The 55,099-nt window shown below is 35.8% G+C and carries 47 protein-coding genes and 4 pseudogenes; 45 read left to right on the top strand and 6 right to left on the bottom strand.

Features of this window, described 5'->3' with window-relative positions:
* The first annotated feature begins 104 nt into the window (after window positions 1-104).
* Both csaB and ACFWDE_RS16975 read left to right on the top strand, forming a co-directional pair.
* Window positions 105-1,193: a polysaccharide pyruvyl transferase CsaB gene (gene csaB / locus ACFWDE_RS16970; RefSeq protein ID WP_002150264.1), complete on the top strand. Its 1,089-nt coding sequence runs from the start codon at window positions 105-107 to the stop codon at window positions 1,191-1,193.
* Window positions 1,194-1,338: 145 nt separating this feature from the next.
* The gene (locus tag ACFWDE_RS16975; protein ID WP_377893482.1) at window positions 1,339-3,201 is read left to right on the top strand and encodes an S-layer homology domain-containing protein; all 1,863 of its coding nucleotides are present in this window, start codon (window positions 1,339-1,341) and stop codon (window positions 3,199-3,201) included.
* A gap of 47 nt (window positions 3,202-3,248) precedes the next feature.
* Here the strand turns inward: ACFWDE_RS16975 and ACFWDE_RS16980 are convergent, their stop codons facing one another.
* Complete coding sequence (locus ACFWDE_RS16980) at window positions 3,249-4,643, bottom strand: O-antigen ligase family protein (RefSeq protein ID WP_377893483.1); 1,395 nt, start codon at window positions 4,641-4,643, stop codon at window positions 3,249-3,251.
* Between the two features lie 328 nt (window positions 4,644-4,971).
* On the opposite strand from ACFWDE_RS16980, the gene ACFWDE_RS16985 reads away from it, so the two are divergent.
* The 8 genes and pseudogenes from ACFWDE_RS16985 to ACFWDE_RS17020 all read left to right on the top strand — a co-directional run bounded on the left by ACFWDE_RS16985 (window position 4,972) and on the right by ACFWDE_RS17020 (window position 12,303).
* Complete coding sequence (locus tag ACFWDE_RS16985) at window positions 4,972-5,760, top strand: enoyl-CoA hydratase (RefSeq protein WP_377893485.1); 789 nt, start codon at window positions 4,972-4,974, stop codon at window positions 5,758-5,760.
* Between the two features lie 304 nt (window positions 5,761-6,064).
* Window positions 6,065-6,172: pseudogene (locus tag ACFWDE_RS16990) on the top strand (IS200/IS605 family transposase); the annotation flags it as partial.
* 27 nt (window positions 6,173-6,199) lie between these two features.
* On the top strand, window positions 6,200-7,279 hold the full coding sequence (locus ACFWDE_RS16995; RefSeq protein WP_377893487.1) for an RNA-guided endonuclease InsQ/TnpB family protein: 1,080 nt from the start codon (window positions 6,200-6,202) through the stop codon (window positions 7,277-7,279).
* Between the two features lie 120 nt (window positions 7,280-7,399).
* Window positions 7,400-7,714: a hypothetical protein gene (locus ACFWDE_RS17000; RefSeq protein WP_377893536.1), complete on the top strand. Its 315-nt coding sequence runs from the start codon at window positions 7,400-7,402 to the stop codon at window positions 7,712-7,714.
* Window positions 7,715-7,731: 17 nt separating this feature from the next.
* The gene (locus ACFWDE_RS17005; protein ID WP_088035287.1) at window positions 7,732-8,058 is read left to right on the top strand and encodes a nucleoside triphosphate pyrophosphohydrolase; all 327 of its coding nucleotides are present in this window, start codon (window positions 7,732-7,734) and stop codon (window positions 8,056-8,058) included.
* 157 nt (window positions 8,059-8,215) lie between these two features.
* Entirely contained in the window at window positions 8,216-9,265 is a 1,050-nt protein-coding gene (locus tag ACFWDE_RS17010; RefSeq protein WP_377893489.1) for a M42 family metallopeptidase, read from the top strand.
* A 308-nt stretch (window positions 9,266-9,573) separates the two neighbouring features.
* On the top strand, window positions 9,574-11,178 hold the full coding sequence (locus ACFWDE_RS17015; protein WP_377893491.1) for an N-acetylmuramoyl-L-alanine amidase: 1,605 nt from the start codon (window positions 9,574-9,576) through the stop codon (window positions 11,176-11,178).
* Between the two features lie 171 nt (window positions 11,179-11,349).
* Window positions 11,350-12,303, top strand: coding sequence for a TRM11 family SAM-dependent methyltransferase (locus ACFWDE_RS17020; RefSeq protein ID WP_002087319.1), 954 nt, complete (start codon window positions 11,350-11,352; stop codon window positions 12,301-12,303).
* A 153-nt stretch (window positions 12,304-12,456) separates the two neighbouring features.
* Here ACFWDE_RS17020 and ACFWDE_RS17025 read toward each other — a convergent pair whose 3' ends face one another.
* Complete coding sequence (locus ACFWDE_RS17025; RefSeq protein WP_377893538.1) at window positions 12,457-12,672, bottom strand: YflJ family protein; 216 nt, start codon at window positions 12,670-12,672, stop codon at window positions 12,457-12,459.
* A 251-nt stretch (window positions 12,673-12,923) separates the two neighbouring features.
* On the opposite strand from ACFWDE_RS17025, the gene ACFWDE_RS17030 reads away from it, so the two are divergent.
* The 22 genes and pseudogenes from ACFWDE_RS17030 to ACFWDE_RS17135 all read left to right on the top strand — a co-directional run bounded on the left by ACFWDE_RS17030 (window position 12,924) and on the right by ACFWDE_RS17135 (window position 33,528).
* On the top strand, window positions 12,924-14,348 hold the full coding sequence (locus tag ACFWDE_RS17030) for an amino acid permease (RefSeq protein WP_377893493.1): 1,425 nt from the start codon (window positions 12,924-12,926) through the stop codon (window positions 14,346-14,348).
* Window positions 14,349-14,365: 17 nt separating this feature from the next.
* Window positions 14,366-15,694: a 4-aminobutyrate--2-oxoglutarate transaminase gene (gabT, locus tag ACFWDE_RS17035; protein ID WP_377893495.1), complete on the top strand. Its 1,329-nt coding sequence runs from the start codon at window positions 14,366-14,368 to the stop codon at window positions 15,692-15,694.
* A 19-nt stretch (window positions 15,695-15,713) separates the two neighbouring features.
* Window positions 15,714-17,156: an aldehyde dehydrogenase family protein gene (locus tag ACFWDE_RS17040; protein ID WP_377893497.1), complete on the top strand. Its 1,443-nt coding sequence runs from the start codon at window positions 15,714-15,716 to the stop codon at window positions 17,154-17,156.
* Between the two features lie 32 nt (window positions 17,157-17,188).
* Window positions 17,189-17,542, top strand: coding sequence for a DUF3870 domain-containing protein (locus ACFWDE_RS17045; protein WP_002114774.1), 354 nt, complete (start codon window positions 17,189-17,191; stop codon window positions 17,540-17,542).
* Between the two features lie 525 nt (window positions 17,543-18,067).
* Window positions 18,068-19,006, top strand: coding sequence for a glutarate dioxygenase GlaH (glaH, locus tag ACFWDE_RS17050; protein ID WP_377893499.1), 939 nt, complete (start codon window positions 18,068-18,070; stop codon window positions 19,004-19,006).
* A gap of 58 nt (window positions 19,007-19,064) precedes the next feature.
* Window positions 19,065-20,267, top strand: a complete 1,203-nt coding sequence (lhgO, locus tag ACFWDE_RS17055; RefSeq protein WP_377893500.1) for an L-2-hydroxyglutarate oxidase — start codon at window positions 19,065-19,067, stop codon at window positions 20,265-20,267.
* A 215-nt stretch (window positions 20,268-20,482) separates the two neighbouring features.
* On the top strand, window positions 20,483-21,487 hold the full coding sequence (locus ACFWDE_RS17060; RefSeq protein ID WP_377893502.1) for a proline racemase family protein: 1,005 nt from the start codon (window positions 20,483-20,485) through the stop codon (window positions 21,485-21,487).
* Between the two features lie 19 nt (window positions 21,488-21,506).
* On the top strand, window positions 21,507-22,484 hold the full coding sequence (locus tag ACFWDE_RS17065; RefSeq protein ID WP_377893504.1) for an ornithine cyclodeaminase family protein: 978 nt from the start codon (window positions 21,507-21,509) through the stop codon (window positions 22,482-22,484).
* Between the two features lie 189 nt (window positions 22,485-22,673).
* Window positions 22,674-24,263, top strand: coding sequence for an ABC transporter substrate-binding protein (locus ACFWDE_RS17070; protein ID WP_377893506.1), 1,590 nt, complete (start codon window positions 22,674-22,676; stop codon window positions 24,261-24,263).
* A 90-nt stretch (window positions 24,264-24,353) separates the two neighbouring features.
* Window positions 24,354-25,304 carry an ABC transporter permease gene (locus ACFWDE_RS17075; protein ID WP_016094679.1) on the top strand — a complete coding sequence of 317 codons (951 nt, stop codon included), beginning with the start codon at window positions 24,354-24,356 and terminating at the stop codon, window positions 25,302-25,304.
* A 6-nt stretch (window positions 25,305-25,310) separates the two neighbouring features.
* Window positions 25,311-26,162, top strand: coding sequence for an ABC transporter permease (locus ACFWDE_RS17080; RefSeq protein ID WP_377893507.1), 852 nt, complete (start codon window positions 25,311-25,313; stop codon window positions 26,160-26,162).
* A 26-nt stretch (window positions 26,163-26,188) separates the two neighbouring features.
* Window positions 26,189-27,181: an ABC transporter ATP-binding protein gene (locus ACFWDE_RS17085; protein ID WP_377893509.1), complete on the top strand. Its 993-nt coding sequence runs from the start codon at window positions 26,189-26,191 to the stop codon at window positions 27,179-27,181.
* A complete protein-coding gene (locus ACFWDE_RS17090) occupies window positions 27,174-28,145 on the top strand; it encodes an ABC transporter ATP-binding protein (RefSeq protein ID WP_377893510.1) in 972 nt (323 codons plus the stop codon). The genes ACFWDE_RS17085 and ACFWDE_RS17090 overlap by 8 nt, the downstream gene beginning before the upstream one ends.
* Window positions 28,146-28,262: 117 nt before the next feature.
* Window positions 28,263-28,502 (top strand): annotated as a pseudogene (locus tag ACFWDE_RS17095) (nucleotide excision repair endonuclease); the annotation flags it as partial.
* 170 nt (window positions 28,503-28,672) lie between these two features.
* Window positions 28,673-29,302, top strand: coding sequence for a hypothetical protein (locus ACFWDE_RS17100; RefSeq protein WP_377893512.1), 630 nt, complete (start codon window positions 28,673-28,675; stop codon window positions 29,300-29,302).
* 251 nt (window positions 29,303-29,553) lie between these two features.
* Window positions 29,554-29,850, top strand: coding sequence for a WXG100 family type VII secretion target (locus tag ACFWDE_RS17105; protein ID WP_002166274.1), 297 nt, complete (start codon window positions 29,554-29,556; stop codon window positions 29,848-29,850).
* Window positions 29,851-30,006: 156 nt separating this feature from the next.
* Window positions 30,007-30,282 (top strand): TIGR04197 family type VII secretion effector, encoded by a 276-nt coding sequence (locus ACFWDE_RS17110; RefSeq protein ID WP_377893514.1) that lies wholly within the window; start codon window positions 30,007-30,009, stop codon window positions 30,280-30,282.
* Window positions 30,283-30,323: 41 nt separating this feature from the next.
* Window positions 30,324-30,686 (top strand): DUF3958 family protein, encoded by a 363-nt coding sequence (locus ACFWDE_RS17115; RefSeq protein WP_377893516.1) that lies wholly within the window; start codon window positions 30,324-30,326, stop codon window positions 30,684-30,686.
* Window positions 30,683-32,221: an HNH endonuclease gene (locus ACFWDE_RS17120; protein ID WP_377893518.1), complete on the top strand. Its 1,539-nt coding sequence runs from the start codon at window positions 30,683-30,685 to the stop codon at window positions 32,219-32,221. The genes ACFWDE_RS17115 and ACFWDE_RS17120 overlap by 4 nt, the downstream gene beginning before the upstream one ends.
* Window positions 32,222-32,235: 14 nt before the next feature.
* Window positions 32,236-32,691: an SMI1/KNR4 family protein gene (locus ACFWDE_RS17125; protein ID WP_001060032.1), complete on the top strand. Its 456-nt coding sequence runs from the start codon at window positions 32,236-32,238 to the stop codon at window positions 32,689-32,691.
* Window positions 32,692-32,866: 175 nt separating this feature from the next.
* Window positions 32,867-33,124, top strand: coding sequence for an HNH/endonuclease VII fold putative polymorphic toxin (locus ACFWDE_RS17130; protein WP_377893519.1), 258 nt, complete (start codon window positions 32,867-32,869; stop codon window positions 33,122-33,124).
* Window positions 33,125-33,135: 11 nt separating this feature from the next.
* Window positions 33,136-33,528 (top strand): immunity 50 family protein, encoded by a 393-nt coding sequence (locus ACFWDE_RS17135; RefSeq protein ID WP_000566919.1) that lies wholly within the window; start codon window positions 33,136-33,138, stop codon window positions 33,526-33,528.
* 57 nt (window positions 33,529-33,585) lie between these two features.
* On the opposite strand, the pseudogene ACFWDE_RS17140 reads toward ACFWDE_RS17135, so the two are convergent.
* Window positions 33,586-33,849: pseudogene (locus ACFWDE_RS17140) on the bottom strand (tyrosine-type recombinase/integrase); the annotation flags it as partial.
* A 127-nt stretch (window positions 33,850-33,976) separates the two neighbouring features.
* Between ACFWDE_RS17140 and ACFWDE_RS17145 the strand changes: the two are divergent.
* Window positions 33,977-34,648 (top strand): hypothetical protein, encoded by a 672-nt coding sequence (locus tag ACFWDE_RS17145; RefSeq protein WP_377893521.1) that lies wholly within the window; start codon window positions 33,977-33,979, stop codon window positions 34,646-34,648.
* 266 nt (window positions 34,649-34,914) lie between these two features.
* Window positions 34,915-35,385, top strand: coding sequence for an SMI1/KNR4 family protein (locus tag ACFWDE_RS17150; RefSeq protein WP_002064022.1), 471 nt, complete (start codon window positions 34,915-34,917; stop codon window positions 35,383-35,385).
* 91 nt (window positions 35,386-35,476) lie between these two features.
* Here the strand turns inward: ACFWDE_RS17150 and ACFWDE_RS17155 are convergent.
* Window positions 35,477-36,045: pseudogene (locus ACFWDE_RS17155) on the bottom strand (tyrosine-type recombinase/integrase).
* Between the two features lie 361 nt (window positions 36,046-36,406).
* Between ACFWDE_RS17155 and ACFWDE_RS17160 the strand changes: the two are divergent.
* The 3 genes from ACFWDE_RS17160 (at window position 36,407) to ACFWDE_RS17170 (ending at window position 37,570) form a co-directional block, all read left to right on the top strand.
* Window positions 36,407-36,811 (top strand): alpha-ketoglutarate permease, encoded by a 405-nt coding sequence (locus ACFWDE_RS17160; protein WP_074651618.1) that lies wholly within the window; start codon window positions 36,407-36,409, stop codon window positions 36,809-36,811.
* A gap of 288 nt (window positions 36,812-37,099) precedes the next feature.
* The gene (locus ACFWDE_RS17165) at window positions 37,100-37,261 is read left to right on the top strand and encodes a hypothetical protein (protein ID WP_171903091.1); all 162 of its coding nucleotides are present in this window, start codon (window positions 37,100-37,102) and stop codon (window positions 37,259-37,261) included.
* A gap of 150 nt (window positions 37,262-37,411) precedes the next feature.
* On the top strand, window positions 37,412-37,570 hold the full coding sequence (locus ACFWDE_RS17170; RefSeq protein ID WP_002087303.1) for a hypothetical protein: 159 nt from the start codon (window positions 37,412-37,414) through the stop codon (window positions 37,568-37,570).
* Between the two features lie 243 nt (window positions 37,571-37,813).
* Here ACFWDE_RS17170 and blaIII read toward each other — a convergent pair whose 3' ends face one another.
* Together blaIII and ACFWDE_RS17180 are read right to left on the bottom strand one after the other, a co-directional pair.
* Window positions 37,814-38,761, bottom strand: coding sequence for a class A beta-lactamase BlaIII (gene blaIII, locus ACFWDE_RS17175; protein ID WP_002016516.1), 948 nt, complete (start codon window positions 38,759-38,761; stop codon window positions 37,814-37,816).
* A 691-nt stretch (window positions 38,762-39,452) separates the two neighbouring features.
* A complete protein-coding gene (locus ACFWDE_RS17180) occupies window positions 39,453-40,775 on the bottom strand; it encodes an MFS transporter (RefSeq protein WP_016103884.1) in 1,323 nt (440 codons plus the stop codon).
* 224 nt (window positions 40,776-40,999) lie between these two features.
* Here ACFWDE_RS17180 and ACFWDE_RS17185 point away from each other — a divergent pair, with 224 nt between their 5' ends.
* The 8 genes from ACFWDE_RS17185 (at window position 41,000) to dptH (ending at window position 54,964) form a co-directional block, all read left to right on the top strand.
* The gene (locus ACFWDE_RS17185; protein ID WP_377893524.1) at window positions 41,000-42,589 is read left to right on the top strand and encodes an ATP-binding protein; all 1,590 of its coding nucleotides are present in this window, start codon (window positions 41,000-41,002) and stop codon (window positions 42,587-42,589) included.
* 19 nt (window positions 42,590-42,608) lie between these two features.
* Window positions 42,609-43,286, top strand: coding sequence for a response regulator (locus tag ACFWDE_RS17190; protein ID WP_377893526.1), 678 nt, complete (start codon window positions 42,609-42,611; stop codon window positions 43,284-43,286).
* A complete protein-coding gene (locus ACFWDE_RS17195; protein ID WP_377893540.1) occupies window positions 43,283-44,251 on the top strand; it encodes a tripartite tricarboxylate transporter substrate binding protein in 969 nt (322 codons plus the stop codon). The genes ACFWDE_RS17190 and ACFWDE_RS17195 overlap by 4 nt, the downstream gene beginning before the upstream one ends.
* 162 nt (window positions 44,252-44,413) lie before the next feature.
* Window positions 44,414-44,830: a hypothetical protein gene (locus ACFWDE_RS17200; RefSeq protein ID WP_377893528.1), complete on the top strand. Its 417-nt coding sequence runs from the start codon at window positions 44,414-44,416 to the stop codon at window positions 44,828-44,830.
* Between the two features lie 90 nt (window positions 44,831-44,920).
* Window positions 44,921-45,868: a helix-turn-helix transcriptional regulator gene (locus ACFWDE_RS17205; protein WP_377893529.1), complete on the top strand. Its 948-nt coding sequence runs from the start codon at window positions 44,921-44,923 to the stop codon at window positions 45,866-45,868.
* Between the two features lie 263 nt (window positions 45,869-46,131).
* Entirely contained in the window at window positions 46,132-48,399 is a 2,268-nt protein-coding gene (gene dptF / locus ACFWDE_RS17210; protein WP_377893530.1) for a DNA phosphorothioation-dependent restriction protein DptF, read from the top strand.
* Between the two features lie 3 nt (window positions 48,400-48,402).
* Window positions 48,403-49,800 (top strand): DNA phosphorothioation-dependent restriction protein DptG, encoded by a 1,398-nt coding sequence (gene dptG, locus ACFWDE_RS17215; RefSeq protein ID WP_377893531.1) that lies wholly within the window; start codon window positions 48,403-48,405, stop codon window positions 49,798-49,800.
* On the top strand, window positions 49,781-54,964 hold the full coding sequence (gene dptH, locus ACFWDE_RS17220; RefSeq protein ID WP_377893534.1) for a DNA phosphorothioation-dependent restriction protein DptH: 5,184 nt from the start codon (window positions 49,781-49,783) through the stop codon (window positions 54,962-54,964). Before dptG ends, dptH begins: the two co-directional genes overlap by 20 nt.
* The last annotated feature ends 135 nt before the right edge of the window (window positions 54,965-55,099 follow it).

Here is a 55,099-nt window from a genome sequence, read left to right on the forward strand (position 1 = left end):
GATAAAGAGGAAACGATGTAGGGTATCGAGTGTTTAGGTAAGGAATGGTTACCAGTTTATGCGAGATGAAATAAACGGTTACCTAGTTTTGGAGGAGATTTAGGGTGCGTTTAGTTTTATCAGGATATTATGGTTTTTATAATGTTGGAGACGAAGCGATTTTACAATCAATTATTGAATCGTTAAGTAAAGAGAACCCGGATATAGAACTAGTAGTACTATCAAATGATTCTAAATATACAAAGGAAATGTATGGTGTAGAATCGGTAGATCGTTGGGATATAAAAGCTGTTTATCATGCGATAAAAAACAGTGATGGAGTTATTAGCGGTGGCGGGAGCCTTCTTCAAGATCAGACAAGTACGAAGAGTATTTTATATTATACGGGTATTATGGGACTCGCTCGATTATTAAAAAAGCCATATTATATTTATTCACAAGGAATAGGGCCAATTACAAAAGGATATAATCGTCTATTAGTAAAATGGAACTTGTCAAAAGCTTCCTATGTATCCGTTCGAGATGAGGATTCGTTTTTATATTTAAAAGGACTTGGCATAAAAAACGATATTGAAATTGTTCCAGATCCTGTTTTAACATGGAAACGGACAAAACAATCGGATTGGTTACAAAAGCATTCGATACATGGAAAAGTAATCGCGGTTAGTGTGCGTTATTGGAATGCAAAAGAAGATTATATAAAAAAATTAGCTATGGCATTAAAAAAATTAAAGCAAGAAGGATACCAAATTTTATTTGTTCCAATGCATGAGCCATTTGATCAAAAAGCTTCACGTGAAGTAGTAGATTTAATGGGAGAAGAGACCTATATGCTTCCATATAAAATGGATATTGACGAGAAAATATTCATTTTATCACAATGTTCACTATTAATTGGTATGCGTCTTCATGCACTTGTTTTTTCTGCTGTAGCCAAAACTCCAATGGTCGGGATTTCGTACGATCCAAAAATTGATTCGTTTTTAAGTCAAGTGAATCAGCCAGTTATAGGAAGTGTGGATGGCGAATGGAGTGCTGAGTATTTATATGAAATTGCGAAAAAGCAATTAATGCAACAAGGAACTGTGCAGCAAGAGTTACAATTGACAATAGATGAGCTTTGCTTGCAAGGCGAACAGGCAACAAAGAAACTCATTGATTATATGGAAAAAGACACTTTATTAAAAAAGTAAAGTGTCTTTTTTTGTGTGGAATTTAACGAAAATTCTAATTATAAAAACGTTTTATGTTAATTTCTATTTATTATGCTAATTTGATTGTGATTATTATATAATCAAATTTGTGATAATAAATTCGTAGATTACGAGGAGGACAACCGTGAAGACTTTTTCAAAAGGTATAACAGCAGTGGCGTTAACGGGATCATTACTTTTAACTCCTATTTCAAGTTATGCGGCAAATGATGATATTACAGGACATATGTTTGAGACTCATATGCGTTCACTTATTACTAAAGGAGTTTTAATGGGGTATGGTGAGAATGTATATGCGCCTGATAAATTAGTAACAAGAGCAGAGTTTGCTACATTCATAGCAAGGGCTTTAGATTTACCGAAAGCTGATTCGAATTTCGAGGATGTGCCGAAGACTTACGGTTTATATGATGGTGTAAGTAGAGCATATGGAGCGAAAATTATTAATGGTCGTACTAACGAGACGTTCTCACCAAATGATGTGATTACACGTGAAGAAATGTCGATAATGGTAAAGCGAGCGTTAGACTATAAAAATATTAAAATAGCTGTAAGTCCGCTTACCTTTACTGATAAAGATAGTATTAACTATAAAGAGCATGTACAAGTTATGGTGGCTACTCAAATTATTAAAGGGTATCCAGAAGATAATACATTTAGACCACATTTATCAGCTACAAGAGGTATGGCTTCAGCTATGTTGGATCGCATGCTTCAGACGATTGAAAAAAATGGAAATGACAATCCTGTAGAAACTAAGAAATATGTCGTGACAAATGTAAGAGAAAACGGAACAGAGCAAGAAGTAGAGCGCTATAGTACGTATAAAGAAGCGGTTACGGCTGCTCAAAATAAAGGTATTAATGCGGTAAAATACGAGAATGAATTTTTATGGATTAAAGATGGTTTTGCAAGTGCGAAGAGAATAACTGGGCAAAACATCATTAATATTTATGATGAGAAATTGTCAGCAGTATATACGTATATTCAGTATGGAACAGAATTGAAAGTGTTAGAAGTTGGCGAAGATCGTGTGAAAGTTCAACTTTCTGATTTAACAGGTTATGTGAAGAAGAATGAAATCAATTTAATTCCTACAAATGAAATGAAACAGTCGTCTTATTATGTGAAATCAGATGGATATTTATACCATAAATATTATACATATAATACAAGTTCACCTGGATATACAGAATTTAGATATGGTGTGGCACCTTCTTTCATGAAGCAAGGACAGCAAATGTATAGTGTAGATGGAAAGACATTTGGAGACGAAACTTTCTATCAATATTTCAATTATTTATCATTACGTTCGAAAACAGATTATACAGCTGAACAACTAGATAGTTATGTGAAATCGATTAAGCCAGACTCTCCATTAATTGGTTTAGGAAAGAAATTTAAAGAAGTAGAAAGTAAGTATAATGTAAATGCATTATTCTTATATTCATTAGCAATTCATGAGAGTTACTATGGAACAAGCGCTCTTGCAAAAGACAAAAATAATTTATTTGGTTTAAAAGCAACAGACGATAGTCCATATGGTAATGGAGAAGCATTTAATTCAAAAGAAGATTGTATTGAACATGCAGCAAAAGTATACATGAATGAAGGATATTTAAATCCAGGACATTGGCGTTATACAGCAACATATACAGGTGATAAAGCTGCTGGTTTAAATGCGAAATATGCATCTGATGCGAACTGGGGTAAAAAAGTAGCTGGGCATATGAATCGTTTTGATTCTTATTTAGGTAAAAAAGAATACAACAAGTATAAACTTGCACGTGTGATGAATAATGTGGAAGTGAAAAAGAATCCTAGTATATCAAATGAGCGACTGTATCGTTTAAATACAAATGCAGTTGTCACAGTTACTGGTGAAGAAATAATAAATGGAAAAGCATGGGTTAAAGTTATTTCAGATAATCCTACTGTAACTGAAGCGTATATCGCAAAAGAAAGTTTAGAATACGTAAAACATTAATTAAATAAGAAAGAAGGTGCTACTGACTTTTCGTAGCACCTTCTTTTTTATTCAATTTCAAAATCAACAATGATATAAGCGAGTATAACAACGAAGAAAATACTAACGGCTGGCGCTGTTAATACGTGGCCAGACATAAAGCCAATGCCAAGTGATAGAATGAGTGTGCTCGCTAATAGCATATACTTTACGGTTATGATTTTCTTAAAGTTTGTGATCATGCGGATGAATAATTTAATACCAAAGTATAGAAGTGGTATTAAGTAAATAAGGAAACCGACAATTCCAAAGGCGAAAAATAGGTCATGGAAGTCCATTTCAATTAACTTAATTTTATCAGTATAGTTACCAGCATAGCCCATTCCGAATAATTTTTGTGATAGTGGTGCGTCTTTATAGTATTGTTTATATACTTTTAAAAACTTATCGCGATCACTGTAAATTAAACTTTTGACCTCAGAGTCTGTTAGCTCACCTTTTGCGTGTTTTTTTGCTTCGCCCGGGTCTTCTTTAATTACTTTTCCTTCTTTTCTATCTTTTTCTTCTTGTACTGATTTTTTGTATTCGTATATTTGCATGTGGATGCCCATATTTTTTGCAATAGGAGTATGTGGTGTAAGTGCAATTAAACCCCCTAAAACAATAGCGGCAACAACTGTATTTACGAGATATGTGAATCCTTTACCTTCTTTTTTGCGATGAACCATATATTCAATGAATGAGAATAAAAGTGCCACGCCAAGCGTTAGAACAATTGCACCATATCCTACTTTCGTTCCGACCATAATACTTGCATACATCGCAAGTATTGTTGGAATCCAGTAATAGATTTTCGAGAAAGAAGTTGTTTTATGAATTGAATATAAGACAATGATTGGGAACATAATTGCAAAAATAGAACTTAAATCATTTCCAGCAAAGAACCAACCTCTTGAACCGATCTTTGAGTGAGGGTAACTTGGGAAATCTGTACCAGTTTGCATTGCAACAATCAGTGTGATGCTGAAAATTAAAGTTGCATATAAGAAATATGTAATGATTTTATGAAACGCATATTCTTTATTTTTCAACTCTTTAAATACGATAATATATCCAAACAGTAGCACAATTGGATATATACTTTTTAAAATAAATTTAACTTCCTCGCCAAATGAAACTGGGGATTTGACCATCAAATTATTTACAAGGCCAATTGTGAGTACAATCCCGAGTAGACATAAATAGAGAATGTACTTTTTCGCTCCAGGTTGTTTTCTATGAAGAAGTAGATAACCTAATGCAAGAAGCATAAAGGCGAAACGGACTACGATTCCAACTGTTGCGCTCATGTGTAATACATAGATTGAAAAAGATGTTAATAAATCTAAAATTGGTTGAAACACAATGAATAGCAATAGGAAATGCGGGAAGTAGTTATCCGTTTGTTTCAACTTAGTAACCATATGTTCCTCCATTTCTTCATTCCTTTATTTCAGCATCCAAGGGATGTGTATAAAAGCCTATTTACATAATAAGGCGAATGAATTTCAATATTTATTTTTTCGCATCAAAATTAAGAATACACCATTTCATTGTAATGGTAAATAGATGAAAAATATTGATAAACCGACTTTAATTTCTATATTTTTTAACGAAATTGGATGTTTTATACGGAGATATATACAAATTACGAGAATATTAGACAGAAAATTAAGAAAAAAGAAGGATTTTTAACATGCTTTCTATAATTATATAAGTATAATCTTCATGTGGAAAAGAGGGGTATATATAATGGAAGTAACAAGTAAAACAGAATCTGTTGTTGTGAAATATGAAGGGCGCGTAGCAACGGTTATGGTCAATCGCCCAGAGGTTTTAAATGCACTAGATGAACCAACGTTAAAAGAGTTATTACAAAAGCTGAAAGAAGTAGCGGAAAGTTCCGTTCACGTTGTTGTGTTATGCGGAAGTGGCCGTGGTTTTTCTGCGGGTGGAGATATTAAATCAATGCTTTCAAGTAATGATGAAAGTAAGTTTGAAGGCATCATGAATACAATTTCTGAAATCGTGGTGACGTTATATACGATGCCAAAGCTTGTTATTAGTGCAATTCATGGACCAACTGCTGGACTTGGATTAAGTATTGCATTAACAGCTGATTATGTCATGGCAGATATATCATCAGTTATTGCGATGAACTTTATTGGAATCGCTTTAATTCCAGACGGTGGTGGCCATTTCTTCCTTCAAAAGCGCGTCGGTGAAAATATGACGAAGAAGATCATTTGGGAAGGGAAGAAATTATCAGCGACAGAAGCGCTAGATATCGGTTTAATTGATGAAGTAATCGGTGAGAATTTCCAAACGGCTGTGAAGCAAAAAATTAATGAATGGTTACACAAACCAATCAAGGCGATGATTCAAACGAAACAAATTTTATGTGAAGTAAATCGTTCTAATTTAGAACAAACGCTTCAGCTCGAAAAGCGTGGTCAATATGCGATGAGACAAACAGCGGACCATAAAGAAGGTATTGCTGCTTTTCTAGAAAAACGTTTACCAGCATTTAAAGGAGAATAAAGGGAAGAAAGTGCTAACACATTTTAGTATAATTGTGTTAGCGCTTTTTTTAAGGAGTAATAAATGAAGAAAATGGTCGGTGTTGTCTCTATTATTTTACTTACAGCCCTTCCGGAACGAGAAAGCCCATCGCCTTTAGGCATGGGATGAAAGTGAGGTTGGACACGGAGTGCCACTAAAAATCGCAAGGTTCGTGGTACTTTAAGTATCCAAAGCATAAGTAGTTTCTTCGGGGCTTTTTATTGTGATTTTTTGAAAATAAATGATAAATTGTAACTAGAATCAATGATGATAGAAGTACGTTTCAAAGTGTTTGAGAGAAAAATCGCCTCGTCTCATATAGTTGCAAAGTTTATGGACACGTTCTTATTTTGTTTCTATTGCTAGAAATGTATCAAATGAAAGATGTTGAAAATTAAACACCAAGGGGATGAAACGTATGTCACAGACCCTAACAGTGAAAGTGAAATTGATCCCAACAAAAGAACAAATCCGTTTATTAGAACAAAGTAGTCAGGAATATATCAAAGTCATAAATACACTTGTATCAGAAATGGTTGAAGCAAAAGAAAGTACGAAAAAAAGCACGAAAAATATTGAAGCAAGTATCCCAAGTGCGGTGAAGAATCAAGCAATCAAAGACGCGAAAAGTTTGTTTGCTACAAAAATAAAGAAAAGCCATTATAAAATCATTCCGATTTTAAAGAGGCCTGTTTGTATATGGAACAATCAAAATTATTCATTTGACGCCACTCATATTTCAATCCCGTTTAAGGTAAATGGAAAGTCCACTCGTTTAAAGGTCCGCGCTTTATTAATCGATAAAAACAATCGCAATTTGAATTTGTTAAAATATAAATTAGGTACACTTCGTATCACAAAGAAATCGAATAAATGGATGGCCCAAATATCTGTCACGCTTCCAACAAATGAAAAGGCAGGGATGAAGATTTTAGGAGTAGACTTAGGTCTCAAAGTCCCCGCGGTAGCAATCACTGATGATGATAAGGTTCGTTTCTTTGGAAATGGTAGGAAAAACAAATATAGGAAGCGTAAGTTTCGTAGTGTTCGTAAAAAGTTAGGAAAAGACAAAAAAGTAAATGCCATTCGGCGAATGGATGATAAAGAGCAAAGATGGATGCAAGATAAAGATCACAAAATAAGTCGTGAAATCATTAATTTTGCGATTGTAAATCATATTTCTGTCATTCGATTAGAACAATTAACGAATATAAGACAGACGGCAAGAACAAGCCGTAAAAACGAAAAAAACCTACACACTTGGTCATTCTATCGTTTGTCAAAATTTATTGAATATAAAGCGATATTAGCTGATATTCAGGTTGAATATGTAAATCCTGCTTATACAAGCCAAAGCTGTCCGAAATGCGCTGAAAAGAACAGGGCACAAGACAGAAAGTACAAGTGTCCATGTGGGTTTGAGACACACCGTGATATCGTTGGGGCGATGAATATTCGCTACGCAACTGTGATTGATGGTAACAGTCAATCAGCCTAAGCACCTATATGGTCTGGTTTAGGAGGGGCAATGAGATGCTCTCATCTTGAAGGCTGTTCAAAACAGAAATGGACTGCGAACGCTTAGTCATTCAAGAATCCCACCCGTAATTCCGTAAGAATTCGGGCTTGCGACTTTAGTCGTGGGAGTCTCAAATATTATGCTTTGCATAGTACACCATCTCTTACGGTACGGACTGCATTATTCTTTGAAGGACATCCAACTGTTGCTTTCTCTGGTGAAGTGAAGAAAGAACGGGATGTGAAAAAAGAGGCGATTCCTGATGAGTATCAAACCTTATACGGCGATAAGAAAGAAGAACCAGAGCATTACTTCTTTCCGGTAGTAAGGGCGCACGGATCAGGAATTGATATGTTAAGTGCTTGTGTGAAAAAAGAGTGGTTTTTCTATAAAGCAGAGCTCGGGTGTTTTTAAAAATAGGAGGATAAGTGATGTCAACTTATAACAGGTTAGTAAGAGATCGTGTCCCGGAGAAAATCTTAATGTCTGGAAAAACATATACAGCACAAAAATTAACAGGACAAGCTTACATACAAGCGTTAGCGAAAATTGGTACAGAAGAAATTCGTGAATTTGCTTCGATGAAAGATCGTGAACATGCGTTAGATTCACTTGCAGATGCACTTGAAGTTATTGTTTCATTAGCTCGCGCAGAAGGTGCAACAATTGAAGAGGTAGAGCGTATTCGTAAGCAGAAAGAAGAAGAGCGCGGCGGGTTTACAAGAGGGATTTATTTGATGGACGTTTCGGAAGAGTAGTTTTATAGAAAAAGCACAGCGTTAATGCTGTGCTTTTTGTCATTAAGATTAGGGTAAAGTGAATTTTATTATAATTTAGAAAATTAAACTATATTGGTAGAGGTTTTATAGTAAATTTTGTATACTAAATAGTAGAAAAAAAGAGGAGGAAACGACAATGGCACATCATGTAAAAGAAACGATGGAATTAATTAAAGAGCTTGTCTCTATTCCAAGTCCATCTGGAAATACGGCGAAAATTATTAATTTTATTGAAAACTATGTAAGTGAGTGGAATGTAGAGACGAAGCGTAATAATAAAGGTGCTCTCATCTTAACGGTTAAAGGGAAAAATGATGATCAGCATCGTCTATTAACTGCACATGTTGATACGCTAGGTGCGATGGTGAAAGAGATTAAGCCTGACGGTCGTCTTCGCTTATCTATGATTGGTGGATTTCGCTGGAACTCTGTAGAAGGGGAATATTGCGAAATTGAAACGTCAAGCGGTAAGACGTATACAGGGACGATTTTAATGCATCAAACATCTGTCCATGTGTACAAAGATGCAGGGGAAGCGAAGCGCGATGAGAAAAATATAGAAGTGCGTATTGATGAGCGTGTCTTTTCAGCAGATGCAGTACGTGAGTTAGGAATTGAAGTAGGAGACTTCGTTTCATTTGATCCACGCGTTCAAATTACGGACAGCGGATACATAAAATCACGCCATTTAGACGATAAAGTAAGTGTAGCAATTTTATTGAAATTAATTAAGAGATTACAAGATGAAAAGGTAACATTGCCATATACAACGCATTTCTTAATTTCGAATAATGAAGAAATTGGGTACGGTGGTAATTCTAATATTCCAGAAGAAACTGTTGAATATTTAGCAGTTGATATGGGGGCGTTAGGTGATGGACAAACATCTGACGAATATACAGTATCTATTTGTGCAAAAGACTCTAGCGGCCCGTATCATTACGCTTTACGTAAACATTTAGTAGAGCTTGCGAAAACGAATAATATTGAATATAAAGTAGATATTTATCCGTACTACGGATCTGATGCATCAGCTGCGATTCACGCGGGATTTGATGTGAAACATGCGTTAATTGGAGCGGGTATTGATTCTTCTCACGCATTTGAACGTACACATGAAAGTTCTATTGCTCATACAGAAGCATTAGTGTATGCATATGTAATGTCTAATTTAATTGAAGAATAATTTCATAGATAATAGAGAGCTGATTAAAGATACTATTTTTAATCAGCTTTTCATTTGGCGAAGCGATTAGGAGACATGTCCTAATCGCTTTTTTATCCCGCTATTTGCGGGCTGACTAATTTTTTACTTTATATACATTCATTACAAGTTATATATATGCGATTTTCGTTATACGGCGGGAAACGTATTTACTATAGATATATAATGTTATACACTATGAAAGGAATTAATTGATAGTTAATATTTTTTAGTTAGATTGATTGAAAAAGTTGCATGAATATGAAGTTTTGAGAGGAGATTTATTTTTCATGAAGTACAAAGCAATAGTCGCAGGCTTATTAGCAGCAAATTTACTAGCACATCCAATTAGTAGTTTAGCAGAAACGAAGAAATTTCCTGATGTTTCAGATAGTGCGTGGTCGAAAGACGCAATTTATTATTTAGTAGAGAGAAATGTAATTAACGGTATGCCAGATGGTAACTTTATGCCATACGGAAATTTAACACGTGCCCAGGCAGCAAAAATTATCGCAACAGCAATTGGTGCTAAAGTAGATCCAAACGCGAAGCCGTCTTATAATGATGCAAAAAATAATTGGGCAGCCCCATTTATTGCAGCCATGGAAAAAGAGAATATTATTAAAGGGCGAGAACCAGGAGTATTTGATCCTGAAGGGAAAGTAACTCGTGCTGAAATGGCAGCTATGCTTGTAAGAGCATATAATTTGAAAAGCAAAGTAACAGGACCAGTGCCTACAAAATTTGCTGATTTAGAAAATCATTGGGGTAAAGAAGAAGTTAATATTTTAGTAGAATTAAAACTTTCTTTAGGTACAGAGGATGGCTGGAAACCGAATGATTCTATTACGCGTGAACAAGCAGCTCAACTTACTGCGCAAACAGATAAATTTAGCAAAAATAGTGATCGTCCAGTAGAAACAAAGAAAATGTACATAGATAGAAAATTCATTACATATCACGCACCATCATTAGGTTCTGGGATTAGTGCAAATCAGCATAATCCACAAACGGTTGAAATTAAAGAAGAGCGAGATGGATGGATCAAAATTGCAACAAGTAACGGTGATAAATGGACACCTTTAGTAGAGAAAACAGAAGCTATTAATGAAGGATTCACTACATATGCAGAAGCTTTTTCTTCAAAAGTAATGGGAACACATAACGCACAACAAGTAACTGTTATTGAAGAGAAGGACAGCTGGATTCGCATCCGCATGGGCGCTGGTTTCCAATGGGTTAATAAAAACCAATTAAATCCAGTGAAGCAAGGTAACTTCTTAGAAGGAAAAGCGATTATCATTGATCCAGGTCATGGTGGAGCGGATTCAGGTAATCCAGGTTATTATGAGAAAGAAAGTCAAACCGTATTAGATGTATCATTACGATTACAGAAAACATTTGAGAAAAAGACACCATTTACTGTGTTATTCACTCGTACAGATGATACACGTCCAGGAACAAGTGCTTCTGATTCTTTAAAGAAACGTGTAGAATTTGCTCAAAAAAATAATGGGGATATCTTTGTAAGTATCCATGGTAATGGTACGGAAAGTAAAAATGGACAAGGTACAGAAACGTTCTACTATGAATCAGCGACAGCAAGAGGAACAAATCCTAACGTATCAGAAAGTCGTTTACTAGCAGAAAAAATTCAAGAGCGTCTTGTAGATGCACTGGGAACAAAAGATCGTGGTGTGAAAAAAGGCGATTTATACGTAATTAGAGAAAATACAATGCCAGCTGTATTAGCAGAATTAGCATTTGTAGATAATAAAAGTGATGCAGATAAACTAGCTACACCAGCACAGAGACAAAGTGCAGCGGAAGCTATTTATCAAGGTATTTTAGATTACTACGAAGAAACGGGTAACAACGTATCTTCTTTCCGTTAATTAATAGAGATAATAGTAAAAGAGATTGCCAATAGGCAGTCTCTTTTATTTGTGAAACGAATTATAAAGGTTTCTCTTTATTTCGGGCATGTGATATCATTTAATTTTATATAAATAGTATTCGAGTAATTGTAATCATAACAATTTAAAACGATAAAGGATGATCATAGATTGAATAATCATAGTAAAACACCTGCATGTATATATACATATGCGTTTCGCGAAGAGGAGCGTGCTTTATGTTACTTGGAAATGCGCTCGTTCTTTGGGATGGAGTCTCACGTTAATATTTTGAAAAGTGAAGTCAAGATTGCTCCGAGTAGAAGTCCGTTTATTAAAGAGCGCGTTGAGGTTATGTATGAAGGGGACGACTTAGAAAGCATTTTGGAACAAGTGGAACAAATTGACTTGGCGGGAGCGACGTTCAAAGTCATCTTCGTTAAGATTAATGACCTTGTTGGAGAGAATAAAATTGAATATGGAGACAGACGTCTTATTGAGCGAGACCTCGGCATGCATATTGAAGGAGAAGCAGACGTTCGTAATCCAGAGCGTGCATTCGGGATTGTTCCTCTTGGCGGACGTTGGTACTTCGGACACTATGTAGAAAGTGATCCGGTTTGGTATCATCACATAAAAAAACCGCATAGCTACTCGACATCACTGAGCACACGTGTTGCTAGAGCTGTCGCAAATATCGCTGTACCGAACCCAGAGGGAGTACGAGCTATTGACCCGTGCTGCGGTATTGGAACAGTAGTAGTAGAAGCACTTTCTATGGGGATTAACATCGTTGGTAGAGATATAAATCCACTTGTGGTTCTTGGAACGAGAAAAAACATCGCACATTTCGGGTTTGAAGGAACAGTAACAAATGGCCCGATTGAAGAACTTACTGAGAACTACGACGTCGCAATTATCGATATGCCGTACGACCTATTTACGCACGCAACACCAGAAGATCAACTCTCGATTCTGTCAAGTGCGCGCCGCATTGCAAAAAAAGTAGTCGTTGTAACGATGGAAACAATGGACGACATGATTCATGAAGCGGGATTTGAAATTACAGACCGCTGTATCACAAGAAAAGGATCATTTTCTAGACAAATTCTTGTTTGTGAATAGGAAAGAAAGGTCACCCGTTTGGGTGACCTTTTTTGGTTTGTATTATTGTAGCTTGATGTGTGATTGGTTGGTGGAATGGAAGGAGGGATTTGGCGATAAGTCGATATTCCATGTCGAATCGCCGATATATTCAGAGAATCAGCCGATATCAAATTATTCTTCTTTCGTTGTCTCTTGTTGTGCGATTAATAAATTGCGTAATACGTGTCCGCGGTAACTTTCTAGTTTTCGTCCTTCATGATAGCGAACACCTAATTTTTTAAGCTCAGCTACGTACCAGCCTTTCGTTCCGTAATACATTGGATCACTTCCTTTTTTCTTTTGAACAGTATATGTGCTGGGGCGAGAGAATTTTCTTTTTTTATTCATGAAATTTACGAAAATGAACATTGAATATTCAGTCTACTTGTATTATGATTAACTTATTATCGGATGACAGTGATTAGCCTCTCTGTAAGCCCGGATGCCTTTTTGAAAATGAATAGAGGAACAACTTCTTTCCACTTGAACTTCCTTAGCAGGAGGACGAGCCATAAGGATAGGGGCAGTAAAATTCAATGCAGTTGTATGCGTTGTTTTTCTGGCTCTTTTTATTTTTGCTAGAAAAGTAGGAGGGGTTGGTGAACTGTTTGGCTAAAGAGAAAAAGGAGTTACAGAAGGATTTAAAAACTCGGCACATAACGATGATTTCGATTGGCGGTGTTATCGGGGGCGGTTTGTTTGTAGGAAGTGGAACGATTATTCAATCGACGGGTCCAGCAGCGATTTTGTCCTACATTATCGGCGCTTTAATGGTTGTGCTCGTGATGCGGATGCTAGGAGAGATGGCAGCGGAAAATCCTGATAGTGGTTCTTTCGCAACGTACGCGAACAAAGCAATTGGGCCGTGGGCAGGGTATACGATTGGGTGGTTATATTGGTTTAACTGGGTCATTATTATCGCAATCGAAGCGGTGCTTTTAGGCGTGATGATTAACAATTGGTTCCCTTCGGTTCCAGCATGGTTAGCAAGTTTATGTATGGTCCTTTTAATGACGATGACGAATGTATATTCAGTAAAATTGTACGGTGAGTTTGAATATTGGTTAGCGTTTATTAAAGTTGTGGCGATTGTTGCGTTTTTAATTTTAGGAGTTTCGATGTTTTTTGGACTTGTTCCAGGAGTAGAGAGACCGAGTCTCGCTATTATTACGGAACACGGTGGTTTCTTCCCGAATGGAATTGTCCCTGTCTTACTGAGCGTTGTATTTATTTCTTTCTCTTTATCAGGAAGTGAAGTCGCCGCTATTGCAGCCGGGGAATCGGAAAATCCAGAGAAGAATGTTATACGAGCTATTAATAGTGTAGTATGGCGCCTTATGCTTTTTTTCGTAGGGTCGGTAACAGTTTTAGTTATGTTTATTCCGTGGACGGATAAGGAGTTATTAAAACTTCCGTATGCAAGTTTATTTAATATGGCAGGGGTACCTGCAGCCGCAGAAATTATGAATGGTGTTGTATTTTTATCACTACTTTCCGTTATGAACTCAGGTATATATACGAGTTCACGTATGTTATTTTCACTTGCTAAAAAAGGTGATGCTCCGGCTAGTTTCTCACGGTTAAATAGTAGAGGGACACCGGTTGTAGCGATATATGCAAGTATCGTATTTGCATTTATTTGCGCGATGTTGAAATTTATATCTCCTGATAAACTGTTCGCGTTTTTAGCGAATAGTTCAGGCGGGGTAACGATGCTTATGTATATGTTCGTTGCTGTTTCGCATGTCAAGTTAAGACGAGAAAGGGAACAAGAAGGGGCTGGGAAGCTAAAAGTGAAAATGTGGTTATTCCCTTATCTCACATATGCAACGCTTTTAATGATTATTACGATATTTATTTCACAAGCATTTATAGCAGATATGCGGATGCAGTTTTACATGACATTATTAGCTACGATTCTAGTAATAATAAGTTATTTTTTAAGAGTTAGAAAGTTCGATAAGCAAAAATTGAATGATTTTACGATGATAAAAGATGCGGAAGTTAGCTTAGAAGAAAAATAAGAAAAGGGGTATGTGCCATGTTGAAAGAGAAGAAAGATATTACAACTACAAAATCTAGCATATTACATGAAAGAAGAAAAAATGCGGTGCCAGAAGGGCCTTACAATATTACAGAGTTGTATGTGCAATCAGCAAAAGGCGCGATTATTACTGATGTAGATGGCAATGAATTAATCGATTTTGCGGGCGGAATTGGTATGCAAAATGTTGGGCATTGTCATCCTAAAGTAGTAAAGGCGATTCAAGATCAAGTGGAATCTTCTATTCATAGTTGTTTTCATGTAGCGCCTTATGAAAGTTATATTACACTCGCGGAAAGACTGAATGAGTTAACACCAGGTGATTTTAAGAAAAAAACGATGTTTGCGAATAGCGGTGCGGAAGCAGTAGAAAATGCGGTGAAGATTGCTAGAAAAGCTACTGGAAGAAGCGCGATTGTTTCGTTTGAGCGTGCATATCACGGGCGTACACTTTTGACGATGTCACTGACAAGTAAAGTGAAACCGTACAAGCATGGATTTGGTCCGTTTGCATCAGAAGTATATAAATTACCATATCCGTATTATTACCGTGCTGAAGAAGGACTGACACCAGAAGAAGTAGACGCGCAAATTTTAGCGTATTTCGAACGCTTTATGTTAGAGGAGGTAGCAAGTGATAATATCGCTGCGATTATTTTGGAACCGCTTCAAGGAGAAGGTGGATTTATCGTTCCGACGACTACGTTCATGCAAGGAGTACGAAATATTTGTGATAAATATGGAATTATTATGATTGCAGATGAAATTCAAACTGGTTTTGCTCGTACGGGAAGCTTATTTGCAATGGATCATTTCGGCGTAGCTCCTGATTTAATGACATTTTCAAAATCAATCGCTGCTGGAATGCCGCTGAGCGCAATAACAGGAAGAGCGGATTTGATGGATGCACCTGGACCAGGTCAATTAGGTGGTACTTTCTCAGGAAGTCCGGCTGCTTGCGCGGCTGCATTAGCTGTTTTAGATGTAATCGAAGAAGAGAATTTAGTGAAGCGCGCTGTAGAAATTGGCGAGCGCATGATGGAAGTCTTTAATAGCTGGAAAGATAAATACGAACTAATTGGTGATGTCAGGGGCCTTGGCGCTATGACTGCAATCGAGCTTGTAAAAAATAAAGAGACGAAAGAGCCAGCAGCTGAAGAGGTTAAAGCGATTATGAAGGAAACGCATAGTAAAGGGGTCATTACGATAAGCGCTGGTATTTATAGTAATGTACTTCGCTTCTTACCACCTCTCGTTATAACAGATGAACAGCTTGAAGAAGGGCTTACTATTTTAGAAGCTGCTATTGCGAAACTATCAAAATAAAAATGATGGGGGCAGGGGAATGAAGTTTTTCAATTATATAAACGGTGAGTGGAGAGAGCCTTCCACGAATGCATACGTGAAAAATTATAATCCGCATAACGGGGAAGTGTTAGGTGAATTTCCGTTTAGTTCAGTAGAGGATACACGAGTAGCAATTGCATCAGCGAAAGAAGCGTTTCATAAATGGCAAAAGTTATCGTTTCAAGAAAGAGCAAGTTATTTATGGAAAGCGGCAGCTATTTTGAAAGAAAAGGTAAATGAAATTGGTCTAGATGTAACAAGCGAAGAAGGAAAGACGATTGCGGAAGGGATAGGAGAAACGAAGCGAGCGATTAGCATTCTTGAATATTATGCAGGGGAAGCAAATCAGCCGATTGGAGAGCTCATCCCGTCTGCTAATGAGAGTACAATGCTTTACAGTAAACGTGTAGCAGTAGGGCCAGTTGGATTAATTACGCCGTGGAACTTTCCGATTGCAATTCCAGCGTGGAAAATGGCGCCGGCACTAATTTACGGAAATACGATTGTCATTAAGCCGGCTGAAGTTACGCCAAACTCGGTGTACCATCTTGTAAATGCCTTTCATGAGGCGGGCATTCCGGCAGGCGTTATAAATTGTGTATTCGGCAAAGGTTCTGAAGTTGGAGCAGAATTAACGGGAAATCCGGATATAAAAGCGGTATCCTTTACTGGCTCTAATCACGTTGGAAACATCATTCAAAAAGAAGCGGTTGAAACTCAGAAAAAAGTACAATTAGAAATGGGCGGAAAAAATCCGTTAGTTGTATTAAAAGATGCCGATATTGAAAAGGCGGTAAGTATTGCGATAAAAGGTGCGTTTATGTCAACAGGGCAAAAATGTACTGCAACAAGTAGAGTAATAGTCGAAGAGGACATTTATGAAGCGTTCAAGGGTCGACTGTTGCAGCGCACGGAAGCTCTTACAGTTGGAAACCCGTTAGAACCGGATACATTTATGGGCCCATGTGTTTCCAAGGGGCAGCAGCAATCTATTTTATCGATGATTGAAGTAGGAAAAGGAGAGGCTACCTTACTGTATGGAGGCAGCGTGCCGGAAGAAGCTGAACTGCAGCGAGGGTGCTATGTTTTACCGACTATTTTTGAAAATGTCGATAAAGATGCACGCATTGCGAGAGAAGAGATTTTCGGTCCAGTTATATGTTTATTTAAAGTGAATAGTTATGAAGAAGCAGTTTCTTTAGCGAATGATACAGAATATGGACTAAGTGCATCGATTTGTACGAATAATTTAAGTTTATCGCAAAGGTTTATTGATGATATGGAAGTTGGAATGGTACACGTGAATTCAGAAACTGCAGGAGCAGAACCACAAGTTCCGTTTGGCGGAATGAAAAACTCTAGTGCTGGACCGCGTGAACAAGGAAAAGCGGCGAAAGAATTTTATACAAGAATAAAGACAGTATACGTAGATCAAGTATAAGAGCCAAAAAACATAGTAACGGAGGATGAAATATGCGTAAAGGGACATTTTTTATGGCGGGACACTCGAGACTTCCGAAAGGGATGGCTGTTCGCAGTATGTACGAGACACTAACAATTACAATTGAGGCAGATCATAAATATCATGTCATTATTGAAGCGTCATGTACGCTTGCGACAGAACATGGTAGAGACTTCGTCGCTCAAATGTTGAGAGGACATAGTTTGCAAGATGGTATTGAAGAAATCGTTCAAGACATTATGGACCATTATCAAGGAAAAGCGCAAAATGCTATCGTTAGTGCGGTAAAGGATTTGCATCGCCAATACGTAAGTTATTTAAATGATGAACAGCCTGGGCGTGAGTACGAGGAAACAACACCATAAAAACTGTCTAGTTTATATAGCCATAAATGAGAGCCAGTTGTATTTCCGTTAACGGGATACGACTGGCTTTTTATATTGAGGAGGCAAAAACTATGAAAAAGTTAAATGAAGTTCAAGTTGTAAAACAAGAGGCGAAAAAAAGAGGATGTGCGGAAAGTAAGGGGATTTGTAAATAAAGTATGTCGAGAAAATAATAAAAAACGAATTGACAGTTAGAATATTTTGAATTATTATTTAATTAATAAGATCCATACGAGAAATTAGCCTTCTCTATATTCGATCTTGCTTTCCTGTTTTACAAATATTTTCATACAAACTGTCTATTATTATTGTACTTTAAGAGATTAAAGAACACTCGTAATTATGAGCCAGTTGTACGTTTCTACGATTTTATGTCGTGGATGCGTATGACTGGCTTTTTCGATGTTAGGGCAGTAAGACCGAATCTCAGCATAAGAAGATACGGATAACTGTCTGTAAAAAACGTCCATAAGTTCTTCATATTTAAATTAGGGAGGAATTGAAATGTCGATTATTACAGAACAAAGTACGAAGATGAAATTTGCTGAAAAATATGAGGGATATGAGATTGTTCCTCATCCAGAGCATAAGCGTTTATATCATATTGTGTTAAATCAGCAATTGCTTAAGCAGTTTTTTGAAGAGGTAAAAGAGCATTCAGAGCAATCATTACAATACATTCCTTATTCTCGGTTTAATCTTGCTGATGGAATGAGAAAGATTTTTGGGCAATCATTTATGGATAACATTCGCGGCATTGTTCATGACCGTGAAACGGGCGGATTTACAATTGGGGTACAAGGTGAAACGGCAGATCCAGCCGACTACGTGAAATTTGCAACAGCGTTAACACATTTAATCGGGGAACCAAACTTTGATGCAATGACAGGAACGTATTATGCTAGATTTAATGTGAAAGATACAGATAGTAGTGATTCTTACCTTCGTCAAGCGTACCGATTGTTTACACTTCATACAGACGGTACATTCGTTGATGAACCGACAGATTGGATTCTTATGATGAAAATTGAAGAGCAAAATGCAGTAGGAGGGGAATCCCGTTTACTACATTTAGACGATTGGGAAGATCTTCAGAAATTTAGAGATCATTCGCTCGCATCTGTTAAGGTTACGTATAAAGCACCACCAAGTAAAAATGCGCAAGAAATCGTCTATCGTGAAACATTTTTTGATGTAAATAACGCACCATGTATTTGCTTTATTGATCAGTTCGCTTATCCAGATAATATTGAACAAGCAAACTATCTGAAAGACTTATCATATTCTGTTGAAAACTCACCAGCAACACATGCATTAAAATTGCCAATTGGTGACTTAGTTCTGTTAAACAATTTATTTTGGATGCACGGAAGAGCTGCATTTGAAAAAAATAAAGATTTATATAGAGAACTAATGCGTCAACGTGGTTGTTTTTCTAAATAATATGTACGGCGGGTCTCTCAAGGAGACCTGCCTTTTATACTATTAAGGGGGAAGTAGGATGTATGACTTTATAATTATTGGCGGAGGAATTGTTGGCCTTTCAACTGGAATGGCTTTAACGAAAAAATTCTCTCGTGCAAAAATCGCGATCATTGAAAAAGAAAAGGAACTTGCACATCATCAAACTGGGCATAATAGCGGAGTAATTCACTCTGGAATTTATTATAAACCAGGGAGTTATAAAGCGAAGTTTGCTAAAGAAGGAAACGCAGCTATGGTTCAATTTTGTAAAGAAAATGACATCGCTTATGACATGTGCGGAAAAGTAATTGTCGCTACAGAAAAGGACGAACTTCCTCTTTTACATAACTTATATGAAAGAGGCTTACAAAACGATTTACATATTTCAAAAATAGATAAAGAAGAATTAGCTGAAATTGAACCTCATGTAAAGGGACTTGGGGCAATCCGTGTTCCTTCTTGCGGGATTGCTGATTATAGAGGAGTAAGTTATGCATTTGCTCGCTTAATTCAAGAAAGCGGGGGAGAAATACATGTAGGAACAGTGGCGGAGCGTATTACTGAGAAGAAAGACGCTGTAACGATTGAGACAAATCAAGGTGTATTTAAAACGAAATTTCTCATTAACTGCGCCGGATTACATAGCGATCGCATTGCGAAAAAGACAGGTATATTAACGGATATGAAAATTGTTCCGTTCCGCGGTGAATATTATGAACTTGTCCCAGAAAAACGCCATCTTGTAAAACATTTAATCTATCCCGTTCCAAATCCAGAATTCCCGTTTTTAGGAGTTCATTTCACAAGAATGATCAACGGAGACGTACATGCAGGACCGAACGCAGTATTAAGCTTCAAGCGCGAAGGCTATACGAAAACGGACTTTGATATTAAAGACTTCATGGAAACAATGACTTACACAGGCTTTTGGAAAATGGCGATGCCAAATATGAAAGAAGGCATAAAAGAGGTGGTGCGCTCATTTAGTAAACAATCATTCCTAAAAAGCTTACAGCACCTAATACCAGAACTTACAGAGAAAGATATCGTGCCAACCCATGCAGGTGTAAGGGCACAGGCTATATTATCAAACGGAAATATGGTTGATGACTTCTGTATTATCCCTGGTATCAATTCTCTGCATATTTGCAACGCACCATCCCCGGCGGCAACGGCTAGTATAAAGATTGGTGAGGAGATTGCTAAGCAAGTGCCTGATGTGGTGGCGGTTAGGGTATGATGGGGTCCCCTGGTTTCGGGGGATTTTTTTAGTTTTGGATGCTCGGGTGGTCCGGGTGTGGGATTGGTTGTAGGCTAACGATCGCCGACTGTCTACTGTATAAAAAAATAGACAGTAGTGTATGTTTTTTTGAAAAATGTATACAAATCTCGCCCTTATACGTTGGCATGATACTTGCAATGAAAAGAGTATAAAAGTATGAAGGAGAGATAGAAATGAAGATTAGTAAAATATACACAACAATTGATGCTCACGTAGCTGGGGAACCACTTCGAATTATTACGGGCGGAGTGCCAGTGATAAAGGGAGAAACACAACTAGAAAGACGTGCGTACTGCATGGAACATTTGGATCATCTTCGTGAGGTTCTTATGTATGAACCGAGAGGACATCACGGCATGTACGGTTGTATCATTACTCCGCCTGCAAGTGCTCATGCTGATTTTGGCGTTTTATTTATGCATAATGAAGGCTGGAGTACGATGTGTGGTCACGGAATTATCGCTGTTATTACAGTAGGAATTGAAACGGGTATGTTTGAAGTGACAGGCGACAAACAAAAATTCATTATCGATAGTCCTGCTGGGGAAGTCATTGCGTACGCAAAATATAACGGGAGCGAAGTAGAGTCCGTATCATTCGAAAACGTTCCTTCGTTTGTATATAAGAAAGACGTTCCTATTAAAATAGATGACTATGAATTCCAAGTAGATATCGCGTTTGGCGGAGCATTTTATGCTGTAGTAGACTGTAAAGAATTTGGTTTGAAAGTTGATTTCAAAGACTTAGCTGCTATTCAAACGTGGGGCGGAAAAATTAAACATTATATCGAGAGCCAAATGGAAGTAAAACATCCACTTGAAGAAGATTTAAAAGGAATATACGGCGTTATTTTCTCAGATGAACCGAAAGGAGAAGACGCTACTTTACGGAATGTAACGATCTTTGCTGATGGGCAAGTAGACCGTTCCCCTTGCGGCACAGGAACTTCCGCAAGAATCGCAACCCTTTTTGAAAAAGATGCTTTACAAAAGGGAGAAACTTTCATCCATGAATGCATTACTGACGGCCAATTTATCGGAGAAGTATTATCTGTAACAGAGGTAGATAAATATGAAGCAGTCGTTCCGAAAGTGACGGGGAATGCATTTATTACAGGATTCCACCAGTTTGTTGTAGATCCGAGGGATGTGTTGAATCGGGGGTTTTTGTTAGGATAGAAGGAGGAGGTGGAAAGATATGCTAGTCATAAGCGCGAACGAACAAAGAAACTTAGTAAATATGAACGAAGTCATTGAATACGCGGCGCTTGCTTTACAAGAATTTTCCGCAGAAAGAACGATTACACCAATACGCGGCTCATTACCATTTGCGAACGAGCAAAATACCGCGTTAATTATGCCTTCAGTAGCGGAAGGACTTGAAGCTCTTGGTTTAAAAGTAGTAACAGTAGTCCCGGGGAACAAGAAAATAGGAAAGAAAACGATAAACGGGATTGTAATGCTATCAGACTTTCAAACAGGAGAACCACTCGCACTTTTAGAAGGATCCTACTTAACGATGATCCGAACAGGCGCCTTATCAGGAGTAGCGACAAAACATTTAGCTCGTCATAACGCAAAAACTTTATGCATCATCGGCACTGGTGAACAGGCGAAAGGAATCGCTGAAGCTGTACTCGCTGTTAGGGACATCGAAAAAATCAATTTATACAACCGAACAGAAGAAAAAGCGTATGCATTTGCGCAATATATACAAGAAAAATTCAGCAAACCGGCTTACGTTTACACAAATCCAAATGAAGCAATAAGTGAAGCAGACATTATCGTCACAACAACGAATGCATCCACACCAGTCTTCTCAGAAAAACTACAACAAGGCGTCCACGTAAACGCCGTCGGTTCATTTAGACCGAGCATGCAAGAACTACCATCACACGCCATCGCTAACGCAAACAAAGTAATAGTCGAATCAAAAGAAGCAGCACTAGAAGAAACAGGCGACCTCCAAGTTCCGATAAAGGAAGGTCTATTTAAAGCAAACGATCTCCACGCCGAACTTGGTCAAATTATAAGTGGAGAAAGACCTGGCCGAGAAAATAATGAAGAGATTACTATTTTTAAATCAGTTGGTTTGGCGGTAGTAGATATTATCGTTGCGAAGTATTTATATGAAAAAGCGGTGGAGCGTGGTTTGGGGAATAGGATTGAGTTTTGAGAGACTGCCTTTTGGTGGTCTTTTTTTGTGGGGATATAGTATTTGTTTCTGTTAATAGATTTCAAACTTTCCACATTTACAAAAAAGTTTGACTTTATATACGGGTAGTGGTAATTTAAAACTTATAAGAAAACTCGGGATTAAATCCGAGTTTTCTTATGGGTATAAATAGTTCGAGGGGGCCGAAAGATGAAACGGAAGTTATTTGCATTACCATTTGTCCTACTATTACTTATTGCATTAGCGGCTTGCTCAGGGGAGAAAGATTCTTCGAAGCAAGCGAACACTAGTAAATCAGGGACTCCGAAAGATGGAGGAACGTTAACAGTTGGTGTTAGTGATAATCCAGATACGATGAACCCGCTTTATGCGAATGATCGTGTGTCATTGACGATACAGCAAGCTTTATATGCACCGCTGTATCATATGGAAGACGGTAAGAAAAAGTTTGTTCTTGCTGAGAGCTTTACGCCTTCAGAAGATCAATTAACATGGACTTTAAAACTAAAAGATAATTTGAAATGGCATGATGGTAAGAAAATTACATCAGACGATATTGTATTTACATTCCAATCTATTTTAGATGAGAAGCAAAATAGTTCAAGCCGTGAAAACTTTATTTTTAAAGGGAAGCCGCTTGAGGTGAAAAAAGTGGATGAGCTAACGACTCAATTCGTTTTACCACAAGTAAGTGCATCTTTCGAAGGGGTTATGAATGATTTCTTCCCAATTCCGAAACATGTATTTGAAGGTGAAGCGGATTTAGTGAAGAGTAAGAAAAACCTACAACCTGTAGGCTCAGGTCCATTTAAATTAAAAGAGTTTAAATCAGATGAATATGTTGCGCTAGAGCGATTCGATGATTATTTTGCTGGTAAAGCGAAATTAGATTCTGTCGTGTACCGCGTTGTAAAAGATCGTAATACAGCAAATGTTTCACTTCAAAATGGTCAAATCAATATGAAGATGATTGAGCCACAAGACTTTAAGAAATTAGATAGCACTGGGAACTTCTCGATGGTGACATTCCCTGAAGGTAGATTATTCTACTTAGCTTATAACTTTAATACAGACCTTATGAAGAAAAAAGAAGTGCGCCAAGCGATTGCGCATGCATTAGATAAGAAAGAAATGATTAACTCAGCATTCGTTTCTAGTCAATTTGCAGAACCGGCAAATTCAATCTTAACGCCAGACGCTATGTATTATGCAAAAGACATAAAAGAGTATAAGTATGATCAAAAAGAAGCGAAAGATTTATTAGCAAAAGCTGGTGTGAAAGATAAAGAAAAAGTACGCGTTATGTATGTAACGAATAATAAAATTATGGAAAGCTTAGCGCTATATACACAACAAAAATTACAAGAAGTTGGCTTACAAGTTGAACTAAATGCATTAGATGCTAGTGCGGCAAGTGAAAAAGGCTTAGATAAAGAGAATAAAGAATATGACATTACATTCGGTGGTTACATAATGGGACCAGAGCCAGATTCATATAAGAGCTTATTCTTAAGTAATGCAGAATACAATTATGCACGTTATAAAAATGCTGACTTTGATAAGTTATGGGAAGAAGCTGCAGTTGAAACAGATAAAACGAAACGCGCAGAGCTATACCATAAAATTCAAGATACAGCGAGAGAAGACTTACCTTATCTTCCAATCGCATATCCAAAAGCAGTTATTGCAGTAGATAAAAAGTTTGATGGATTAAAAGAAGCAAAAGCAATTCCAGTTACAATGTTTGAAGATCTATCGAAGATTTATGAAGTGAAATAAGCAACTATGAAGAAGCTGGTGGAAATCAGCTTCTTTATCCCGCTTTAACGGACTGATTAAAGTTTCACTTTATCTTGAGGGGGGAAGTTTGTGTATAAAGTAATTGCAAAGAGGCTTTTAAATGCAATTCCGCTTTTATTTGTTATTTCTATTATTTCTTTTCTATTAATAAAACTAGCGCCGGGCGATCCCGTTCGAAACTTTGTAACGCCGAATATGAGCCCGATTGATGTCGAGCGTATTCGCAAAAGTTTAGGACTAGATCAACCGATTTACATGCAATATATTTTATGGCTAAAAAATATTTTAACAGGGAATTTTGGATACTCACTTCAAAATCATCGCCCTGTTTTAGAACTTATCACAGAGAGATTACCCGCAACAATTGGGTTAATGGGATCATCTTTACTCGTCTCATTTGTAATCGCAATACCACTTGGGCTATTTACAGGTGTGAAAAAGAATTCTATCTTTGACCGCATCGTGAACTTCATCTCCTATGTGGGAATCTCAATGCCAGTCTTTTGGTTCGCGTTACTATTAATCTACTTATTCTCTTTAAAATTGAACATGCTTCCGAGTATGGGTATGCGTACAGTCGGTCAAGATTCATTCTGGGATATTGTCCAGCACGGCATTTTACCTTGTATGGTGCTAGCGTTCCAAAACGTCTCTGTTTATATGAGATATATTCGCTCAAGTACCATCCAGCAATTAGAAGAAGATTACGTACAAATTCAATATGCGTACGGCGCTTCAAAGAAAACAGTTTTATTTAATCACGTACTTCGAAACGTATTAATACCGATCATTACAATTTTCGGATTATCCATTCCAAGTTTAGTAGGCGGAGCGTTCATTACAGAAACAGTATTCTCATGGCCCGGACTTGGTTCACTCGGGGTGAATGCTATTTTTAGATTTGATTATCCAATTATTATGGCAATTACATTACTATCATCATTCATGTTAATTCTCGGTAATTTAATTGCTGATATTTTATATGGCGTAGTAGATCCGCGCATTCGAATGAGGGGGTGATTTGGAATGAATAATAGGAGATTTCAAACGATAAAAAGTAGTTTTACAAAAAATAAGTTTGTAGTAATGGGAGTTATTATACTTGGTGTTTTAACAATTGCGTCTCTTTTCGCATTCATATCACCGTACGATCCTAGTAAAATGTCAATTCCAGATCGTTTACAAGAACCGAGTTTAAGTCATCCTTTCGGCACAGACGATTACGGAAGGGATTACTTAACGAGAGCGTTATATGGCGGACGAGTTTCCCTTGCGGTTGGTTTTCTAGCGATGGTTGTTTCCATTACAATCGGAACCGCAGTAGGAACAATTAGCGGATATTTTGGCGGAAAGTTAGACAACCTCTTAATGCGAGTTGTCGAGGTTCTTATGTCGATTCCGTCTTTCTTTTTAATGCTGTTATTAAATGCTTATTTAAAACCAGGAATTACAACGCTTGTTCTTATTATCGGATTATTAACGTGGATGGACACCGCGCGTATCGTAAGGGCAGAAACGTTATCTGTAAAAGAGCGTGAGTACGTTTTATATGCAAAAGTATCGGGGCAAAAATCACTCATGATTATTGTAAGGCACATCATTCCAAACATTTTATCGACCATTATAATCGCTGCGACATTAACAATTGCGACATCTATTTTAATGGAATCATCACTTAGCTTCTTAGGTTTAGGTATTAGAGAACCAGACTCTTCTTGGGGCAGCATGCTAAATAATGCGCAAGGATACATAGGTGAAGCTTGGTATTTAACACTCTTCCCAGGGTTCCTTATTCTATTAACTGTACTAAGTTTTAACGTAATCGGTGAAGCGCTCAAGAAGGCTTTCGCGCCAAAAGGGGCTGGGAATGAGAACTAAAGTGTTAAGTGAAAGGAGTGAGAAGCGTGTCTGAAAAACTATTAGAAGTGAAAAATTTAAAGACTTCTTTTTTCATAGAAAGTGGTGAAGTAGAAGCGGTCCGCGGCGTTTCATTTAGTTTGAAAAAGGGTGAAGTCGTTGGGATTGTTGGCGAATCGGGAAGCGGAAAGAGCGTTATGGCGAAATCCGTTATGGCTCTCGTTGCGCCTCCGGGGAAAGTGAAAGAAGGAGAGATTCTTTTTCAAAATGAAAACGTGCTTTCTAAATCGGAGAAAGAATTACGCTCTATTAGAGGAAATCAAATTTCACTTATATCCCAGGATCCAATGTCGGCATTAAACCCAGTTGTGAAAATTGGGAAGCAAATGACGGAAGTAATTATACGTCATCAAAAAGTGAAAAAGAAAGAAGCAGAGCACATCGCGGTCAACTTGCTAAAACAAGTCGGTCTTTCTTCACCAGAAGAAAGGGTAAAACAATATCCGCATGAATTAAGCGGTGGAATGAAACAGCGGGTTATGATCGCAATGGCGATGTCTTGTAATCCAGACCTTCTCATTGCGGATGAACCGACGACAGCGCTTGACGTAACGATACAAGCGCAAATACTAGATTTAATGAAAAACTTAAAAAACGAAACGAATATGTCGTTGCTTCTCATTACGCATGATCTTGGAATTGTTGCGCAAAACTGTACACGCGTTATCGTTATGTACGGCGGACTTATTATGGAAGAAGGACCTGTACTTGATATTTTCCAATCGCCGAACCATCCATATACGAAAGGGCTATTAAACTCTCTGCCGAAAATATCGAACGGAGTAAAAGAAAGACTAGCGCCAATTCAAGGTGTAACACCAAACTTACTACACCCGCCGAAAGGATGCCCATTCGCAGAGCGTTGCCCACATAAAATGGACATTTGTGAAAAAGAACGTCCACCATATTTTGAAATCGGAAACGGAAGACGCTCTATGTGCTGGTTAAACGATAGGGCGGTAGGTGATTCCCATGCATGAAGAAAACTTAATTGAAGTTCGGAACTTAAAAAAGTATTTTCCTATTAAAAAAGGACTATTCGGCAGAAAAACAGAGCAATTAAAAGCAGTCGATGACCTTAGCTTCACAATTAAAAAGGGTGAAACATTCGGACTAGTAGGAGAATCTGGCTGCGGAAAATCAACGACAGGAAGAAGTATCATTCGCTTACACGACGTCACTTCAGGTAACATCCTATTCGACGGAAAAGATATCGCGGATCTAAAAGAAAGTGAACTAAAAGAATATAGAAAAAGAATGCAAATCATTTTCCAAGACCCATACGCATCATTAAACCCGACAATGAACGTATTCCAAATTATTAGCGAACCGATGAACATTCACGGATCCTATAAAGAGGAAGAAAGAAAAGAAATCATTCTAGACCTTCTCAAAAAAGTAGGCCTAAAAGAAGAACACCTATATCGCTACCCGCACGAATTTAGCGGGGGACAAAGACAGCGCATCAGCATCGCACGCGCACTATCTGTAAAACCTGACTTTATCCTATGCGACGAACCAATCTCAGCACTAGACGTCTCAGTCCAAGCACAAGTCGTAAACATGCTGCAAGATATCCAAGAAGAAACAGGCGTCACATACTTATTCATCGCACATGACCTATCCATGGTAAGACACATATCAGACCGAATCGGAGTTATGTACTTAGGAAACATAGTAGAAATTGCCGACAGCGAAGACCTATACACAAAACCGGCACATCCATACACACAAGCACTACTCTCATCCATGCCAGAACCAGATCCAACAAATACAGGCAAAGAACGGATCATCCTGCAAGGGGAAGTACCAAGCCCACTCAACTCACCATCCGGCTGCAAATTCAGAACAAGGTGTAAATTTGCGACCGAAAAATGCGCGCAGGAAGTACCGAAGATGGTTGAGATTGCGAAGGGGCATGAGGTGGCTTGTCATTTATTTTAGAGGAGAAAGCACTAGGGGGGACCTGGTGCTTTTTTCTTTTGTGTGGGGGTGTGGGATTGGTTGTAGACTAATGGTCAGTGAATGTCTATATTTGCATCTCCTATCATATAATTCTCCTTATTTTTTAACTATAATTTGAATGACGAACTTCTTTTTGTTGGGAAAGCACGCAAAGTAAGACAACGTATTAAAAAGCATTTTGAAGATAATGTATCACCAATTAAAAATCATCGTGATGAAGTGTATCGTATTGATGTATGTATTGTAGAAAATCCGATGGAAAGAGAAATTTACGAAACATATATGATTAACGAATTTCAAACGAAGTATAATGTGGATAAAGTATTTTATAAATAACATCAACGTAAAACATGATCTTGGTACTACATCAAGATCATGTTTTTTTATATGCAATAAAAACAATTGATTATTCTTAATCATTCGACAAGATGCAACAATTTAAGATGGTATTTTTTGCTATGATAAGTAAGGAATTTATATATCGTGTTATTGGGGGATAAAAAGAGATGTTGAAAAAATTTACTACATGTATTTTAGGGGGCGCTTTAGTATTCAATTTATCTGGTTGCGGCAATACATCCGACAAAACTTCTTCAGAATCTAAAGAAACCAATTCTAAACAAGAAGAAAAGAAAGTGCAAACAACTGATGAGGCGAAACCGAAAGAGAATGCAAAGCAGAAAAATACAGAACAAACAAAAGAGAAATCAAAGGTAAAAGAAAAAGAGTATGCTGTAAACAAGGATTTTCATACACCTAAATTTGATGTAACTGTAAAAAGAGTTGTAGAAAGAGATAAGGTTGGTAAAGAAAGTATAGGAATCCAAGAACCTGAAAATGGACATGTCTTTATTGTTTTAGAAGTAGAAGGGAAAAACATCACAAACGAATCGATGAAATTAGCCGTTTTACCATCAGTGGATTTAGTGGATGAAAATGATAATGCTTACCAAAGTGATGTGTGGGCAACTAGTAGTTATGAGGTTGAAAAAGGTGAGACCTCTACTATTACTAAGGAATTAAAACCAGGGGAGGTAAAGAGACAAAATAAAGTTTACGTGATTAATAAAGAAAAATTTGATACAGGAAAATGGTATGTACTTGTTAACCATGAGTATAAGGAACAAATTAAATAGTGTTTATTTATTAAGAGGAGATGACTCCTCTTTTTTTGTTACAAGTTAACATAAAATTTCGTTATGAGGGACTGCCTTTTGGTGGTCTTTTTTGCATAAAATCTTGTAAAGCAAGAAAAAGTAGAATATTAATATTCTAATATTCAATAGAAAGATAAAACGTTTAAAAGTTCAGAATAATACATTATAATATATTTAGTAAAATTAACCAATATATATTTTGCTCATTATGCATTAAAGGGGAAATGAAAATGGCTGGACAAATTCGTATGTCACCAGAGGAGCTTAAATCGAAAGCGGCTCGATATGGACAAGGTGCAAATCAAATTGAGGACATTTTAAGTCAACTACAAAACTTACAAAATGAATTAAGAGGAGAATGGGAAGGACGTGCTTTTGAAGGTTTTGACCAACAGTTCAATGAATTAAAGCCAAAAGTACAAAACTTCGCACAGCTATTACAAGAAATTAATGTGCAGCTGAATAAAACTGCAGAGGCTGTTGCTTCTCATGATGAAGAATTATCACGTAATTTCGGTTTGAAATAAAAATTGTTTTACTCTATATAACAAGCATTTCAAATGAGCCATACAGCTTATATTGTATGGCTCATTTGATTGCATGCCTAGTGAGTGATATTGATAAGGATATATAATGAGATTTCTTTAATACATTTGGAAAACGTATAGAAAGGATTTGAAAGAATGGGACAATTTCAAAGTAATTTACAAAAAGCAACGCAAATTGCTACGAAAATGGGATCAGCCTCTGATAGGATTCAAAGTGCAACCAGTCGTTCTATAACAAAGGCGACGCGTACAACGTTGTCTGTTAACTTCAAATCACAAGAAGCGAATCAGCAAGTTTTAGACTTGACGAAACAATTTTCCGCTGCCTTTCAAAAAGCGGTTGATAATATTCATTCGGTAGCTAACGAGTTTGAGAGAATGGATAACGAACTTCACAATACTTTTCGCTAATGTGACAACCTACGTAAAGGTAAAATGGTAGGAGGAATATGATGAGTCAAGATATTGAAAAACAAATTGATCAAGTAAACCAAAAGTTAAGAAGTGTATTTGAAGAACAAGACCGAAATCAATCCGCGATTCACATTCAGGAGCGAGCGGAAGCAGATTATTATGAATGGAGAGGTGGAAGCTATCGTTTGTTTGATCGAATTTTAGGAACTTGGCATGATGATAGAGAAATGTCTCAGTTTTTTATGAATACATATCAAGATGCAAAACATATTGAAAGAAAAATCACATTTGAATTGGAAAACAAAAAAGAAACGTTGCTTAAAGAAAGACGAGACCTTAGTAATTTAGAAAACGACCTTTCCTATCAACAACAACAATTAGCAAGGGAGGTCAATGCATGAGTTTAAATATGTATTTGGGAGAAGTACGAAGCCAAACTCAAAGCATGAATGCTGTATGTACCGCTACCATTCAAGGTATGGAACAAGCCATTCAGTCGATTGACGCTTTTGCAATTGATACTGTTCTACAAGGACAAACTTATAGCAGTGCAAAATCATTTTTTGTACAAACCTTTCGTCCTTTAGCACAAGGAATCATTTATCTGTGTGAAGAGTTAATTCGTCAGAACGATGCTTTTCCAAGTCAATTTCAATCACAAGTCGCTTCCACAGATGTAATTGAACAAGAAATCTTAGAACAAATTCGAGAAATTGACCGAATGAAAGCAAGTATGGAAGCCGTCAGTCAAGCTATGCCAATCCCAGGTATGGAAGCTATGGCAAATCTTTTTACTGTCATGAGGAAAAAACTGCAAGAAAAATTAGAACATCTATATGAATTTAATTATACTTCTAGTAGTAATTATGATACAGCACTTCAACTAGCTGCTAGTATCGCACAAGGTTTAGCAGAGGTACAAAGTGGAAAAGGTTTTAGTCCTGCAAGTGGTACATTTAGTACACAAGGGTTGAATATGGAATGGACAACTTCAATTCAAGCGATTACAGAAGAGAGGGCACGACAAGCTGCCAATTCAATTGAAGAAGGTGAAATGTGTGGTAAGCTACCTGAAAAATCTACTGGCGAAAAAATTTGGGACGGTATTGTAGATGGTACGGGACAAGCAGTTAGCGATACAATAGACGGAATAAAAGCTTTAGGAGATTGGGAAACGTGGGAAAACATGGGGAACGCTGCTTTGCACCCTATTGATACCCTTAGTACCATGTATAATGCATTGTCGGATTCATTTATTAATGATGTAATAAATGGAGACGCAGAAAGTCGAGCAAAGTGGGGAAGTTATGCTTTAACACAAGTTGGATTAGGACTTATTGGTGATAAAGGATTAAGTAAAGTATCGAAGGTAGCAACTACTGCAAATCTAACAAAAGGTATGTCCAGAGTAACTAATTCTGCTACATATAGAAACACACTAAACGTATTTAATAATTACACAGGGAAATTTGGAAGTGATTTTGCATTTGTAGGTGGAACACAGCAATATTTACAAAAAGCAGCTAATTATACCTATGAAGGCCCGAATGGTCCAAAAACAATCAGGTTAAGAATGGGTGAATTAGCAGGAGATAAACATCCAGTTACAGGTATACCTTATGATGCTGATGGATTTCCTATTTTTAAATCTAAGGGCGAGGTAACCTTAAAAGAGACAGACTTCAAAAAAACTAGAACAACACATTTTAGAAGATGTAATAAGGACCTATACAAACAAATAATGGAAGATCCTAAATTAGCTTCAAAATTCACGAAAGAAGAGATTGAACTATTTAGAATAGGGAAAACACCAGAAAATTATACATGGCATCATCATCAGGAACCTGGTCGAATGCAACTTGTAGATTATCAGATACATCACGATACTGGTCATACAGGTGGATATAAAATTTGGGGAAAAGATAGTGATAAATAGGGAGGTTTATAATTATGAACAACATTACATGGATTAATGTAAGTGAGAAAAAAGTTACAGATGAACAAATTGAACAATTAGAAGAGTACTTTGGTATTAAATTTCCTAATGATTTTATTGAGTGTGTAAAGAAATATGATGGTGGCTATCCTACTCCAGATACATTCAATATTCCTAATCAGGATGAAGATTCACTTAATAATCTTTTAACCTTAGACTCTGAGAGAAAAATTTCTATGCTGCAAACATATAATAGTATAAAAGATAGATTGGTAGATAAAGTATATCCTTTTGCTAGAGACCCGTTTGGTAACCTTCTATGCTTTGATTACCGAAATAATCCTCAGTCACCAACAGTCGTATTTTGGGACCATGAGGAAGAAGAAATGGAAGAATCAATCTATCCTGTTTGTTCATCTTTTGCAGAATTACTTGATAGCTTATATGAGTTTGAAGACGAGGACGAATAATTAATTATGAGTAACAAAAGTAAGACTTATGTGAATTACGCATAAGTCTTTTTAATATTATCTCAAAGTTAAGAAGATTGAGGGGAAAAATTCTCATGAATCTAGGGGAGCTAGTTTAAAAGAAATTAAAAGACAATTAAATATACCTAGATTTCAACACCCGATTAGTCAAAAAATGGTACCATTAACAGATAGTAATGGTAAAAGGATATTAAATGATAATAAACAGCCTATTATGACTCGAGAATTAACATATGAAGTAAAAGGTCAAAAAATTATAATTCAAGATCATTCAGAGGGTCATAAGTTTGGAGAAGGTGGAATTGGAGATCAGCCACCGCATCATAATGTAAGAACTGAATACAATACACGAACAGGACAGGTAGATGGTATGGAGGATCATTATTATTTTGAGAAGAGAAATAAAAAATAGGGAGTATAAAAATGATTGATCAATTTAAATTTTTAAATCCACAAGCGTTAATTAGTATTTTTGGGAAAATACCAAAGTTTGAAGAATCAGAGTTATTAGATGTGCGTCTTAAAAGAGATGGTCCTACTTTAGTTATTCAATTGATGACAAAGGAAAATGTTGAAAACAAGCCAAAACGATGGAATAAGTGGGATGTAATTTATGTAGAGATATCTTTCTTTACTATTCATAATTTAACAATAAAAGGTTTAGGGACAGAAAATATAATTGATTATTTTGAAATAAATACGATAGAAGAAGAAGGTTTATTAAAAATTAAGTGTAAGAATCAAATGTTAGTTGAGTGCTCGTTTGAATGGGCAAAGGTAGAAGGGGTAACCCCAGGCTTAATAGGATTACCATAATTTTGATGGGAAGTAGATAGTTAATCTTTATAGTATTCATATTTTAATATTTTTGGATTAAATAAGGAATGTATCAAGGACATTATCTTTTTCTTCTTTATTGATACCAATGTATTTAAGTGTAATTTGTGGTGTGCTGTGATTGAGTATGTCTTGCAACATGGCTACATCTTTAGTTTGTTTATAGAACCAATAGCCGAAGATTTTGCTCATGGTGTGAGTCCCAATAGATTCGATACCAGCAAAATCTTTGGCTTTTTTAAATTTTTGATAAGTCTAGATCTTATTAATGGGTTGATCTTTTTTTCGAGAAGGGAATAATATTTCACAGAAGGTGTAAAATGGGATGCTGATTTAGATGGTGATGGTGAAGATGATAGTATTAAGGATATGGTGAAAACGAGCGCGAAAAAAACTTGGTCAACAGTAGCGGAGTGGTTTAATTAACATGAAAAAAAATATAGATTTTAATAAGAAAGCTTTTGCACATTATATGGCTCTTTATCCTGTAAATGAAATAAGAGTCCATGTAATTGTCCTTGTCCTTTTGGGGGCGGACGTGTTTGTTCTTTTGCCTGCGTTCGCGAATCCTTTTCGATTACTTTATGTATATATAGTAACTCCTCCAGTTATTTTTTTAAATTTGTGGGCGATATGGATTGCTATCAATCCTCGGAAACGACAATTACAATACACTCTATTTCGAGGAGTATATGGCACCATATGTTCAGTCGGATTATTGGTTATAACTCAAAAATATGCTTATGAAGTGTTACAATTACAAACTCCCATCTATTTTATTCTTTCATTTGGTTTGTATGGTTTTGCTTTGTATCATTTTTATAAAAATCATATTGAAAAACTTCAGGAACCAAGAAAAAAATCAAAATCATCGAAAGGAACTGGTGGTGTAAAAGTAGCAGCTATTGCAGCGGGATTGGGGCAGTTAATTGCTAATATAATTCTTAGCATTGCAACACAACAGATGGGGGCAATTGTATTTATGTCTGCATGCACAGTGATTTCGTTTGTTTTGTTTTATATGATTATAGAACTCCATAAGTATTATTATTTACGGAAGCATATAGAAGATGGAGGGAAAATATGCATAGGCTTTTAAAGAGAATTTGTTGAATTTTAAGTATATAATCGCATTCTTCTTATAGTTGGTTAAAGGATAGAAAAAATAGGAGGGAGAGTTAATCTCATGAATGTGGAATTACATTTAGATAGCAGAGAGATCTTTTTTCTATTTCGGATGATAGGGATAGAAGAAGTTAAAGGATTTGAAAATCAATACCAGGCTATACCTTAGAGTAAAAAGATCAAGAGTGGATATAGGGATAAATAATATTTAAAGGTAGGTAAAGAATTGGAGGGATTAAAATGAAGATTAAAAATGGTAGTAAACTTCAATCACCAAATGATGAATTAATTGAATCATTTGAGGAATATTGTGAGATAAAATTACCAACTGATTTTATAGGTTTTTTGAAAAAATATAATGGATCTATTCCTATTACTAATGCTTTTTTACATGAAAAAAATGAACTTTTAATTGAACGTTTCTTATGTTTGTTGGAGGACCCAGAAGATGATGATGAAAATGGTTGGTATGATATAGAGGTTGTATTATCTGATATCGATACTCGTTTAACGGATGATGAAGATTTAACAGGAGTAAATGTTATTCCGTTTGCTGTTTTATTCGCAGGTGATTTTCTTTGTTTAGATTTTAGAGAAAAAGAAATACCATCTGTTGTGGTATGGTATCATGAAGAATCAGAAGAGTTGAATCCAGTAACTAGTGAAGTTGCAGATAATTTTAGTGATTTTTTAAGTATGTTAAAAGAATAATGTAAGAAAAGTAATTAAATTTTATTTATGGGTTTGAATTTGTATTAAAGTTTTTTGCTTTTTAATAGGTTGATATATATTTTAAAAGAAATTAAAGGAGAAATGTATCAAGGATATTATCCTTTTCTTCTTTATTGACACCAATGTATTTAAGTGTAATTTGTGGTGTACTGTGATTAAGAATTTCTTGTAACATAGCTACATCTTTTGTTTGTAGAACCAATAGCCGAAGGTTTTCCGCATGGTGTGAGTCCCGATGGATTCTATATCGGCAAAATCTCCGGCTTGTTGTAATTGTCGATAAGCCTGGATCTTACTAATGGATTGATCCCCTTTTCTTGAAGGGAATAACCAGGTACTTTCTAGTGCTTGGGCATACGAATAGACTTCATCAAAAATAGAAGTAAGGTTAATCATGCGTTCTTTCTCTGTTTTTCCTTCTTTGATCTTAAATTCTTTTCTTTTTTTTCGTTTTAACTTTACTATGGTTTGGGTTTCAATTTGGAGTAGATCGCTGACACGTAATCCTGTATGGATCCCAATAAGGAAGAGAATATAGTCTCGTTCAGAATAATGACGTTTGAGAGCCCATTTCATATCTTCAATCTGTTCTTTACTTCTGATGGGGTGGACATCAATGAGATGTGGTTTTTTGTTCACGGATTTTTAACATCTTTATTTACAGTGTTTTGAATGTAAACTAATAATAAAAAGTTTGCTTTCAAATTAGAAAAGGTTAGTCCCTCACTCCACTCCAGCTAAAAACCTCACACCCAAAAACAAAGGGGAACTCAATTGTTCAAACTCATATAAAGTTTTAATCTTGTCTAAGCATCCATTAGGATATACAATTGATCATCCATTTTTCTTTACATAATCTCCAGATACAGTCCATATCAACTATAGATTCTTGTCTTATGCTAAATGTAATCAAAAAGCAAGTAGATAAAGATAATGACTAAAACATTAACTCTAGATACTTTTTTGATGAATATTACAAATAAACAGGAGGTAATGAAAAATGATTAAAACATTATTAGCAGGAGCACTTTTAAGTACAGGATTGGTAGCGGGAGGTGCAGTAGGTGCAGATGATGCGAAAATGGACAATTTAAAGTCAAATGAAGATAGTTCAAATCAAGTAATTACACAGAGTGCAGATGGAACAACGTCTTTCTCACAAAACTTTGATTTACCTAAAGATGCAGTGCCAGCGACTCCTAAAGGAGACGCAAAAACTGTTGAAAGAACAGAAGGTACAGGTTCTCAAGAAGGAAAAATGGTACCAACAAAAGAAGGTACAGATTCTCAACCTGGATTTGAAATGGGAGCCCCTGAAAAACCAGAGCATGCAAAAACTGTTGAAAGAACAGAGGGCACAGACTCTCAAGAAGGAAAAATGGTACCAACAAAAGAAGGAAATTAAATAATATATAGTTATAACGAAGAGCATCCAAAAAGTGGTGCTCTTTTTATATTATAGGAATCAACCGGTTTTACTCAATATAGAACTGTAGCGGGAATTCAAGCTAGAATATGGGTTACTGTCTCTTCAAATCATGGTGTTTGAAGCACTAGTTTTGGTGGTAACGTTACAACATAAACATTTTATTAGAGATTTTTTAAATTTACATACACTCTAGATAAACTACATATCAACTTCAGATACTTGTTTTATGATACAAGTAATCAAACAAAAGGAGGGCAATACAAAATGATTAAAACAGTATTAACAGGGCACTCTTTTAAGTACAGGAGATTATTAACAGGTGGAGAAAATGTTGAAGATGTACAGACAGATAAACATATTCCATATGAACAAAATGAATTGCAGCAAACTCTAGAAAAGTACGATTCGAAGAAATTTGAGTTATAAAAAGAAAATAGATAAATATAGTGAAAATAGATAAATTGACAAGAGAAAAGCACTTTGTGTATATCACAGGTGCTTTTTATTTTCATTTTGATATAGGGCTTGAATTAAATTTTTACACTAAAATATATACGGCAAAAAGGGGGGAGTTCATTGCACAAAGTTATTTATGGAATATTAATTTTAATTTATACTTTGTATTCATTTTTTGTAAGTGATGGAAGTGAAGTAAGGTTTATTATGGTGTTAACTATAGTACTTATCTTTTCTGTGGTTTTAGAAAAAGGAAATGCAAACAAAACGACTGACTAAAGGTCTTTTTGTTTGCATTTTTTAGTTGACTATTACAGTCCAGATGTTTTAGGGATAGCACCAAATCACCATCAAGCTTAAAGAACGATTTATCCCCAAACAATAAAAATGAGCTTTTTATTACAAGTTAGCACCAATTTTCGTTTTTGGGACACTATTAAATTTTTAGTTGATGAAAATGCGGTGCAACTCCTACTAGAGAAAACACCCGCCTAAAATAGAAAACTTTTAACCTATTATCATTTATTCCGTAGCTTTTAAGGTATTTAACACGACTTTGGTTGCGTCTGCAATAAGTTTATCATCGTATTTAGCATCTTCTTTATCATGATTAGAAAGTATAGCAAGAACAATCGGCTTTTTATTTGGTGGCCAAATAATTGCGATATCATTTCTTGTTCCGTAAGATCCCGCGCCTGTTTTATCAGCTACTTCCCATCCTTTTGGTACGCCCGCACGAATCAATTTATCTCCAGTTGTATTTCTCTTCATCCAATCTACTAATAGTTCACGTTTTTCTATTGGAAGTGCAGTTCCTAATGTAAATGATTGAAGTGTCTTAGCTATCGCTTCTGGTGTACTGGTATCATGTGTTTCTCCTGGATGCACTTCATTTAATTCAGGTTCAAATCGTTCTGAAGTAGTAACAGTATCTCCCATTTCTCTCAAGATTTTTTCAAATTCAGAGGGCCCCCCTAACTGTTTAAGAATCAAATTATGTGCTGTGCTGTCACTATATCGAACTGAAGCATCTGCAAGTTCTTTTAACGTCATTCCTGTATCAACATGCTTTTCAGTAATTGGATTATAATTAGAAAGATCTTCATGAGTATACGTAATCCTTTGATCAAGAGCTTCTAATGAGTTCTTGCGTAAAAGAGCGCCCACAGCTAATGATTTAGATGTAGATGCAAATGCAAAACGATCGTCTGAATGATAAGCAACAGTTTGATTTGTACCTGTGTCCAGTGCATAAATACCAAGCTTAGCATCATATTCTTTTTCAAGTTTAGCGAAAGATTGATTACCTGTATTTTCTTGTTTAATTTGATTAGCTTGATTCGTTTGTTTAGGTGGTTCAGATTGAGTGTTACTATTGGAACAGCCTATAAGTGATACACATGAAAGTAATACTACAGGCACAATCTTTTTGTAATGTAAAATGTTAAAGAACTTGTTTAAAACGAACATAAATTTTCAACCTCTTTCAAGAATATATGGATTTTGTCTAGGTATTCTAAATACCAATGCAATTAAGGATGGCATAGGGTAACAATACTACTGCAGCTAAAATTTCACAGGTTAAATGACATCCAAAACGTTTATCCCGCTATTCGCCGGGCAGTAAGACCCCCACCTCAAAATTCAGCGGAAGCAAAGAAGTTAGGCAGGGGTCGGGCTGCCCGTAAAAGCCCGATTGGTGAAGGCTAATAATCAGTGGGGGATGAACAAAACCCCCACTGATTAAAGTTTCACTTTATATGATTGATAAGTCACGGTTTGGGTTGTTTCTTTTTTGTTTTCACTTGTAATGGTTCACCTGTGAAAGTATTACAATACATGTTTTTTACTTTTGGGAATAATAAGTCCTTTCATTTTTTTGTAATACATAAAAATAGATGTCAAACAGGATATGTTGTATCCAATCTGGACAACTAATATTAGAAATACACTTATTAGACACTCTAAGTAATAAATTTGTTCCACTTTAAGATGAGGAAGAATTTGGGGTTTGTAAAATAACAATGGAACTACGTGTTTTTTCGTCATACAAAAACCTCTACATATAAGTAGAGGTTTTTAAATTGTATATTAATGAATTATGCTTTTTTAGATAAAGAAAATCGAGTTCAGGTAAACGAAGAACATAGCATACGTAATTTTAACTAGATTTATTATTAGCTAGTTTATCTCCACCATTAAGCTCCGCCTCAATCTGCGAAGTCTTCGATGACTCATCCATACGCCAATACGTAATAAAGCTTATTGCGATACATCCAGCTACATAAAAATAGAATAGTGATTCCATCCCGATACTCTTTAGCCATAATGCGATAAATTCCGCTGTTCCGCCGAATATCGCAACGGTTAGAGCATATGGTAAACCTACGCCTAGTGCGCGAATTTCAGTTGGGAAGAGTTCTGCTTTTACAATTGCGTTAATGGAAGTGTAACCAGTAACGATAATAAGGCCGACCATCATGAGTAAAAATGCTACGATTGGTTCTGTCGTTTTTTCCATAAAGAAGAAGATCGGTGCTGTTAGTAACGTTCCGAGAATACCGAAAGCCATTAAGAGTGGGCGGCGTCCAATTTTATCGGATAATAGCCCCGCAATCGGCTGAAGTACGACGAATATAAGTAGTGCGACAAAGTTAATCCAACTTACAACTTCTTTCGGAAGACCGACTGTGTTTACCATGAACTTTTGTAAATATGTTGTGTACGTATAAAATGCAACAGTGCCTCCTAGTGTTAGGCCGACTACTGTTAATACTGCTTTCGGGTGTTTCATAAGAGCGCGAACGGTTCCTGCGCTTTCGCGGTTTTTCGATTCCATATTTGAGAACTGCTCTGATTCATCCATTGTACGTCGAAGCCATAATACAGCTACTGCTCCCATCGCACCAATAATGAATGGAATACGCCATCCCCAAGCTTTCATATCTGGTTCGCTTAGTAATTGCTGAAGAACAATTTGAACGCCTAACGCAACCATCTGTCCAGCAACGAGCGTTACATATTGAAAACTTGAATAAAAACCACGGCGACCACTACTAGCCATTTCAGATAAATACGTTGCGGAAGTTCCGTACTCTCCGCCAAGTGATAATCCTTGGAGTAAACGGGCAAGAACTAAAATAATTGGTGCCATAATACCGATGCTTTCGTAACTCGGTGTACAGGCAATAATTAAAGAACCACCGGCCATAACCGTAATCGAAAGCGTTAATGCTGCCCGGCGTCCGTGCCGATCTGCATATCGTCCCATTAGCAAACTGCCGATAGGGCGCATTAAAAATCCGACTGCGAAAATAGCGGCTGTGTTCAGTAATTGACTCGTTGGATCTCCTTTAGGAAAGAACTCTGCTGAGAAGTAAACAGCGAAAGCAGAGTAAACGTACCAGTCATACCATTCAATTAAATTGCCGACAGAACCTTTGAAGATATTGCCGGCGACTCGGTTAGATTTTGCTTGAGCCATAATAATTCCTCCTCTTGCTTATAAATAAAATGATAATTATGAAAGCGTGTTCAATATAGTTGAATTGTACTGTCCTTGAATTGAAATCTCAATATTATGACAATTTTATTCTTTTTGTACTTTATGTACATGGAGGTTTTTATAGTTGATTCATTTTCAGTTTTGTCATAATAATAGAAAAATAAGATTGATAGTTTTGAATATTTTATCAAAGGATATGAAGTATGAAGAAATCACGAAAAGTGTCATTACAAACGAAAATACTAGGCTTAATTATTACATTAATTGTATTTGTCGTTCTCCTGTTAGCGGGGATATTTGTTTACATTCAGTCTGTTGATACGAAACGTCAAGTAGAACAGTTAGCTTTGCAAACGGCTAAATCTTTGTCTTTTATGCCAGCTATAAAAGATGCTTTTCAATACAACGAGCATAAAAGTACTATTCAATCCATTGCGGAACAAGTTCGCGAGCAAGCTGGTGCGGATTATGTAATTATAGAAGATCGTTATGGGGTTATGTATTCCCATTCTAATTCGGAGTTGATTGGTACAAAGAGTAACAATCCATATAACTATGAAGCACTCACTTTTGGTGGATATTATACGCTTGAAGGAAAGGGAGTAAGCGGTCCAGCTTTAATGGCGAAGGCACCTATTATTATTCATAACGGAGATTACGATCAAGTAGTAGGCGTTGTGACAGTAGAGTTTTTAATAAAAGGTATTGAATCTAACATATTGAGCAGAACGAAAGAAATTATCCTCTTTTCCTTAGCTGTATTACTAGCCGGAATTGTTGGTGGCATTCTTTTAGCACGTAGTATCAGGAAAGATACACTCGGTCTAGAACCGAATGAAATCGCAGCGCTATACCGGGAACGAAGCGCGATACTACTATCTATAAAAGAAGGAATTATCGCTATTGATCAAAACGGTTTTATTACGATGATGAACACTTCGGCAGAAGAAATGCTGTATGTAAATGGTGATTATATGCAGCAACACATTTCAAAAGTTTTACCGGCTTTTCATATGGAAAGAGTGCTAGAAAACGATCAAGAAATAGCGTTTCAAGATAAAGTATTCATTTTAAACATGACACCAATACTCGAAAATAACAGTACGGTAGGTGTTGTATGTAGTTTTAGAGATAAAACAGAACTGCAAAATTTAGTGAATACAATATCTGAGGTAAGAAAGTATTCAGAGGATTTACGTGCTCAAACGCATGAATTTACAAATAAGCTTTTCGTCTTATCAGGATTACTTCAGTTAGGGCACTACAGAGAAGCGATTGAATTTATCCAACAAGAATCTAATATTCATCAAAGCCAAAACCATATTTTATTCCATCAAATTCACGATGCGAAAGTACAAGCTATTTTATTAGGAAAACTCGGAACAGCATCTGAAAAGAAAATCGATTTTCATATTGAAGGAGATAGTGCGCTTCATCCGTTACCAGACCATATAAAGGTTTCGCATCTTATTACGATACTTGGAAACATAATCGATAATGCATTTGATGCGGTGAATGAACAAGAGGAAAAGAGTGTTTCCTTCTTTGTTACGGACATTGGGCACGATATTGTTTTTGAAGTAATAGATAGTGGAGCAGGAATACCGGCGGAAAAAATCACAACCATTTTCCAAAAAGGATTTTCAACGAAAGGAAACGATCGTGGTTACGGGCTAGCAAACGTGAAAGAAATGGTAGATTTACTAGGGGGAACAATTGAAATTCAAAACGAGAAAAATGGGGGAGCTATTTTTACAATTTACCTTCCGAAAACGTTGAGAGAAAGTACATGACAAACAGGGGGATGGACATATGTTGAAGGTTGCAATTGCAGAAGATGATTTCCGCGTAGCGCAAATTCAAGAGGAGTTTTTATCAAAAATAAAGGACGTAAAAGTTATTGGGAAGGCATTGAACGCAAAAGAAACGATGGAACTACTACAAAAGGAAGAAATCGATTTACTTCTATTAGATAATTATTTACCAGATGGAATTGGTACAGACTTATTGCCGAAAATCCACGCTGACTTTCCAAACGTTGACGTCATTATGGTTACAGCGGCGAATGAAAACTATATGCTAGAAAAAGCAATTCGAAATGGCGTAAGCAACTACCTTATAAAACCGGTCACGTTAGATAAATTTGTTCGCACAATTGAAGACTATAAAAGAAAGAAGCAACTATTACGTAGTAACAATGAAGTGAATCAAGCACTAATCGATAACTTCTTCGGCACTTCACAAACACAAGATATAAAAAATTTACCGACAGGTGTTGATCCTTTAACACTACAAAAAGTGAAAGGAATTATAAAAGGATTCGAAGAGGGAATTACAATAGAAGAAATGGGGGAACAAATGGGAGCTTCCAGAACAACCGCCAGAAGATACTTAGAATACTTAGTAGCGACAAATAAATGCACAGTAGAATACACATACGGCATTATCGGACGACCAGAACGAAAGTATCGAATAGGACGGGGGTTATGAAAAAACGATTATTACTATGTATATGGATCATGACAGGAATAATAGCTGGTTGTTCGTCGGAAAAACCTCAAACGAATACAGTAAACATAGACAAAGTAGAAATCGTTGCACCAAACGTTCAAGGAGCGGGATGGGACTTAACGGCACGGGCGATGCAGAAAACACTGACAGAAGAGAAAATCTTCACAAAACCAATCACTGTCACAAACAAAATAGGCGGCAGCGGTGATGTCGGATGGAAATATACGAAACAAAAAGGCGGTCACGTACTTGCGATTAACTCAAGCTTACTCATAACGAACAACCTACTAGGCCACAGTAAACTAACATATAAAGACTTCACACCGCTCGCAACGCTAGCATCAGACTGGGAAGTCGTTGTCGTATCAAAAGACTCAAACATAGAAAATGCAAACGAACTAATGGAACAACTAAAACAAGACAAGAAAAACTTCAAAATCGGCGTTGCCCCAGGCCTAGGAAACGACGATCACCTATCCTTCGTACAAGTAAGCAAAGCCTTCGGCATAAACCCTGCCGAACTAGAATTCTGCGTCTACGAAAACAAAGAAAAAATCATCAACGCCCTAACGAACAAACAAATCAACGCCGCAACAATGACCCTATCCGAAGCCGAAAAACAATACAAAGCCGGCAAAATAAAAATACTAGCCGTATCCTCAGAAAAACGCCTAGACCGACTACCAGAAATCCCGACGTGGAAAGAACAAGGAGTCGACGTTGTATTCCAGCACTGGAAAGGAATTATGGGACCGAAAGATATGACGGAGGAAGAGATTGCTTATTGGGATAGTATTATTAAGAGGATGGTTGAGAGTGATAGTTGGAAGGGGATTTTGAGGGAGAGGGGTTGGGAGAGTTTTTATAAGGGGAGTGGGGAGAGTAGGGTGTTTTTGGATGAGAGTAGTGGGTGGTATGGGGGGATGGTTAAATTTAGTGATTAATAATCTTTTATTGATTTATTTGTAAGTGATGATATATGTGACGTAAATAGTGCTGGATTTCGAGTTGTAATTTTGTGATAACAAGTTATGAAAGGTCATTATTGCTACAACTTTTTATTAAAATACCAAATTAATAATATATGTATAGGAGATTAGTCATTAATGAAATTAGCAAAAACACAGATACAACAATTTATATTAAAACAATTAGAGCGTTGTGAGTTGAAAGAACTAGATGTCGAGTTCGCAGTTCGAGGGTTGGATTTTGATCCAAACATGTTTATTCGTGCGGGTGAAATAGGATTAGAAATAGGGTTTTATAGATTGGTATGGATTAGTCCTGCCGTACCAGATATGACAGGGTTTACGCATCATATATTATTATGGGAACATCTAGAGGAATTAAGTGACAGTGAGAAAGCGGTGGAAATTAAAGAGAGTATTATTATGGTTGCTGATTTTAGAAAGAGGCGGTATCAGCAGTGTAAGTTTTGCAATACAAAGACTTTGCCTGAACACCTTTTTGAGGATGGTGTATGTCAGGGGTGTGCTAGTGTGCATTTTGGGGTAATATATTGATATTTTGGGGGAATATATAGAAAGGATTTAAAAGATGGTTCTATTCTTTTATACTTGAATGAGGATGGATGAATAGAAACGAGGAATTATATGAGTAAATTAAGTAACTGCCTATACATGATTGAACTCCTGCATGCGAGAGGGAAAATGAGAATTAGTGAATTGGCAGAGTTATTAGAAGTGAAAGAGCGGATGGTCCGTATTTATCGTGATGATATTGAAATGTCAGGTATAAAAATAGAGACAACAAAAGGCAGGTACGGTGGTTATTCTCTTTCAAATACATCGTTATTTCCTATTAAAAATATGTCCCAACAAGAGCTAGATGCGTTAACATTCTCTATTCAAAAACTAGTTTCAAAAGGTAATGACATTTATTCACGGGACGCACAAGTAGCGTTAGATAAATTGAATGCCGTTCGGAAAGTGGAAACGAATAAAGACCGTCATATATATTTTGTTCAAAGGTCGAAGCCGAATTATGCATTTTCGAATGAAAATCAAAAATATGTACAACTACAAGAAGCGTTATTTACAAGCAGCAAGGTGAAAATCCAATATGAGAAACGGTCTGGTGAAAGATCAGAACGAATTATCGATCCATACGGATTTGTGCACTACAACGAATTCTTTTATTGCCTAGCCCTGTGCAATGATAAAAAAGAAAAACGTATGTTTAAACTATCTCGAATGCAAGATATTAAAACTTTGTATGATACATATAAAATACCCGACAATTTCGATATCAGGGAAGAATTTCCGAAATTCGGCATTATGAAAGAACCGTTAGAAGTAGAGTTACTCATCTATCCACCATTCGCTGTATCTGTACCAGAATCCATTTGGGGAGAGAATCAAAAGATAGAACATCATGAGGACGGCAGTATCCTTTTCCGCGCAACGATGAGCGGGAAAGAATCGATTAAGAAATGGATTTTGGGAATGGGCGCTTCGGTTAGGGTGATGGAGCCTAGGGAGTTGAGGGAAGAGGTTGTTGAGGAAGGTAGGAAGTTGTTGGAGATATATGAATCATTTTGAATGAATGGATATAATGCAACAAGTAGAATATAAAAGTGACGTAATAAATACCGGTTTTAATGTTACTGTGAAGATAGATCTGTAAATGGTTTGAGGATTACATATAAATTTTATAAACCTTATATAAGGAATAATTAGTAATTAGAGGTCCAATTATACAATTGGATATTTTATGTAATTCACACACGGTTGTTAATTAATTATAAAAGAATATGATAAAATATTATTAAAATACTAATGAGATGGCGTGAGGGATATTAAATATGTCTGAGGAAAAATATTTTTTAAGTTTTATAGAGCATATTAATCAAGTTGCAGCGGTTAATGCAAAAAAGATGGAAGAGTTAATATATGAAGACCCAGCAAGTGCTATTGTGAAAGCTAGGTTATTTGCTGAAGCTATATTAAATGAGGTGTTCACTCAAGAAGATATAAAGGTACCATATATTTCATCACTTTATGATAAAATTTCCTACCTTGCAAAAGAAGGTTATATAACGGCGGAAGTACAAAGGGATTTTGATACAGTTCGTTTTACGGGTAATAAGGCAGCGCATGATGGTTCGTTTAATGATATTACTGCAGCTTTTAAATTGCATAAAGTTATGCATAATATTGCCGTTTGGTTATATGAAGTATATTCACCAGAACAATTGAAAATACCTGCATATGAGCATCCAAGACCGGTACAAAGTAATGAAGCAGATATACAAGAAATGGTGAAAGCGCAAGTCATGCAATTAATCGGTGTTACTAATAAGGATGAGGTTAAAAAAGAAGAACCTATTATTGAAGATCTAGCGGAAGAGAGTATCCTTTGTAAAGACCTTCCTGAGGGAGAAAGTTATTTATTAAGAGAGCTAAAGAGGTTACAAGATTCTTCACAAGAGGCTATTGAAAACGCAAATGCATTTAGTCAATTTAAAAAATATATGCACGTAGAGAGAAAAATCCAAACTGATTTAGAGCGTATATTAATACAAAATAAAGAACTTAATTCCTCTAGCTTAATTCTCCTTTGTGGTAGCGTTGGAGATGGGAAATCTCATTTATTAGCGTACTTAAAAGAGAATAAGTCAGACTTATTAGAAGGGTATCAAATTTTTAATGATGCTACAGAAAGTTTTTCTCCTAACAAAAATGCAATGGAGACTCTAGAAGAAATACTTCAAGATTTCTCCGACCAATCGATCGATCGATCAAGTAAAAAGGTTATTTTAGCGATTAATATGGGAGTTCTTCATAATTTTATTACATTAGATCATCAGGAGTTCACATATACAGCTTTAAATAGATTTGTGGAAGGTAGTGGACTATTTTCTTCAAGTATTACTACTTGTTACGGTGAAGACCATTTTGATTTAATTAGTTTTGGTGATTATCACTCGTATGAATTAACGGAAAAAGGGCCGCAATCAACATTCTTTTTAACTTTATTAAATAAAATATTCAATAAAGAAGAGGGGAATCCTTTTTATTTGGCTTATCAAGAGGATACAAAAAATAATATTCGAACGATGGTTCATGAGAATTATAAATTTATTCAGGAACCTTACGTACAAAAGCAAATTGTTAATTTGATTATTCAAACGTTAGTGAAATTTAAGTTAGTTATATCTGCTCGTGCATTTTTAAACTTTGTAGCTGACATTATTATTCCAGATAAATTAGAAGTAATTGAGGTTCTCTCAGAATTTGAAGTGTTAGAGCAAGCTGTGCCTAATCTTATGTTTAAACGGAAAGAGCGTTCTCCTATCCTAAAGACTTTACATGAATTAGACCCAGTTCATAGAAGATCCTCTTATATTGATCAAATTATTATTGATTTAAGTACTTTAAATGAATGGGATATTATATTAAGTCGTTGTGTAACATCTGATCAAGGTAGAGGATGGTTAAATCCTTTTATTAGTGAAGAAAAAGTGGATGGCCCATCATTTATTGGTTTCTCAGAAACCGTTATTCGAATCACATATTTAACGAATGAAGACTTTGCCCAAAAGGTTGAGGATGAGACGTATCATAAATATGTGAAAAAGTTATTTGATTTTAATTCGGGTAATAAAAAAGAAATTAAAGTCTTTTATGAAGAAATAAAAGATGCGCTATTTAAATGGAAGGGAAGTCCGAAAAAGGGATATATTTATTTAAATAAACCAAGTGATAAGTATAGATTAGCTCAACAGCTTAATTTAAGGCCATCAATTGATCATTTAAAATTTAATCAAAATGATGTACTCGAATCTTTTAAAGCATCACTTGTGTTAGCGTATCACAATGGAGATATTGAAAATACTATTGAATTGGATATTGACTATCAACTTTATAATTTATTGATAAAAGTTTGTCGAGGTTATTGTCCAAATAAAAAAGATGAAGAAGATGCAATTAAATTTACAGAGTTTGTAGAGAAAATCATGAAATTTGGAGAAAAAGAAAATGAGCTATTGATACATTTTCCTAATGACTCTCGCTTTTATAAGTTAAACAGAGATGATTTTGGTGCATTCGTGTTTGAAAGGGAGCAGTAATTAATGAATAGATTATTAAAAATAGAAGAATTGGAAGAGTTGTTGGGAAAAGAGAGGCATGAAGTTGGTAAAGTGGTAGATATTTTACCTTTTATTACAAAAAGAACGAAATCCATACGTGGAAATTTTAACGAAGTTTTAGGTGAGTATGTTCGAAATATTTGTGGTTTACAGCTGGCTGGAAAAAAGAAAAGAAGTGAAGAAGAACCGTTTTCTGCTAGTAATCCTTTTGTGGATCAAATCATGGAAGAAATTGAATATACACAGGAAGCAGAATATGATTTAGACCGTTTTTTAAATCAATATTTATTTGGTCAAGACAATAAAATTAAACCTATTCATCCATATTTGTTTAATTATATGGCTGCCCCAGAGAAAAATGAATTGCTGAAATATGGACAATTTGTAAAAGATGTTCTCATTTATGATGAAGCGAGTGTTAGTTCTATATTTAACAATAAGGAAAGTGAAGATATATTAACTGAACTAATATTAAATAAATTAGATATCCCAAATAAAGAACCAGTTAAGCAATATCAACCTTTAATGGGATTTTTAGCGGATAATTATCAGGAAGACTTACTATTTTTGAGTCAATATAAAGATTATTTCTTAAAGTCTTTCCCATTACTTACGCACTTTTATAGTTTTATGTATGTATGCCAATTAGTTGTGAAGTTTGAACAATTCGATGAAGCTAATTATTCGCATTCGACCCCTTTATATTTTGCTTTAGAATGGGAATCTATTAGTAAGAGAAGAAAGGCTGCAGATGATTTAGAAGGATTTAGAAGAGTAAAAGATAAAGCACCTAATTTATTTGTGCACATGCACACGATGGCACAATTAAGTTATAACGGGTTTCAAGATGAATTAGCTGATGAAAAGAAAAACCTTAAATTTATGAATTATAGAGCGTTAAAAGATTTAATAGATGAAAAGGGCCCAACTGTTGCAGAGCAATTTTTAGTAGATAGTAAGCAATGGATTAATAAGTATAGTGATCTTTGGGCGAAACGAGTAACACCTAAAGAAGAACCGGAAAATATTTCTGAGGCTTTTAAGACATTGTTTAGTTGTTTAAAAGAGGGAACAAATGCAGAAGCAGCTAAAAAGTTTGGGGAGAATATTGAAGATTTAGGCGCAGATGTCTTTCTGAAAAACCGAGGCAGCATTGGGGCTGTTTTTAATATGAGCCATGAAATGCTGTTACTTTTAACAGCTGTATGTGTAAAAGAAGACAGAATGCCGTTAAATCGTTTGTTTGAGGAATTTTCAAAAAGAGGAGTGGCTTTTGATCGTCATTCGAAAAAGATGATTATAGAGTTATTTGATTCTCATAATATTCTAGATAAAAAAAGTGATAGTGGTGATGCACAGTATGTTAAACGAATTTTATAATTATATATGTGAGTTGTTATTGGGTGATTTTAAAAAACGCTCAATAAAAGCTGGTGATAGATTTTATTTACAGCTGGATAAAGTAGAGGATGTAGAGAATTTAGTAAAAGCATTCCAAGAGCAGGAAAATGTTAAGCAATTTGTATATAAACATGAATTGGGTGAACCGTATAAAACGTTTTCAGTTGAAATACAAAATGTTCAACTTGTCATTGCCTTTACAAATGAAAATGTTAAACCGGATTTCTTAGTTACTTTACGAAATCAAGTAGGCGAACAAAAAGGTGTATGGAAAGATACAGCATTATTGAGTATAGTTTCAGAACAGTTGGATTCAATTCAGGGAGGAAGTAGCGATCTTCAAAAGGATGGAATGCCGTTGCATCCTAATTCTATAGTAAAGGGATTAAGGCAAGAAATTGAAAGTAGTATGCTAGATAAAACGGCTCAAATTATCCTTATAGAAAACATGGAGATGATTAAGCAGGAACAGGCACATCAACAAGTTACTTTCTTTGAATTTGAAGAAATTTTTTCTACTCTTGCAAAGGGTACAATAGAAGATAAAGACTATCAAAAATTTGCTGTCTTTAAAGACGAAGAATTAGCTACATTTAAAGGGAATAAACAAAAAGAACGCTTAGGTTCAAATAGAGAATTATATGAATTTGTTCGAAAAATTCATGATTTTGGTTTAGGAACAGAGGAATTAGAAAAGAAATTTACACCTGAAGGGGCTAGCAAATTAAAGCGTGAGGATTGGAAGGAGATGGGGTTTGCTGATGTTAATCGGTTCCATCAGGATTTTATAGATCTTCATAAAAAGGCATCAATTAATTTAAAAGAGCTAACAGTTAAAGAAGGATTACATTTTTGGGATAAGCCTCAAAAGGAGACTGCAGCAGGAGAAAGAAAAAGACACTTAGTTATATTTAATCCAGAATGTAAGGAAAAGGTACATTTAAATGCTGCATTTTCAATTCAAGGTGGAAATGTTAAAAGTTTATCGAATAAATATGTAAAGATACTCCCAGCTTTTAAGAAAAATGTAGAAGTATCGGTAGGGAAAATAAATTTAAGTGCGGTTATAAAAACAGGTGGAAATCAACCTACATTTACTAGGTTAGCTTATAAGCATGATGATAAATCAACTTTAGGTGTAGAGTTATTTGTTGTTGTACTACCAATTGATCCATATGTATTAGATGCTTTTAAAACAACATATTTGATTGCTCCTAATAAGCGTCTAATTGAACTTCAGTATGAAGATAACGAGCTTTCATTTGGACAAGGTTATAACAAAAAATCAATGGAAGTTTATGAGGAAAATGCAACTGTTGATTGTAGTATAGATGATGAACTTACTATTCTTCCGCAACCTGAAGCGTATAATGATGAAGAAGAGATGAGAGTTAACATTCGTTTGACTGAGAATGAAACAATCATTCCAATTATATTGAAAAATGAGTTGCCAGAATCTACTCCGATTAACGGAGCGCGAATTTGGAAATTAAAGCGTGAGCAGCAAAGAGATTTTGAATGGATAAATAATCGTTTGCGTTTTGGAAATAGAGAATTTTATTTAAGCCCCGAATATAGAAACTTATTCGAGTGGGAGTATCAGTGGATTGAAAATGGGTTTAAGTGTGCCGTAGTAGAGTCTGATGCATTAGTCCCTGAAGAGATATCTATTAGCGATGAACTAAGAGAAGCGTATAGTAGATTTTTAACTTACTTTAAAATTAAAAAAGGTATACCAAGCTTATGTTATTACAGTGCCGAGCTAGTTAAAAGAGCGGAAGAGTATTTGAATGCTTTTATACAAGAGATTAAAAGTTTTGAAGAAGGACATGAGGCTGGCAAACGCGGACGAGATTTATTTAAGTTAGGGACAGTGATGGGGAATAATGTAATTAAATTCACACCATTCCATCCAGTTATGGTCGCTTTCCAATTAAAAATGAATAATTTACTTTCAAATGAAGAAGTGGATAATAGTATTTTACAGCGATTAAAGCCAGATGGACTAGTTCCATATATTTATAATGATCGAGATCAACTGTACAGACCGGATAATCAGAATATCGTATTAGAGTGGATGGACTTTAAACCAGTTAACCAGGTTTCAGTGTCGGATGCAAATCAATTTTTAGCAAAAGTAATTGAGGATAAAATTCAGCAATTTGAAGGACACTTTGGATATTTATTTAGTGAGTATTCTAAAGCGCCGTTGCAAATTAATGTCATTAACATTGAAAACGATCATGAAACGTTTAGAGGTATCGTAAATTGGATGCTTGAAAGAATTAAATCAAAAGGACCTGAAGGGTTAAAAGCTGTTGAAGTGACTCTTTATAAGGAAGAGGGACAGGACAGTGCATTTGATAATTTCTCAAGAATAGAATCGATAGAGGAGTTCCAAACAAAATTTAATATTAATTTAGGCGCAAAACAGCAACATGAGCCTCAGGATATATTGCGATTTATTCGTGAAAAGCTATTTTATTATAAAAAAGAAATAGGAGAAGAATATAAGTATGCTCATATTTCTTTCTATAAAATGCAAGCACAAGAGCGATACGCATTACAATCCATGGATGAAATGCTATCAGGTCTAGCAATTGAAGGATTATATACTACAGTCCCTTCAATGAAGAGTAACGAGAATTATAAAAGTGGTTTTGGTGTTAAGGCATATGCTATAGAAGAAGAGAACCTTTTAACACAAACAACGTATTATTTTAATGAACTAAGTGCAAATCTTCATAACGGAGGAAATAATACGTATCGAAAAGGAGAAGCGATTTTCTCTAGAACAACAAGTGCTGATGAAAAGACTCTAGAAGAAATTTTTAAATCCTCTTATTGGGTAACGTTTGTAGATCCAAGCTTTGATCTGGAGTTCTTTAATGATTACGAGAAAAATCTAGTCGTTATTCATTATAGTGATCAATATTCATCTTCAAGTAGATATGATGCTATTACTGTAACGGATAAATCGCAACAATATCATTTTGTTATTGAAGAATTTTTAAAGGAAAAGCAAGTAGAGAGTAAGAAAGAAAATGTAGAAAGTACTATTAAAGCATTTAATACTTTTAATGGTGAGTGGTTACTTCGTGTTATTGGCAGCAAGGGCCATTACTCTAGAGAAAAATTGAGTATTATTTCTGCTATAAAGTTCTCTTTAGCTTACTTTGAACATCGTGATATTTTATGGGTACCAATTTCTCTAGAAGAAGTTTTAAGGGTTGCAGGTGCTGTTAATTTAAAGAAAGCAGAGGGTATCTTTACAGCTAAAAACTTAGGGGTAAAAGGTGTTCATAGCGATGATTTACTTTTAATAGGTTTGGAACAAGTAGAGAATGATTTAATGATGCATTTTTATCCCGTCGAAGTAAAGATTGGTGCTAACAAAAACGATGTATTAGAAAAGGCGAGAAAACAAGTTAAACATACGAAGAAACTAATCAACGATGCATTAACAACTAATTCTTTTACTAGCCGTTTCTATCGTAATTTCTTTGCGCAACTTTATATTTCTAATGCTAATAAAGTATTTAAAAGTAGATTCTGGGAAGAGAAAAATTACGAATTGAATAATGAAGTGGTTGAGAAACTGCTGAAAGATCAATTCGTAATTTCAAACGGAGTAGAGTCATCGATTGGCGAAGGAGCTATTTTATCTTTCCAGCGAGACGCTTATCACAGAAGTGCTAAACTAGATGAAGGAATTACACTGTTAAATCTTCCGGAATTTGATGGATATAGTGGTCTTATACAACCAATGGAAGATATGAAGAATTGGATTCAAGAAACAGAAGGCGATTTTATTAAGGAAGATTTACTTTCTTATAAATATACAGGTGTCTATAGCGAAGGGGAAAGAGCATCTTCTTTTAGCCCGGAAGAAAATAAATTAGAGGCTGATGTAGAGGTAGAAGAACATCTTGAAATTATCGATTCTAATGAGGTTACTGAGGAGCAAATCGAAAATACAAGGGAAGTTCTTGAAGAAATAAAAGAAAGAGAGCCACAAGAATTAGAAAAATCCCGAATTTTAATTGGGAAGGCAGAGAACTCAAATAGAAAGATTTATTGGGAATATGGTAATAAAGGATTGGCGAATAGACATTTGCTGATATCTGGTAAATCCGGACAAGGTAAGACATATTTCATGCAATGCTTATTATTAGAAAAATCGAAGCAAGGCATTCCAAGTATTGTTATCGACTATACAGAAGGATTTTTACCAAATCAATTAGAAGATGAATTTGTACAAGCAATGGGTACAAAGGTAAAACAAAAGATTGTATATAGTGAGCAACTCCCAATCAATCCGTTTCAAAAGAATGAAAGAGATATTGGAGGGATTACACTTCCAGAATCTAATACGGATGTTGCTGAAAGAATTAAGAGTGTGTTTGCTGCCGTGTACAGTACATTAGGTGTGCAGCAATTAAATGCAATTTATGAAGGTACTCTTAATGGATTAGATAAATACGGAGAAGATATGGGCTTAATAAAGCTTAGAGAATGTTTAGAAGAAGATGGTTCTAGCTATGCTAAGACGGCTTTATCTCAAATAAGACCCCTTATCGATCGGAATCCATTTAGCCATGAAAATACAATAAATTGGAAAGATGTTGTAGATAGTAATGGTGAGATTTTTATTATTCAGTTGACTGGATATCCTCGAGATGTCCAATTAATGATTACAGAATTTATTTTATGGGATCTTTGGAATTATTCCGTAAGGTTTGGAAATAAAAATAATCCAATGCCTGTCATAATGGATGAAGCACAAAATCTTGATCATACGGAAAAATCACCTTCTGCACGAATTTTACAAGAGGGACGTAAATTCGGATGGTCTGCATGGTATGCAACCCAATTTTTAAAATCTCAATTGGCTACTGATGAATTAGCAAGGCTGCAAAATGCTTCACAGAAGATTTATTTTGCGCCACCAGAACAAGAGATTTCTACAATTGCTACTAGTTTGTCTAACGATTCTTCAGAGAAAAAAGAATGGGAGAATAGACTTTCAACATTGAAAAAAGGTCAATGTATTGTACATGGTCCTGTATTACAAGGAAATGGCGAATTGTCTCAACCAACTGTAACGGTGGTTGAGATTATGGCGTTATCTGAACGTATATAAAAGGAACTAGATCCCCTTATAGTAAACAGAAAAAAGAATGCATATTAATCTGTTTACTATGGAGGGGATTTTCTATCGGTGAAATTAGAATGATACATAATATTTAATTTACGGAAGAAGCGGTCTCTTATAATA

Origin of the sequence: Bacillus sp. NPDC060175 (assembly GCF_042728695.1) — a bacterium.
Lineage (GTDB): Bacteria > Bacillota > Bacilli > Bacillales > Bacillaceae_G > Bacillus_A.

Bases quoted from the DNA above. Each gene is read 5' to 3' on its own strand.
- ACFWDE_RS17100 (WP_377893512.1), top strand. From the start codon at position 28,673: ATGTTGAAAAAATTTACTACATGTATTTTAGGGGGCGCTTTAGTATTC.
- ACFWDE_RS17060 (WP_377893502.1), top strand. From the start codon at position 20,483: ATGAAGATTAGTAAAATATACACAACAATTGATGCTCACGTAGCTGGG.
- ACFWDE_RS17110 (WP_377893514.1), top strand. From the start codon at position 30,007: ATGGGACAATTTCAAAGTAATTTACAAAAAGCAACGCAAATTGCTACG.
- lhgO (WP_377893500.1), top strand. From the start codon at position 19,065: ATGTATGACTTTATAATTATTGGCGGAGGAATTGTTGGCCTTTCAACT.
- dptF (WP_377893530.1), top strand. From the start codon at position 46,132: ATGTCTGAGGAAAAATATTTTTTAAGTTTTATAGAGCATATTAATCAA.
- ACFWDE_RS17200 (WP_377893528.1), top strand. From the start codon at position 44,414: ATGAAATTAGCAAAAACACAGATACAACAATTTATATTAAAACAATTA.
- ACFWDE_RS17145 (WP_377893521.1), top strand. From the start codon at position 33,977: ATGAAAAAAAATATAGATTTTAATAAGAAAGCTTTTGCACATTATATG.
- ACFWDE_RS16995 (WP_377893487.1), top strand. From the start codon at position 6,200: ATGTCACAGACCCTAACAGTGAAAGTGAAATTGATCCCAACAAAAGAA.
- ACFWDE_RS17015 (WP_377893491.1), top strand. From the start codon at position 9,574: ATGAAGTACAAAGCAATAGTCGCAGGCTTATTAGCAGCAAATTTACTA.
- dptG (WP_377893531.1), top strand. From the start codon at position 48,403: ATGAATAGATTATTAAAAATAGAAGAATTGGAAGAGTTGTTGGGAAAA.
- ACFWDE_RS17080 (WP_377893507.1), top strand. From the start codon at position 25,311: ATGAATAATAGGAGATTTCAAACGATAAAAAGTAGTTTTACAAAAAAT.
- ACFWDE_RS17065 (WP_377893504.1), top strand. From the start codon at position 21,507: ATGCTAGTCATAAGCGCGAACGAACAAAGAAACTTAGTAAATATGAAC.
- ACFWDE_RS16980 (WP_377893483.1), bottom strand. From the start codon at position 4,643: ATGGTTACTAAGTTGAAACAAACGGATAACTACTTCCCGCATTTCCTA.
- ACFWDE_RS17185 (WP_377893524.1), top strand. From the start codon at position 41,000: ATGAAGAAATCACGAAAAGTGTCATTACAAACGAAAATACTAGGCTTA.
- ACFWDE_RS17005 (WP_088035287.1), top strand. From the start codon at position 7,732: ATGTCAACTTATAACAGGTTAGTAAGAGATCGTGTCCCGGAGAAAATC.
- blaIII (WP_002016516.1), bottom strand. From the start codon at position 38,761: ATGTTCGTTTTAAACAAGTTCTTTAACATTTTACATTACAAAAAGATT.
- ACFWDE_RS17190 (WP_377893526.1), top strand. From the start codon at position 42,609: ATGTTGAAGGTTGCAATTGCAGAAGATGATTTCCGCGTAGCGCAAATT.
- ACFWDE_RS17125 (WP_001060032.1), top strand. From the start codon at position 32,236: ATGAACAACATTACATGGATTAATGTAAGTGAGAAAAAAGTTACAGAT.
- ACFWDE_RS17150 (WP_002064022.1), top strand. From the start codon at position 34,915: ATGAAGATTAAAAATGGTAGTAAACTTCAATCACCAAATGATGAATTA.
- glaH (WP_377893499.1), top strand. From the start codon at position 18,068: ATGTCGATTATTACAGAACAAAGTACGAAGATGAAATTTGCTGAAAAA.
- ACFWDE_RS17010 (WP_377893489.1), top strand. From the start codon at position 8,216: ATGGCACATCATGTAAAAGAAACGATGGAATTAATTAAAGAGCTTGTC.
- ACFWDE_RS17090 (WP_377893510.1), top strand. From the start codon at position 27,174: ATGCATGAAGAAAACTTAATTGAAGTTCGGAACTTAAAAAAGTATTTT.
- ACFWDE_RS16985 (WP_377893485.1), top strand. From the start codon at position 4,972: ATGGAAGTAACAAGTAAAACAGAATCTGTTGTTGTGAAATATGAAGGG.
- ACFWDE_RS17040 (WP_377893497.1), top strand. From the start codon at position 15,714: ATGAAGTTTTTCAATTATATAAACGGTGAGTGGAGAGAGCCTTCCACG.
- ACFWDE_RS17195 (WP_377893540.1), top strand. From the start codon at position 43,283: ATGAAAAAACGATTATTACTATGTATATGGATCATGACAGGAATAATA.
- ACFWDE_RS17070 (WP_377893506.1), top strand. From the start codon at position 22,674: ATGAAACGGAAGTTATTTGCATTACCATTTGTCCTACTATTACTTATT.
- ACFWDE_RS17130 (WP_377893519.1), top strand. From the start codon at position 32,867: ATGGTACCATTAACAGATAGTAATGGTAAAAGGATATTAAATGATAAT.
- ACFWDE_RS17180 (WP_016103884.1), bottom strand. From the start codon at position 40,775: ATGGCTCAAGCAAAATCTAACCGAGTCGCCGGCAATATCTTCAAAGGT.
- ACFWDE_RS17205 (WP_377893529.1), top strand. From the start codon at position 44,921: ATGAGTAAATTAAGTAACTGCCTATACATGATTGAACTCCTGCATGCG.
- ACFWDE_RS17045 (WP_002114774.1), top strand. From the start codon at position 17,189: ATGCGTAAAGGGACATTTTTTATGGCGGGACACTCGAGACTTCCGAAA.
- ACFWDE_RS17025 (WP_377893538.1), bottom strand. From the start codon at position 12,672: ATGAATAAAAAAAGAAAATTCTCTCGCCCCAGCACATATACTGTTCAA.
- ACFWDE_RS17165 (WP_171903091.1), top strand. From the start codon at position 37,100: ATGATTAAAACAGTATTAACAGGGCACTCTTTTAAGTACAGGAGATTA.
- ACFWDE_RS17115 (WP_377893516.1), top strand. From the start codon at position 30,324: ATGAGTCAAGATATTGAAAAACAAATTGATCAAGTAAACCAAAAGTTA.
- ACFWDE_RS17160 (WP_074651618.1), top strand. From the start codon at position 36,407: ATGATTAAAACATTATTAGCAGGAGCACTTTTAAGTACAGGATTGGTA.
- gabT (WP_377893495.1), top strand. From the start codon at position 14,366: ATGTTGAAAGAGAAGAAAGATATTACAACTACAAAATCTAGCATATTA.
- ACFWDE_RS17135 (WP_000566919.1), top strand. From the start codon at position 33,136: ATGATTGATCAATTTAAATTTTTAAATCCACAAGCGTTAATTAGTATT.
- ACFWDE_RS17105 (WP_002166274.1), top strand. From the start codon at position 29,554: ATGGCTGGACAAATTCGTATGTCACCAGAGGAGCTTAAATCGAAAGCG.
- dptH (WP_377893534.1), top strand. From the start codon at position 49,781: ATGTTAAACGAATTTTATAATTATATATGTGAGTTGTTATTGGGTGAT.
- ACFWDE_RS17120 (WP_377893518.1), top strand. From the start codon at position 30,683: ATGAGTTTAAATATGTATTTGGGAGAAGTACGAAGCCAAACTCAAAGC.